The 55,614-nt window shown below is 59.6% G+C and carries 51 protein-coding genes, 2 tRNA genes and 3 pseudogenes (2 of these 56 running past the window's edge); 18 read left to right on the top strand and 38 right to left on the bottom strand.

Annotated elements, in window-relative coordinates:
* On the bottom strand, positions 1-720 hold the 5' portion of the coding sequence (locus tag DJ564_RS07110) for a LysR family transcriptional regulator (protein WP_109628250.1). 207 nt of this gene lie to the left of the window's left edge; only the first 720 of its 927 coding nucleotides appear in the window; it begins with the start codon at positions 718-720; the stop codon falls past the left edge of the window.
* A gap of 122 nt (positions 721-842) precedes the next feature.
* On the opposite strand from DJ564_RS07110, the gene fpr reads away from it, so the two are divergent.
* Complete coding sequence (gene fpr / locus DJ564_RS07115) at positions 843-1,622, top strand: ferredoxin-NADP reductase (RefSeq protein WP_003443014.1); 780 nt, start codon at positions 843-845, stop codon at positions 1,620-1,622.
* Between the two features lie 172 nt (positions 1,623-1,794).
* On the opposite strand, the gene tsaA is transcribed toward fpr, so the two are convergent.
* From tsaA to rimO, 6 genes are all read right to left on the bottom strand, one after another.
* A complete protein-coding gene (tsaA, locus tag DJ564_RS07120; RefSeq protein WP_109628251.1) occupies positions 1,795-2,493 on the bottom strand; it encodes a tRNA (N6-threonylcarbamoyladenosine(37)-N6)-methyltransferase TrmO in 699 nt (232 codons plus the stop codon).
* Positions 2,494-2,685: 192 nt separating this feature from the next.
* Positions 2,686-3,456, bottom strand: coding sequence for an SDR family oxidoreductase (locus DJ564_RS07125; protein WP_109628252.1), 771 nt, complete (start codon positions 3,454-3,456; stop codon positions 2,686-2,688).
* Between the two features lie 136 nt (positions 3,457-3,592).
* Positions 3,593-4,063 (bottom strand): DUF1456 family protein, encoded by a 471-nt coding sequence (locus DJ564_RS07130; RefSeq protein ID WP_083374900.1) that lies wholly within the window; start codon positions 4,061-4,063, stop codon positions 3,593-3,595.
* A 75-nt stretch (positions 4,064-4,138) separates the two neighbouring features.
* A complete protein-coding gene (locus tag DJ564_RS07135) occupies positions 4,139-4,849 on the bottom strand; it encodes an rRNA pseudouridine synthase (RefSeq protein ID WP_109628253.1) in 711 nt (236 codons plus the stop codon).
* A 188-nt stretch (positions 4,850-5,037) separates the two neighbouring features.
* Positions 5,038-5,511, bottom strand: a complete 474-nt coding sequence (locus DJ564_RS07140) for an acetyltransferase (protein ID WP_109628254.1) — start codon at positions 5,509-5,511, stop codon at positions 5,038-5,040.
* A 113-nt stretch (positions 5,512-5,624) separates the two neighbouring features.
* Positions 5,625-6,962: a 30S ribosomal protein S12 methylthiotransferase RimO gene (rimO, locus tag DJ564_RS07145; RefSeq protein WP_109628255.1), complete on the bottom strand. Its 1,338-nt coding sequence runs from the start codon at positions 6,960-6,962 to the stop codon at positions 5,625-5,627.
* 289 nt (positions 6,963-7,251) lie between these two features.
* Here rimO and DJ564_RS07150 point away from each other — a divergent pair, with 289 nt between their 5' ends.
* Entirely contained in the window at positions 7,252-9,153 is a 1,902-nt protein-coding gene (locus tag DJ564_RS07150; protein WP_109628256.1) for a potassium transporter Kup, read from the top strand.
* Positions 9,154-9,338: 185 nt separating this feature from the next.
* Here the strand turns inward: DJ564_RS07150 and DJ564_RS07155 are convergent, their stop codons facing one another.
* Entirely contained in the window at positions 9,339-9,662 is a 324-nt protein-coding gene (locus DJ564_RS07155) for a DUF3077 domain-containing protein (protein WP_109628257.1), read from the bottom strand.
* 402 nt (positions 9,663-10,064) lie between these two features.
* On the opposite strand from DJ564_RS07155, the gene DJ564_RS07160 reads away from it, so the two are divergent.
* Entirely contained in the window at positions 10,065-10,355 is a 291-nt protein-coding gene (locus tag DJ564_RS07160; RefSeq protein ID WP_109628258.1) for a type II toxin-antitoxin system Phd/YefM family antitoxin, read from the top strand.
* 230 nt (positions 10,356-10,585) lie between these two features.
* Here the strand turns inward: DJ564_RS07160 and DJ564_RS07165 are convergent, their stop codons facing one another.
* From DJ564_RS07165 to DJ564_RS07180, 4 genes are all read right to left on the bottom strand, one after another.
* Positions 10,586-11,881, bottom strand: coding sequence for a virulence factor family protein (locus tag DJ564_RS07165; protein WP_109628259.1), 1,296 nt, complete (start codon positions 11,879-11,881; stop codon positions 10,586-10,588).
* Complete coding sequence (mprF, locus tag DJ564_RS07170; RefSeq protein ID WP_109628260.1) at positions 11,881-14,523, bottom strand: bifunctional lysylphosphatidylglycerol flippase/synthetase MprF; 2,643 nt, start codon at positions 14,521-14,523, stop codon at positions 11,881-11,883. The genes DJ564_RS07165 and mprF overlap by 1 nt, the downstream gene beginning before the upstream one ends.
* Positions 14,524-14,801: 278 nt before the next feature.
* Positions 14,802-14,878: transfer RNA gene (locus tag DJ564_RS07175), tRNA-Met, on the bottom strand.
* 207 nt (positions 14,879-15,085) lie between these two features.
* A tRNA-Met gene (locus DJ564_RS07180) sits at positions 15,086-15,162 on the bottom strand.
* Positions 15,163-15,463: 301 nt separating this feature from the next.
* Between DJ564_RS07180 and dinB the strand changes: the two genes are divergently transcribed.
* Positions 15,464-16,525: a DNA polymerase IV gene (gene dinB / locus DJ564_RS07185; RefSeq protein WP_109628261.1), complete on the top strand. Its 1,062-nt coding sequence runs from the start codon at positions 15,464-15,466 to the stop codon at positions 16,523-16,525.
* Positions 16,526-16,660: 135 nt separating this feature from the next.
* On the opposite strand, the gene DJ564_RS07190 is transcribed toward dinB, so the two are convergent.
* From DJ564_RS07190 to DJ564_RS07205, 4 genes are all read right to left on the bottom strand, one after another.
* Positions 16,661-17,614: a hypothetical protein gene (locus tag DJ564_RS07190; RefSeq protein ID WP_109628262.1), complete on the bottom strand. Its 954-nt coding sequence runs from the start codon at positions 17,612-17,614 to the stop codon at positions 16,661-16,663.
* 17 nt (positions 17,615-17,631) lie between these two features.
* Positions 17,632-19,347 (bottom strand): proline--tRNA ligase, encoded by a 1,716-nt coding sequence (locus DJ564_RS07195; RefSeq protein WP_109628263.1) that lies wholly within the window; start codon positions 19,345-19,347, stop codon positions 17,632-17,634.
* 130 nt (positions 19,348-19,477) lie between these two features.
* Entirely contained in the window at positions 19,478-21,037 is a 1,560-nt protein-coding gene (locus DJ564_RS07200; RefSeq protein WP_109628264.1) for an AmpG family muropeptide MFS transporter, read from the bottom strand.
* A gap of 44 nt (positions 21,038-21,081) precedes the next feature.
* A complete protein-coding gene (locus tag DJ564_RS07205) occupies positions 21,082-21,435 on the bottom strand; it encodes an MGMT family protein (protein ID WP_109628265.1) in 354 nt (117 codons plus the stop codon).
* A 162-nt stretch (positions 21,436-21,597) separates the two neighbouring features.
* Between DJ564_RS07205 and DJ564_RS07210 the strand changes: the two genes are divergently transcribed.
* Complete coding sequence (locus DJ564_RS07210; RefSeq protein ID WP_109628266.1) at positions 21,598-22,605, top strand: DUF481 domain-containing protein; 1,008 nt, start codon at positions 21,598-21,600, stop codon at positions 22,603-22,605.
* Positions 22,606-22,834: 229 nt separating this feature from the next.
* Here DJ564_RS07210 and DJ564_RS07215 read toward each other — a convergent pair whose 3' ends face one another.
* Both DJ564_RS07215 and DJ564_RS07220 read right to left on the bottom strand, forming a co-directional pair.
* Positions 22,835-24,160, bottom strand: coding sequence for a toxin-antitoxin system YwqK family antitoxin (locus DJ564_RS07215; RefSeq protein WP_256597479.1), 1,326 nt, complete (start codon positions 24,158-24,160; stop codon positions 22,835-22,837).
* A 132-nt stretch (positions 24,161-24,292) separates the two neighbouring features.
* Entirely contained in the window at positions 24,293-24,502 is a 210-nt protein-coding gene (locus DJ564_RS07220; RefSeq protein ID WP_002554837.1) for a cold-shock protein, read from the bottom strand.
* A gap of 354 nt (positions 24,503-24,856) precedes the next feature.
* On the opposite strand from DJ564_RS07220, the gene dcd reads away from it, so the two are divergent.
* The gene (gene dcd / locus DJ564_RS07225; protein WP_010462661.1) at positions 24,857-25,423 is read left to right on the top strand and encodes a dCTP deaminase; all 567 of its coding nucleotides are present in this window, start codon (positions 24,857-24,859) and stop codon (positions 25,421-25,423) included.
* 106 nt (positions 25,424-25,529) lie between these two features.
* On the top strand, positions 25,530-25,739 hold the full coding sequence (locus DJ564_RS07230) for a hypothetical protein (protein WP_109628267.1): 210 nt from the start codon (positions 25,530-25,532) through the stop codon (positions 25,737-25,739).
* Between the two features lie 57 nt (positions 25,740-25,796).
* Here DJ564_RS07230 and pdeM read toward each other — a convergent pair whose 3' ends face one another.
* The 11 genes and pseudogenes from pdeM to DJ564_RS07285 form a co-directional block, all read right to left on the bottom strand.
* On the bottom strand, positions 25,797-26,453 hold the full coding sequence (gene pdeM, locus DJ564_RS07235) for a ligase-associated DNA damage response endonuclease PdeM (RefSeq protein ID WP_109628268.1): 657 nt from the start codon (positions 26,451-26,453) through the stop codon (positions 25,797-25,799).
* Positions 26,453-28,939, bottom strand: coding sequence for a ligase-associated DNA damage response DEXH box helicase (locus tag DJ564_RS07240; protein WP_109628269.1), 2,487 nt, complete (start codon positions 28,937-28,939; stop codon positions 26,453-26,455). Before DJ564_RS07240 ends, pdeM begins: the two co-directional genes overlap by 1 nt.
* Before the next feature lie 180 nt (positions 28,940-29,119).
* Positions 29,120-29,884 (bottom strand): ABC transporter ATP-binding protein, encoded by a 765-nt coding sequence (locus DJ564_RS07245; protein ID WP_109628270.1) that lies wholly within the window; start codon positions 29,882-29,884, stop codon positions 29,120-29,122.
* A 13-nt stretch (positions 29,885-29,897) separates the two neighbouring features.
* Positions 29,898-31,016 carry a succinylglutamate desuccinylase/aspartoacylase family protein gene (locus DJ564_RS07250; protein WP_109628271.1) on the bottom strand — a complete coding sequence of 373 codons (1,119 nt, stop codon included), beginning with the start codon at positions 31,014-31,016 and terminating at the stop codon, positions 29,898-29,900.
* Positions 31,017-31,038: 22 nt separating this feature from the next.
* Positions 31,039-31,749, bottom strand: a complete 711-nt coding sequence (locus DJ564_RS07255) for an ABC transporter permease (protein WP_109628272.1) — start codon at positions 31,747-31,749, stop codon at positions 31,039-31,041.
* The gene (locus DJ564_RS07260; protein WP_109628273.1) at positions 31,746-32,474 is read right to left on the bottom strand and encodes an ABC transporter permease; all 729 of its coding nucleotides are present in this window, start codon (positions 32,472-32,474) and stop codon (positions 31,746-31,748) included. The genes DJ564_RS07255 and DJ564_RS07260 overlap by 4 nt, the downstream gene beginning before the upstream one ends.
* Before the next feature lie 56 nt (positions 32,475-32,530).
* Complete coding sequence (locus DJ564_RS07265) at positions 32,531-33,313, bottom strand: transporter substrate-binding domain-containing protein (RefSeq protein WP_109628274.1); 783 nt, start codon at positions 33,311-33,313, stop codon at positions 32,531-32,533.
* A gap of 317 nt (positions 33,314-33,630) precedes the next feature.
* Complete coding sequence (locus DJ564_RS07270; RefSeq protein ID WP_109628275.1) at positions 33,631-35,319, bottom strand: ATP-dependent DNA ligase; 1,689 nt, start codon at positions 35,317-35,319, stop codon at positions 33,631-33,633.
* Complete coding sequence (locus DJ564_RS07275) at positions 35,316-36,350, bottom strand: ligase-associated DNA damage response exonuclease (RefSeq protein WP_109628276.1); 1,035 nt, start codon at positions 36,348-36,350, stop codon at positions 35,316-35,318. The genes DJ564_RS07270 and DJ564_RS07275 overlap by 4 nt, the downstream gene beginning before the upstream one ends.
* A gap of 264 nt (positions 36,351-36,614) precedes the next feature.
* Complete coding sequence (locus DJ564_RS07280) at positions 36,615-39,065, bottom strand: penicillin acylase family protein (RefSeq protein ID WP_109628277.1); 2,451 nt, start codon at positions 39,063-39,065, stop codon at positions 36,615-36,617.
* Between the two features lie 346 nt (positions 39,066-39,411).
* Positions 39,412-39,507 (bottom strand): annotated as a pseudogene (locus DJ564_RS07285) (thiol:disulfide oxidoreductase); the annotation flags it as partial.
* 145 nt (positions 39,508-39,652) lie between these two features.
* Here DJ564_RS07285 and DJ564_RS07290 point away from each other — a divergent pair.
* On the top strand, positions 39,653-40,204 hold the full coding sequence (locus DJ564_RS07290) for a cysteine hydrolase family protein (protein WP_109628278.1): 552 nt from the start codon (positions 39,653-39,655) through the stop codon (positions 40,202-40,204).
* Between the two features lie 147 nt (positions 40,205-40,351).
* On the opposite strand, the gene DJ564_RS07295 is transcribed toward DJ564_RS07290, so the two are convergent.
* From DJ564_RS07295 to DJ564_RS07310, 4 genes are all read right to left on the bottom strand, one after another.
* A complete protein-coding gene (locus tag DJ564_RS07295; protein WP_007906737.1) occupies positions 40,352-40,561 on the bottom strand; it encodes an SEC-C metal-binding domain-containing protein in 210 nt (69 codons plus the stop codon).
* Positions 40,558-41,052, bottom strand: a complete 495-nt coding sequence (locus DJ564_RS07300) for an LEA type 2 family protein (RefSeq protein ID WP_109628279.1) — start codon at positions 41,050-41,052, stop codon at positions 40,558-40,560. Before DJ564_RS07300 ends, DJ564_RS07295 begins: the two co-directional genes overlap by 4 nt.
* Positions 41,053-41,209: 157 nt before the next feature.
* Positions 41,210-41,686, bottom strand: coding sequence for a YchJ family protein (locus DJ564_RS07305; RefSeq protein ID WP_109628280.1), 477 nt, complete (start codon positions 41,684-41,686; stop codon positions 41,210-41,212).
* A 4-nt stretch (positions 41,687-41,690) separates the two neighbouring features.
* Positions 41,691-42,188 carry a DUF6231 family protein gene (locus tag DJ564_RS07310; RefSeq protein WP_109628281.1) on the bottom strand — a complete coding sequence of 166 codons (498 nt, stop codon included), beginning with the start codon at positions 42,186-42,188 and terminating at the stop codon, positions 41,691-41,693.
* Between the two features lie 189 nt (positions 42,189-42,377).
* Here DJ564_RS07310 and DJ564_RS07315 point away from each other — a divergent pair, with 189 nt between their 5' ends.
* The 4 genes from DJ564_RS07315 to DJ564_RS07330 all read left to right on the top strand — a co-directional run bounded on the left by DJ564_RS07315 (position 42,378) and on the right by DJ564_RS07330 (position 45,054).
* On the top strand, positions 42,378-43,073 hold the full coding sequence (locus DJ564_RS07315) for an OmpA family protein (RefSeq protein WP_109628282.1): 696 nt from the start codon (positions 42,378-42,380) through the stop codon (positions 43,071-43,073).
* 90 nt (positions 43,074-43,163) lie between these two features.
* Positions 43,164-43,877: an OmpA family protein gene (locus DJ564_RS07320; protein WP_109628283.1), complete on the top strand. Its 714-nt coding sequence runs from the start codon at positions 43,164-43,166 to the stop codon at positions 43,875-43,877.
* A 147-nt stretch (positions 43,878-44,024) separates the two neighbouring features.
* The gene (locus DJ564_RS07325; RefSeq protein ID WP_109628284.1) at positions 44,025-44,303 is read left to right on the top strand and encodes a DUF1145 domain-containing protein; all 279 of its coding nucleotides are present in this window, start codon (positions 44,025-44,027) and stop codon (positions 44,301-44,303) included.
* Positions 44,296-45,054, top strand: coding sequence for a collagen-like protein (locus DJ564_RS07330; protein WP_109628285.1), 759 nt, complete (start codon positions 44,296-44,298; stop codon positions 45,052-45,054). The genes DJ564_RS07325 and DJ564_RS07330 overlap by 8 nt, the downstream gene beginning before the upstream one ends.
* A gap of 166 nt (positions 45,055-45,220) precedes the next feature.
* Here DJ564_RS07330 and DJ564_RS07335 read toward each other — a convergent pair whose 3' ends face one another.
* Positions 45,221-45,685 (bottom strand): CopD family protein, encoded by a 465-nt coding sequence (locus DJ564_RS07335; RefSeq protein WP_109628286.1) that lies wholly within the window; start codon positions 45,683-45,685, stop codon positions 45,221-45,223.
* Between the two features lie 99 nt (positions 45,686-45,784).
* On the opposite strand from DJ564_RS07335, the gene dinG reads away from it, so the two are divergent.
* The 5 genes from dinG to pdxH all read left to right on the top strand — a co-directional run bounded on the left by dinG (position 45,785) and on the right by pdxH (position 53,756).
* Positions 45,785-47,929, top strand: coding sequence for an ATP-dependent DNA helicase DinG (gene dinG / locus DJ564_RS07340; protein ID WP_109628287.1), 2,145 nt, complete (start codon positions 45,785-45,787; stop codon positions 47,927-47,929).
* 94 nt (positions 47,930-48,023) lie between these two features.
* Positions 48,024-50,534 carry a beta-galactosidase gene (locus DJ564_RS07345; RefSeq protein ID WP_109628288.1) on the top strand — a complete coding sequence of 837 codons (2,511 nt, stop codon included), beginning with the start codon at positions 48,024-48,026 and terminating at the stop codon, positions 50,532-50,534.
* Positions 50,535-50,688: 154 nt separating this feature from the next.
* Complete coding sequence (locus tag DJ564_RS07350; RefSeq protein WP_109628289.1) at positions 50,689-51,834, top strand: serine hydrolase domain-containing protein; 1,146 nt, start codon at positions 50,689-50,691, stop codon at positions 51,832-51,834.
* 113 nt (positions 51,835-51,947) lie between these two features.
* A complete protein-coding gene (locus DJ564_RS07355; RefSeq protein WP_109628290.1) occupies positions 51,948-53,084 on the top strand; it encodes an OmpA family protein in 1,137 nt (378 codons plus the stop codon).
* 24 nt (positions 53,085-53,108) lie between these two features.
* Complete coding sequence (pdxH, locus tag DJ564_RS07360; protein WP_109628291.1) at positions 53,109-53,756, top strand: pyridoxamine 5'-phosphate oxidase; 648 nt, start codon at positions 53,109-53,111, stop codon at positions 53,754-53,756.
* Positions 53,757-53,761: 5 nt separating this feature from the next.
* Here the strand turns inward: pdxH and DJ564_RS07365 are convergent, their stop codons facing one another.
* Positions 53,762-53,998: a hypothetical protein gene (locus DJ564_RS07365; RefSeq protein WP_109628292.1), complete on the bottom strand. Its 237-nt coding sequence runs from the start codon at positions 53,996-53,998 to the stop codon at positions 53,762-53,764.
* Between the two features lie 165 nt (positions 53,999-54,163).
* On the opposite strand from DJ564_RS07365, the gene DJ564_RS07370 reads away from it, so the two are divergent.
* On the top strand, positions 54,164-54,628 hold the full coding sequence (locus tag DJ564_RS07370; RefSeq protein ID WP_008056824.1) for a glycine zipper 2TM domain-containing protein: 465 nt from the start codon (positions 54,164-54,166) through the stop codon (positions 54,626-54,628).
* Between the two features lie 69 nt (positions 54,629-54,697).
* Here the strand turns inward: DJ564_RS07370 and DJ564_RS07375 are convergent.
* The 3 genes and pseudogenes from DJ564_RS07375 to DJ564_RS07385 all read right to left on the bottom strand — a co-directional run.
* Positions 54,698-54,948 (bottom strand): annotated as a pseudogene (locus DJ564_RS07375) (pyocin S6 family toxin immunity protein).
* A 142-nt stretch (positions 54,949-55,090) separates the two neighbouring features.
* Positions 55,091-55,345 (bottom strand): colicin E3-like toxin immunity protein, encoded by a 255-nt coding sequence (locus DJ564_RS07380; protein ID WP_109628293.1) that lies wholly within the window; start codon positions 55,343-55,345, stop codon positions 55,091-55,093.
* A gap of 7 nt (positions 55,346-55,352) precedes the next feature.
* Positions 55,353-55,614: pseudogene (locus tag DJ564_RS07385) on the bottom strand (colicin E3/pyocin S6 family cytotoxin); it runs 962 nt beyond the window's last position.

The following is a 55,614-nucleotide window of genomic DNA, read 5'->3' on the forward strand; positions in this document are numbered from 1 at the left end:
AATACAGCCAATCCCCAAACCTGATTCCACCGCGCGCTTGATCGCTTCGGTGTGTTCCAGCTCCAGACGGATATTCAGCGCGCTGCGATGGTGACGCATGGCCTGGTCGAAGGTCAGCCGCGTGCCGGAGCCTTGTTCCCGCAGGATCCAGGCCTCGTGACTCAGCTCATCCATGGTCGCCGTGCCTCGCTTGGCCAGCGGATGCTGCGGCGCGCAGAACACCACCAGCTCATCCTCGACCCAACTCTGCACTTCGATGTCCGGATGGCTGCAATCGCCCTCGATTAGACCCAGATCAATTTCATAGTGCGCGACTTGCTGCACGATGTTGGCAGTGTTCTGCACGTGCAGCTTCACCTGGCTTTCCGGGTGGCGCTGCATGAAGCTGCCGATCAGCAAAGTGGCCAGGTAATTGCCGATGGTCAGGGTCGCGCCGACCGCCAGAGAGCCGAAACCGGACTTGCCGTTGAGCAGGTCTTCGATTTCCTTGGCTTGGTCGAGCAGGGCCACCGCTTGCGGCAACAGCTGTTTGCCAAGGGCGTTGAGGCTCAGCCGTTTGCCGGCGCGGTCGAACAGCTGGCAGCTGCACTGACGCTCTAGCTCGGTGATCGAGGTGCTCGCAGCCGATTGCGAAAGGTTGAGCGTCAAGGCAGCGCGGGATACGCTTTCCTGCTGGGCAACGGCGACGAATACTTGAAGTTGACGGAGAGTAAATCGCATATCTATATAACCGATAACCCTTATCTTAATAATCCATTTAACAGATATTGTCGCTGCCATTAGAATGCGATGCAATTGCGCACATCAGCGGCGCAGGCAAAATCTCCAGGAGTCCCACGTACATGAGCAACATGAACCACGAGCGTGTCCTCAGTGTTCATCACTGGAACGACACTCTGTTCAGCTTCAAGTGCACCCGCGATCCGGGCCTGCGCTTCGAGAACGGTCAGTTCGTGATGATCGGCCTGCAACAGCCCAACGGCCGGCCGCTCATGCGCGCGTACTCGATTGCCAGCCCGAACTGGGAAGAGCATCTCGAGTTCTTCAGCATCAAGGTGCCCGATGGCCCGTTGACTTCCCAGCTGCAGCACCTGAAGGAAGGCGACGAGATCATCATCAGCAAAAAGCCTACCGGCACGCTGGTGCTGGATGACTTGAAGCCTGGCAAACATTTGTACCTGCTCAGCACCGGTACCGGTCTGGCGCCGTTCATGAGCGTCATCCAGGATCCGGAAACCTACGAGCGTTTCGAAAAAGTGATCCTGTGCCACGGCGTACGTTACGTCAACGAAGTCGCTTACCGCGAATTCATCACCGAGCACCTGCCGCAGAACGAGTTCTTCGGCGAGGCGCTGCGTGACAAGTTGATCTACTACCCGACCGTGACCCGTGAGCCGTTCGAGAACGAAGGCCGCCTGACCGACCTGATGCGCAGCGGCAAGCTGTTCAGCGACATCGGCCTGCCACCGATCAACCCGCAGGACGACCGTGCCATGCTGTGCGGCAGCCCGAGCATGCTCGACGAAACCAGCGAAGTGTTGAACAGCTTCGGCCTGAAAGTTTCGCCGCGGATGCGCGAGCCGGGTGACTACCTGATCGAGCGAGCGTTCGTCGAGAAGTAAGCTGCACTACCTGTGGGAGCGAGCTTGCTCGCGAAAGCGGTTTAGCATTCAGCAATGAGGCTGACTGACAGTCCGCATTCGCGAGCAAGCCCGCTCCCACATTGGTTTTGTGTTGGCCACAAAAAGCCCGCGTTGCCTGAGAAGGTAGCGCGGGCTTTTTCGTTTTTGAGGTTCAGGCTTTTGCGGGAATGACTTCCAGGACTCGGATCACACCCGTCTCGGGGTAATGCCAGCGCACATCCAGATCCCAGAACTGCGCGCCATATTCCCGTTCAGGCGTGGGAATCTGGTACGCCGGGCGTGGGTCTTGTGCCAGGCATTGCTCGATCAATGCCACCAACGGCTCTTCAAGGCGCTGAGCATGGTCATGAGCCTGTTGCAGCGCCGCATCCGTCCAATGCACGGGAATCAACTGCGGCGCGGCATTGGCGATGCTGTTGGAGGCCGTGTCGATGATGTCCGCGTAAGGCACGTAGGGTTTGATATCGAGAATCGGCGTCCCGTCGAGCAGGTCGATCCCCGAGATCCACAGCCGATGGGCTTCAACCTTGTCTAGCTTCACCACAGATTGGCCGATGCCATTGGGTCGATGCGTGGCGCGGGTGGCGAATACGCCCATGGATTTGTTGCCGCCCAGGCGAGGAGGGCGGACCTTCAGGCGTGGCTTTTCTTCCAGGGCCTGATGAAACAGGAACAGCAGCCAGACATGGCTGACCTGCTCCAGACCTTGCACCGCATCGCCCTGATCGAACGGCGCCACCAGTTCCAGCACACCGCGAGCGGCCGGGGCCAGTTGCGGCTGGCGCGGGATGGCGAACTTCTCCTTGAAGCAGGAACGCACGAAGCCGATGGGGGAAACGCTGTAGGTCATGGTTTGGGGTCGAGGCGGCAATGAGGGCGAACATGATAGCCCATGCGCACTCTGTGGCGAGGGAGCTTGCTCCCGCTGGGGTGCGAAGCGCCCCCAAACACCTTCACCGAGTTTCTCCAGGGGAAACTCGGTGCTGTAGGCGGTTGCTTCGCAACCGAGCGGGAGCAAGCTCCCTCGCCACAAAAGCGGGTATCAGAGACTGAACCCGCCATCCAGCGGAATGATATTCCCGGTCATGTATGCCCCAGCCGTACTCGCCAGACTGATCGCCAACGCCGCCATCTCTTCCTCGCGGCCCCAGCGTTTCATCGGAATCAACGCCGTATCCTCCGCCAGCGCCTGCTCATCATTGCCAATATGCTGGGTCATCTTGCTCGGGAAACGCCCCGGTGCAATCACGTTGACGTTGATGTGCTGGCTCACCAGCTCCCGCGCCAGAATCCGCGACAGTTGATGCAGGGCTGCCTTGCTCGGGCCGTAGGCATAGGCCTGTTCGCCAAAGGAAGAAATCCCCGCCACCGAACCGATGTTGATGATCCGCGCCGGATTCGCTTCTGAACCGGCCTTGCGCAGCAAAGGCAAAAACTGCTGGATGCAGTTGAACACCGAGGTCACGTTGAGCTGCATGACCTTTTCCCAGCCCTTGACTGGGTAGCTTTCCAGCGGTGCGCCCCACGTGGTGCCGGCGTTGTTCACCAGAATGTCCAGATGAGGAATCTGTTCACCCAGCCGCGTGGCGAGTTGCAACACGCCTTCTTCATTGGCCAGGTTGGCCGCCACACCGTGGCAAGTCCCGAAGGCGCTCAATTCATCAGCCGTTTGCTGACAGGCCTCGGCATCCCGGGCGCAGACGTACACGGTGGCGCCGGCCTCGACATAGGCCTTGGCGATCATTTTGCCGATACCACGGGTGCCGCCGGTCACCAGAGCGGTGCGGCCTTGCAGGGAAAAGTACGGGTGCATGGCGAATCCTGAGAGCTTTGGGTCAATACACCCTAGTCGTCAGCCGCCGGAAGCGGAGCCACTATTTTTGCGAGGAATGAAGGTCTATACAGCCTGGCCTTGAGCCGCAGGCGTGCAGCTCAAGGACGGCGCGGGCTTACTGCGGACGAACGCGCAGGGTCAGGCCCTTGAGGAAGTTGCGCAGCAACTGGTCGCCGCACGGACGGTAGTTGGTGTGGCCAAACTTGCGGAACAGCGCACTCAGCTCAGGCTTGGACACCGGGAATTCGGACGCCTTGAGGATCGCGTGCATGTCGTCTTCTTTCAGTTCGAAGGCCACGCGCAGCTTCTTCAGGATGATGTTGTTGGTCACCGGCACCTCGATCGGCTGCGGCGGACGGCTTTCGTCCTTGCCGCGCTTGAAGATCACCAGGCCGTCGAGGAAGTGCGCCATGACTTCGTCCGGGCAGCGCACGAAGCCTTCCTCGTCTTCCTCTTTCTTGTCGAGGTAGGTCAGCAGGTCTTCCAGAGACACGTCCATGCCACCGATTTTGATGATCTCGATGACTTTCTTGTCACTGATGTCGAGCATGTAGCGCACGCTGCGCAGTACGTCGTTATGAATCATGGTGTGCAATCCTGATATTCAGCAGTGGGTGCCGCATAAACAGCGGCGCCAAAATGTATGGCGGCGTGAGAAGTCTTAGAACTTCTCTTTGCCGGACAGGTAACGCCATTGCCCCAACGGCACTTTGCCGATGGACACGCCGCCGATGCGGATGCGGCGGATGGCGACGACCTTCAGGCCAACGGCCTGGCAAAACAGGGCGATCACGCCCGGTTGCGGGTTCTTCATTGCAAAACGCAGGCGGTTTTCGTTCTGCCAGCTGGCCTTGACCGGCGGCAGTTCCTTTCCTTTGTAGGTGAGGCCGTGGTTCAGGCGGTTGAGGCCGTGAGCCACCATGTCGCCTTCTACCTCGACGACATATTCTTGTTCGATCTTGGCGGAATCGGCGGTGAGCTTGCGCAGGATCTTCCAATCCTGGGTGAACACCAGCAGACCACTGGCATTGGCCTGCAAGTCGGTGCTGGCGGTCAGGCGCAGGAAGTGGCCCTTGAGCGGACGTTTGCTGAAGCGGTGTTCTTCGCTCAGGGTCTCGGCGTTGAGGGTTGCCATTGCGGTGTCCGCGTCCATGCCCACGGGCACGTTCAGCAGGATGGTCACCGGCTCGGGCGCAGTGGCCTTGGCCTCTGGGTCGAGCTCGACTTTCTGGGTGCCGACCTTGAATTGCGGCTCGTCGATGACTTCGCCGTCCACGGTGACCCAGCCGCCCTCGATGAACAGCTCAGCCTCCCGACGGGAACAGCCGACGAGTTCGATGAGGCGTTTGGAGAGACGAATCGGGTCAGTCATGACAGGGCCGTAACAAAAAAGGGGTGGGCATTGTACCTGCGTGGCGCCGGTTAATCCCGGCTCCATTTCAATGCGGTTGCATTTCCTGTGGGAGCTGGCCTGCCAGCGATTGCATCACCTCGGTGTATCTGACGAACCGTAGCGTCTGCATCGCTGGCAGGCCAGCTCCCACAGAGTTCTATGTTGTGTCAGCCATTGCGTGTCTTTTGTTGCGCCTGGCGCAAACGCATGTGCAGCAATGGATACGGCTGCCCCATGCCATCGACCTCCGAACGGCCGATCACCTCGAACCCTTGCTTGAAGTAAAACCCCAAGGCCTGCGGATTCTGCTCGTTGACGTCCAGCTCGTTGGCGTTCATGTGTTCCATGGCGTAACGCAGCAACTGCTTGCCCAACCCCTGACCACGGTGGGCCGGGTCGATGAAGAGCATCTCGATCTTGCCCGCCGCCACCCCGGCAAATCCGGTGATGCGCTGGCGCGAGTCCTTGGTGCAGATCAGCATTACCGCGTCGAGGTAGCGGGTCAGCACCAGGTTCTTCAGCAATTCAATGTAGCTGTCCGGCAGAAAGTCGTGGGTGGCGCGCACCGAGGCTTCCCAGACTTGCGTGAGTTCCTGATAGTCGCTCTGTTTCGGCGTGTGGATGACCGAATGTTGGCGCATGGCCGAATGCCCCTTTTACCGTGGAATGTGCGAATCCTTTCTCCCACAAAACGATAGACCTAAAAAAGCCCCGCATCTCGTCAAGAGAGCAGGGCTTTTCGTATTTTTTGCGTTTAGATCTGTTCAGCCCACAGGTCGTATTCGTCGGCGTCGGTCACTTTGCACCAGACCTTGTCGCCCGGCTTCAAGTTGCTGCCGTTGTCGATGAACACGTTACCGTCGATTTCCGGGGCATCGAAGAAGCAGCGGCCAACGGCGCCTTGCTCGTCGACTTCATCGACCAGCACTTCGATTTCACGGCCGACGCGCATTTGCAGACGCGCCGAGCTGATGGCCTGCTGGTGCGCCATGAAGCGGTCCCAACGGTCTTGCTTGACGTCGTCCGGCACGATGGCCGCGTCCAGCAGGTTGGCCGGTGCGCCTTCGACCGGCGAGTACTGGAAGCAGCCGACGCGGTCGAGCTGCGCTTCGGTCAGCCAGTTCAGCAGGTACTGGAAGTCTTCTTCGGTTTCGCCGGGGAAGCCGACGATGAAGGTCGAACGGATGATCAGGTCCGGGCAGATCTCGCGCCAGTTCTTGATGCGCGCCAGGGTCTTGTCTTCGAAGGCCGGGCGTTTCATGGCTTTCAGGACTTTCGGGCTGGCGTGCTGGAACGGGATGTCCAGGTACGGCAGGATTTTCCCGGCGGCCATCAGTGGGATCAGCTCGTCGACGTGCGGGTACGGATAAACGTAGTGCAAGCGGACCCAGACACCGAGGGTGCTCAGGGCTTCGCAGAGTTCGGTCATGCGGGTTTTCACCGGCGCGCCGTTCCAGAAACCGGTGCGGTATTTCACGTCGACGCCGTAGGCGCTGGTGTCTTGCGAGATCACCAACAGCTCTTTGACGCCGGCCTTGACCAGGCGCTGGGCTTCGTCGAGCACGTCACCGACCGGGCGGCTGACCAGTTTGCCGCGCATCGACGGGATGATGCAGAAACTGCAGCTGTGGTTGCAGCCTTCGGAAATCTTCAGGTACGCGTAGTGGCGCGGGGTCAGCTTGATGCCTTGCGGCGGCACCAGGTCGATCAGCGGGTTGTGATCCTGACGCGGCGGCACGGCGTCGTGCACGGCGTTGACCACTTGCTCGTACTGCTGCGGCCCGGTCACGGCCAGCACGCTCGGGTGCACCTTGCGGATATTGCCTTCTTCGACGCCCATGCAGCCGGTCACGATGACCTTGCCGTTTTCCTTGATGGCTTCGCCGATCACTTCCAACGATTCAGCCTTGGCCGAGTCGATGAAACCGCAGGTGTTGACCACCACGACATCGGCGTCCTCGTAAGTGGACACAACGTCATAGCCTTCCATGCGCAGCTGGGTAAGGATGCGCTCGGAGTCGACCAGTGCTTTGGGGCAGCCCAGGGATACGAAGCCAACCTTTGGATTGGCCGGCACAGAAGTGGTGGACATGTCTAACCTCGGTATTTGAGACGCCTCCAGCCGAAGACGGCAAGGCGACTGACGGGCGCTATGTTGCGCCTCTGGTCAAAAAGTGCGCAATTCTAGCGATGGAAGACGCACTTGACCAGCTTTATGCAGGGAAATGCGACGAGTGCTGCGCTATGCTTCGCGCCGTTACGCTTTACCGATTTTTTACAGTCAACAAAACGTCTGTAACGTCATGTAAAACAGCGCATGCTGCGTGGCAAAGCATAGTGCTTCTTATAAGAAGTCCGGGTCTGAGTAGTAGGAGTGTTGGATGGGGCAGGCAAGTAGTCAGGCGGCGGGTGCCGGGCATTCGACGGCGAAGCCGATCAGCATGCTGGTGGCGGCAGCAGGGGTGGTTTACGGCGATATCGGCACCAGCCCGTTGTACACCATTAAAGAGGTGTTCTCTGGACAATACGGCGTGCAAGTCAATCATGACGGTGTCTTCGGTATTCTGGCGTTGATTTTCTGGTCGCTGATCTGGGTGGTCTCGATCAAGTACGTATTGTTCATCCTGCGTGCCGACAACCAAGGCGAAGGCGGCATCATGTCGCTGACCGCGCTGGCTCGTCGGGCTGCGGCGCCCTATCCAAAATTGCGCTCTGTATTGGTGATTCTCGGGCTGATCGGTGCCTCGCTGTTTTATGGCGATAGCATGATTACCCCGGCAATTTCGGTTCTATCGGCAGTGGAAGGGCTGGAAGTCGCCTTCGATGGCCTTGAGCGCTGGGTTGTGCCCATGGCACTGGTGATTTTGGTGGCCCTGTTCCTGATCCAGAAACATGGCACCGACCGGATCGGCAAACTGTTCGGGCCGGTGATGGTGCTGTGGTTCGTGGTCCTTGGGGGCTTGGGCATTCACGGCATTGCCCAGCACCCGGAAGTGCTCAATGCCCTGAACCCGGCTTGGGGTGTGCGCTTTTTCATCGTTCACCCCGGCATGGGCGTGGCGATTCTCGGCGCAGTGGTGTTGGCCTTGACTGGCGCCGAAGCGTTGTACGCCGATATGGGCCATTTCGGCCGCAAGCCGATTGCCCGTGCCTGGTTCGCCCTGGTGCTGCCCGGTCTGGTGCTCAATTACTTCGGTCAGGGGGCTTTGCTGCTGGAAAATCCAGAGGCGGCGCGCAACCCGTTTTACCTGCTGGCCCCGAGCTGGGCCCTGGTGCCACTGGTGGTGCTGTCGACCCTGGCCACGGTGATCGCTTCCCAAGCGGTCATCTCTGGAGCATTTTCGCTGACCCGCCAGGCCATTCAGCTGGGTTATATCCCGCGCATGCACATTCAACACACCTCCAGTGCCGAACAGGGGCAGATCTACATTGGTGCGGTGAACTGGGCGCTTATGGTCGGCGTGATTCTGCTGGTGCTGGGTTTTGAATCGTCGGGTGCCCTGGCGTCGGCTTATGGCGTAGCCGTGACCGGAACCATGTTGATCACCAGCATCCTGGTATCGGCAGTGGCGCTGCTGTTGTGGAAATGGCCGCCGCTATTGACCGTGCCGCTGCTGATCGGCTTCTTACTGGTGGACGCGTTGTTTTTCGCCGCCAACGTGCCGAAGATCATCCAGGGCGGTGCGTTTCCGGTGCTGGCGGGGATTGTGCTGTTTGTGCTGATGACCACCTGGAAGCGCGGCAAGCAACTGCTGGTGGAACGCATGGACGAAGGCGGGCTGCCGCTGCCGATTTTCATCAGCAGTATCGCCGTGCAGCCGCCGCATCGCGTCCAGGGCACCGCCGTGTTCCTCTCCGCGCGCCCGGACGCCGTGCCCCACGCGCTGTTGCACAACCTGCTGCATAACCAGGTGCTGCATGAGCAAGTAGTGCTGCTGACCGTGGTCTACGAAGACATCCCGCGAGTGCCGCCGACGCGGCGTTTCGAGGTTGAATCCTACGGCGAAGGGTTCTTCCGCGTGATCCTGCACTTCGGCTTCGTCGACGAACCGGACGTGCCGCAAGCGCTGAAACTGTGTCATCTCGATGATCTGGACTTCAGCCCGATGCGCACCACCTACTTCCTCAGCCGCGAGACGGTGATCGCCTCCAAACTCGAAGGAATGGCCCGTTGGCGTGAGGCGTTGTTTGCGTTCATGTTGAAGAATGCCAATGGCAATTTGCGGTTCTTTAATCTGCCGCTGAACCGGGTGATTGAGTTGGGTACACAGGTCGAGATGTAAGCCCCCATTGAAAAGCCCCCGTTGCCATGAAGGCAGCGGGGGCTTTTTTGTGCCCGTTGATCCGAGTTCACTGACAATCCCTGTGGGAGCGAGCCTGCTCGCGATAGCGGTCTGTCAGTCGACAACAATGGTGGATGTCAGTCCGCCATCGCGAGCAGGCTCGCTCCCACAGGGGATCTGCGGTGTTACTGGCTTTCGGGCAGGTCTTCTGATTCAGTCTTTGTCCGAGCGGGTCTTGGCGTCAGCACCTTCACCACATCATCAATCACGGCTTTACCCATCGCCGTCAGATAGTGCGCGGCCCAGGCATGGCGGTCGGTGTCTTTTGCGTAGGCGGCGTCTTCGCTGAATGATTTCGCGAGGAACAGCAGATCGGAGGCTTGTGACAATGCAGCAACGATAGGGACGCCGGCGCGGACGTTGAATAACGCCTCATCCTGGCAGTAGATGAGCGGGGTGAAGCCTATGGTTTTTAAATCTGAGATCGCGGTTGAATCAATTTTAGTCATGGTCATTCTCCAGCATTAGAGGAGTTGCCACGTTCGTTTCCAAGCGAATGGGTGGCGGCTGTACGCAGGTTGGAAACCGGGGACCATAGAACCGGCACGCCCGAAGGCGTCCCACGCACAGCCGCCATAACACCAGGTTCGCAGTCGTTAAAACGTCTGGAATCGATGTGGAGGTGCTGTTGCGCTGTGATCCGACGGGTTTCCAAGCCCGATCGCTGAATGGTCAGCGACGTCCGGAGAGTATCCCGTCGAAGAAAAACGCAACAAGGCGGCAAAGTGCCCAAACACGAGATTCGGAGTTTGCCTACAAGGTCTGCGGGCGTCATCTGATATTGCGACACGTTAAGTAAACGATACGTTGAGCTGCGTGTTCAGATTTGCACGATGTGAAGAGAGGTGAGTATGACGGCATCATCAGTGCGTGGTGTCCAAGCAGTATCGACGACTGCAATGGTCAGGGGCTTCAGTACGAGACTCAAGGGGATCTCTGGCCATGCCATTGAGTGCATGGTCATTGTCAAAAATAATCAGCCAGTAGCGGTCATTATCAATGTCGATGCCTATCAGGAAATGCTCGACGAGATTAAGGATCTTCGCGTTGAAGCAGCAGCTGCGGAGCGCTTGACCGGTTTTGATCAGGCCAATGCAATTTGTCACGACGATATGAGGACACGGTACGCCAGGAAAGACTAAGCACCAGTATCGAGGGCGGTAGACGCATCTGCTCAAGCGATACGCAGTTCCTGTGGGAGCGGGCTTGCCCGCGATGACGGCGGCAGGTCCAACATTGATGTGACAGACATACCGCTATCGCGGGCAAGCCCGCTCCCACAGGGATCTGTGGTGCTTGGTTGAGTCGGTAAATATGAAAAAGCCCCCGCAACCAAACGGCTACGGGGGCTTTTTCGTGGGCGGGCCTCAGATCACTCCTGAGCCGTCTCGCCCTTGGCCTGGCGCTTCTCGATGATGTCCACCAAGCGCTTGGCCAGCGCCGGGTAGTTTTCATCAAAGTGGTGGCCGCCAGGCAGTTTCATCGCCTCACCCACGGCGGTCTTGTCGGTGCAGCCGCTTTCGTCGACTTCTTCTTCACCGTAGATGCACACCACTTTCTCCGGTGGCAGCTTGGCCATTTCCGGGCCGGTGGCGGCTTCTTTGCCGGCGTTGCCGAGCCAGCCTTCGACTTCGATTTCGAAGCTGCCGGTGCGGGCGAAGGCGAGCAGGATGATGGCGTCGACGCGCTGTTGTTCTGCGGGTTCCAGGCGGTTGTAGATCGCCGGCAGGACGTCAGCGCCGAACGAGTAACCGGTCAGGATGAAGCGCTTGGTGCCCCATTTCTGCCGGTAGTGTTGCATCAATTCGGCGAGGTCCAGGGCGCTTTGCTCCGGGCTCTTGTGCTGCCAGTAGTAGCGCAGGGTGTCGATGCCGACCACCGGGTAGCCGATCTTGGCCATCTCGCCCGCGACGTCGCGGTCCAGGTCGCGCCAGCCGCCGTCACCGGACAGGAACAGGGTCACGGTGTCCTTGGCCTCGCCGGCCGGGACTTCCACCACCGGGATCTGTAGACCGCCAGCGGCCTTGTCGCCACCGACGAGGAGCTTGCGCAGTTCGTTGTTCAGCACTTGCGGCAGGTTGATGTCGTAGTCGCTGATGCTGGTTTCGGCGTTGGCTTGATCGCGCACGAAGCCGGCACTGGTGTCGTCCGGGTTGTCGTTCCAGGCCACCAGCCAGTGACCGTGAGCGGCGCTTTTTGGCAGCAGGTGGGTGCAACCGGGTTTTTCCAGGGCCAGGTCTACGGAGACGGCCTGGGCCTTGTCGTCCTTCTGCTCGGACAACCAGCGCCACGCCAGCACGGCGCCTGGGCCGATACCGCTGACCAGGGTTGCCGGGCCTTTGAGTTCGCGCAGGCCCGATTGCAGGGCGCGACTTTGCAGCAGGCAGTCTTTCGGCAGAATCACCTGAACAATCTGCGCCGAGCCGGTGCGGCTCAGGGTCATCAATTGTTTATCGCTGAGTTTCTGGTCTTCGTTGACCGCCACCAGCACCTGGGCGCGAGGTGTGTTGCCGGGGATGACGCGGGTCATCGCCGCGCCCTCGGCCGGGGTCAGCTGTTCCAGGGTCGGCTCGGGTGCCGGGCGTTTCAGGTACCAGTAACCGCCACCGAGAATCAGGGCCAGCACGACCATCGTGCCCAGTACGTACCGCAAGGAGCGTTGAATCATCAGCGTTTCACCAATCCAGTCAAGCCGCCCGCAATCAGGGCAGCAGTATCGGCCAGGGCAACCAGCGGATCGAGTCCGGCGGGCACGGCCATATAACGGGGTTCCCAGTCAGGCTGGAATTTGTCTTTGAAGCGGCGCAAACCTTGGAAGTTGTAAAGCTGCTCACCACGGCGGAAAACCATCGAGCCCAGACGCTGGGTCAGCGGTGCACCACGCCGGGGTTGCAACCCCGACAGCGGCACCATGCCCAGGCTGAAACGCGCGTATCCATGATTTTTATAATGTTGAATCAGGCCGACCATCATGAACTCCATGGTCAGCTTGGGGGCGTCCGGGTGCGCGCGCATCAGGTCGAGGCTGGCCAGGTCATGGCCGTAGGTCTCGAGCAGGTTGGCGAACGCCACCGGGCGCCCTTCGAAACGAATCACCGCCACGCGGAAATGCTTGAGGTAGTCGTCGCTGAAACGGCCGAGGGAGAAGCCTTTCTCGCGCACGTTCTTGCCCGTCAGCCAGGCATCGGAAATCACCTTGAGTTTATCCATCGGCGCATGGCCCGGCTCAAAGATCTCCAGCGACAGGCCATCGCGAGTGCCGCGGTTCCAGGTGTAGCGCAGGTCTTTCATCTCTTTGCCCTTGGCTTCGAGATCAAAGCGCACCAGATCAACCCGGGCTTCTTCGCCGAGCTTGATCGCGGTCAGGCCGATGTCCATGTAGTACGGCAAGTTCTCGGCGCGCACTTGATAGAACACCGGGCGGGCGTGGTGGATGTCGCAGAGGTCGCGGAACTGCCAGATCATTTCCGCCCGTTGCTGGGTCGGGCCGATCGGGTCGTACAAGGCCACCAGGCTGCGGCCACGGCGGGCGTACATCAGGAACGCCTCGTCGTTCGGGTGAAACAGCAGCGCCTTGTCACCGGTCAGCGCGAGGCCACCGTCCGGTTGCGCGGAGGCCATCAGGATCTTTACCGCACGGTCCAGCTCGTCAGGCGTCGGCAGATGAATTACCGGGCGCGCGGTGCGCAGCAGCCAGGTCAGGGATACCACCACGAGTAGCACGGCGGCGCCGAGCAGCGAGCGCAGGCCGCGCGGGGCATCGGCGTCGAGGGTGAACTGCCACCAGAGTTGATGGCTGTACGGAACGTCCTGATAGGCGAACAGCAGCAACCAGATCGACGCGCCGAGCACGCACAGACTCGACACCAGATACAGCGGCGAGAACGGCAATTCGGTAAGGCGGCTCGGGCGATAGAACGAACGCCGGAAAACCCCGAGCAGGCTCGCCGTCAGCGTCATGAGGCAGGCTTCTTCCCAGTCAAAGCCCTTGAGCAGAGAGAGCAGGGCGCCGACCAGCAATAGAATGGTGGTCAGCATCCACGCGGCGGACAACCGACGACGCAGACCTTGCGCCAGCAGCAGGCACAGCACGCCGACCAGGCTGGCACCGAAGTGCGACGCGTCGACGAGGCGATGGGGAATCAGAAAACCGATGTGTTCCAGGCGCGTGTCGATTTCCGGGGTCACGCCGGAGAACAGCAGCACTACGCCGGACAGGAACACCAGCACCGCCAGAATCGGCGCCGCCAGACCGGACGCGGCGCGCAGGGACTGGCGCGACTGAAACAGGCGCTGGCCTTCATTGATCAGCAGGAACACGCAGGCCACCAGCAGTGGCAGCACGACATAGATCAGGCGATAGAGCAGCAGCGCAGCGGCCAGTGGGGCGGCGCCGAGTGTATCGGCAAAGGCGGCCAACAGGATGGCTTCAAACACACCGACGCCGCCGGGCACATGGCTGAGCACGCCGGCGGCCAGGGCCAGCAGGTACACCAGCAGGAACGCACCGAAGGGTGGCGCTTCCGGCAGCAACAGATAGAGCACGGTCGCGGCAGCGGCCACGTCCAGGGCGGTGATGATCAGTTGCAGGAAGGTCAGACGCCGGCCGGGGAGGCGTAAGGTGCGGCGTCCGACCTTGACCAGCAGGTTGTCCGGGGAAGGTTGTTCCGGAAGGCGACGACGATAGATGCCGATGGCCAATACGCTGAAGAGCAGCAAAACAGCCGCGGCAACACCACCGAGCAAACCTTCGGACAATCCCAGGGCCGCCGAGGCGGCAGGCAGGTTGCTGAGGGTTGCGAGGGCGGCCAGCGGTGGCAGGGCGCAGCCGAGCGAGAGGCTGGCGAACAGCGTCATGTGAGCGACTTCTGAAGCGCCCAGGCCATGACGTGCATATAAACGGTAGCGAACCGATCCCCCCGAAAGCATCGAAAGACCGATGGCGTTGCCGATGGCAAATGCCGTGAACCCGCCCAGCGCCAGGATGCGCGGCGCCAGTGTCACGCCTGCGTAGCGGCTGGCGGACCATTCGTACCCCAGCAAAATGATGAAGCCGATCACGGTCGCAGCCAATGCGCCCAGCAAGGCCGGTTTTGGTACTTCCAGAATGGAGTCATGCAAAGCGTACAGATCGAGTTCGCTCAGCAGGTGACGGCAGGCAATCAGCGCGATAGCGAACAACAGCAACGTGACCGCCAGGCCGATGGGCTGACGGTACTTGCTGACCAGATCCAGCCAGCGCAGACGCTCGGCCTTGATCGGTTGGGTCGCTGTGACGGTGTCTTGTGGATCAGACGAGTTGGCGCGCATCAATCACCTCTTGGATTGTGCGCGACAGGATGGAGGTATCCAGCCAAGTTACCAATCCCTGTAGAAAAAAATAATCACAAATATTAACGCCTCTCACCGGTTGGCGGCGATGGCATGTCATTGGGCATAGAGGGTTCTGTCTGCGATTCAGCATAGTCTGAACTCACAGCCTGGGTGATCCCGAACGCTTCACTACACAGTGACAGGTCATTGTTGCGAAAGGACTTTTTCAACAGATACAAAAAAGGCCACTCTTTCGAGTAGCCTTTTTTGATGTTTGGTTGCGGGAGCCGGATTTGAACCGACGACCTTCGGGTTATGAGCCCGACGAGCTACCAGACTGCTCCATCCCGCGTCTGTGTGGCGGCATTCTATAGAGATACGCCGGTGTGTCAACCGTTAATCTGGAGCCGGGTCAAATAAGTGTGAATAAGCGGCGAACGGTCGCAGGGCAGACTTAAGTTTCGGAATCAGAACGATTTCTCACTTCTGGTAGAAAAGAGCGACACAAAACAGACGCGCACAAAAAAGGCCACTCTTTCGAGTAGCCTTTTTTGATGTTTGGTTGCGGGAGCCGGATTTGAACCGACGACCTTCGGGTTATGAGCCCGACGAGCTACCAGACTGCTCCATCCCGCGTCTGTGTGTCGGCATTCTACAGAGGATCGCCGGGCTGTCAACCTTCAATCCTGATAAAACCTCTTCTGGTTCAATCGCTTAGCTAGGATTTTTGGTAGGAAGAACGGCTGCGAGTCAGGTATGGCAAGGCTTGCAGCTCTATCGAGCGGACCTTTTCGATTGAGAAAATAAATTCATCGGTTACTTTTCCTACCAGTGGGGAAGAAGATTCAGACTACTGGTGCTATATACAGGTGTCAGTGAGATACTGCCGATCCGACACGCCAATACGCCATTTCTTCGCCATGAACACCGCTTTTATATGACCCAGCGAAAAATCATCCACGTCGATTGTGACTGCTTCTACGCTGCCATCGAGATGCGTGACGACCCGCGCCTGGCGGGTAAACCCTTGGCGGTGGGTGGCTCGGCGGATCGGCGCGGAGTGATTGCCACCTGTAACTATGAGGCGCGGGCCTATGGCGTGCGCTCGGCGATGTCTTCCGGGCATGCCTTGAAGCTGTGCCCGGACCTGACCATCGTCAAGCCGCGCATGGATGCTTATAGAGAAGCGTCGAAGGAAATTCACACGATCTTTAGCGATTACACCGACCTGATCGAGCCGCTTTCCCTCGACGAGGCTTACCTCGACGTGTCGGACTGTGCACATTTCGGTGGCAGCGCCACGCGCATCGCCCAGGACATTCGCCGCCGAGTCTCCAATCAATTGCACATCACGGTCTCGGCCGGCGTCGCGCCGAACAAGTTTCTGGCCAAGATCGCCAGTGACTGGAAGAAGCCTAACGGTTTGTTTGTGATCACGCCGGATCAGGTCGAAGACTTTGTCAGCGGTTTGCCCGTGAGCAAGCTGCACGGCGTGGGCAAAGTGACTGCAGACAAACTGGGCAAGCTCGGCATTGTCGATTGCTCGCATTTGCGCGAGTGGGACAAGTTGGCGTTGGTGCGCGAATTCGGCAGTTTTGGCGAGCGACTCTGGAGCCTGGCCCGTGGGATTGATGAGCGCTTGGTGCATAACGACAGCCGTCGGCAGTCGATCAGTGTCGAAAACACCTACGACGTGGACCTGCCGGATCTGGTGAGCTGCCTGGATAAATTACCCGAGCTGCTGGAAACCCTGGCCGGTCGCATGGCGCGGATCGACAGCAGCTACCGGCCGGGCAAGCCGTTCGTCAAAGTGAAATTCCATGACTTTACCCAGACGACGCTGGAACAGGCCGGGGCAGGGCGGGATTTGGGGAGTTATCAGTTGTTGCTGACTCAGGCGTTCAATCGAGGGGGGAAACCGGTGCGGTTGTTGGGGATTGGCGTGCGACTTGAGGATTTGCGGGGCGGGTTTGAGCAGATGGAGTTGTTTGAGCGGTAGTGGCAGGGTTTTGATGCGGCGGTGAATGTCAGGCCGTCATCGCGAGCAGGCTCGCTCCCACATTGGATCTGCTGTGGACACAGAATGTGTGACCGCCTCAAATCCCCTGTGGGAGCGAGCCTGCTCGCGATGCTTTTAATTCGGTCCCGGATCCGCCACCAGTCGCCCGGCATCCTTGGTCAGCGACTTGAGGAATTCGGTCTGCAACTCTGGATCGTTGCGGGTCAGTTCGATCAGGCTCTGTTCAAGTTCGCTGGCTTCTTCTTCCAGGCCCAATTCCGACAAACGCTTGACCCGGTGTACCCACTGGCTCACTTCGTCGTCTTCGAGGTCGTCATAAATCAAGCCGTGCGCTTCGAGCAGCTTGCCGCGCAAGCCACTGCTGACCGCCAGGGACGAGTCGGTGTGCACATCGTCCTGACCGTCTTCGACGCTGATCAACAGTCGGCTCAGATGATTGATGTCATGTTCGGCGAACGGGCTGTCCAGCAGGTTCAGGCGCAGAACACCGTTTTTGTCGGTGTTCAGATCAAACGTTTCTTTGCCCGCTTTCACCACCACCGGACGCTCGCTCCACGGCAGGCTCGAGTATTCGGTGCGCTTGTCGAGCTGGATTTCGTCGATCCCGGCCAGGTTCTGCTGCGCCCGACCGTTGGACTGCACGTTCATGAACGGGTTGAGCCCGGCAAAACCGTAGCTCAGCCAATCCTTGGTGACGCTGTCCGGCAGGTTGCCGAGGGTGAACACGTTGACCACGTTCGCACCGACACCGCCGACCACCGCCACCGCGCCCAGCGGGATCTCGTAGACCTCCCGCCAGGGTTGGTAAGGCGTGTAGCGATCGTAGTGACGCGTGACTTCGAATTCGGTGACTTCGAAGGTCTTCTGCTCGTGGATTTTCACCCGACGTTGCGGCAACTCAAGCACCTTGGGCTCGCCGACATCGATCTGCAGGCTGTGATCGAGCAATTTACGCTCGACACGCTCCTCGTGCTCACTGCGTTGGGACATGTGATTGGCACAGCCGCTGACCAGCAGGGCGCCGCACAGGGCTGCACCACCGAGGCCTAAGGTGTTTCGCTTGAACATGACTTCTCTATCTGGTGTCAGCGGCGGATACGGGCCTGGAGGAAAGACAGCACGTCGGCTACCGGCAGCGCTTGCGCTTCAGGTTCGGTACGGCTCTTGTATTCCAGATTGCCTTCGGCGAGGCCGCGGTCACTGACCACGATCCGGTGAGGAATGCCGATCAGCTCCATGTCCGCGAACTTGATGCCCGGGCTGGTTTTCTTGTCGCGATCGTCCAGCAGCACTTCGAAGCCGGCGGCAGTCAGTTCTGCGTACAGCTTGTCAGTAGCTTCACGAACCTGTTCGGTCTCGTAGCGCAATGGCACCAGGGCAACCTGGAATGGCGCCAGTGTGTCGCTCCAGATGATCCCGTTCGCGTCGTTGTTCTGCTCGATGGCCGCAGCTACCACGCGGGACACGCCGATGCCGTAGCAACCCATTTCCAGGGTCACTGGCTTGCCGTTCTCGCCCAGCACTTCGCACTTCATCGCCTTGCTGTACTTGTTGCCCAGCTGGAAGATGTGCCCGACTTCGATGCCGCGCTTGATTTCCAGGGTGCCCTTGCCATCCGGGCTTGGGTCACCAGCGACAACGTTACGCAGGTCGGCAACGGTCGGAACCGGCAGGTCACGCTCCCAGTTCACGCCGAAGTAGTGCTTGTCGTCGATGTTGGCACCGATGCCGAAGTCGCTCATCAGCTCGACGGAACGGTCGATGATGATTGGCAGCGGCAGGTTCAGCGGGCCGAGGGAACCGGCGCCGGCGCCAATGGCGTCGCGCAGTTCGCTTTCGGACGCCATGACCAGCGGGCTGGCAACGCCAGGCTGGTTGCCGGCCTTGATTTCGTTCAACTCGTGGTCGCCACGGATGATAAGGGCAATCAGCTTGCCTTGCTCTTCAGCGTGAACCACCAAGGTCTTGATGGTCTTTTCGATCGGCAGGTTGAAGCCTTCGACCAGTTGCGCAATGGTCTTGGCGTTCGGTGTGTCGACCAAGCGCAGCTCTTCAGTCGGCGCGGCGCGGGAGGTTTCGCGCGGCACGGCTTCGGCTTTCTCGATGTTCGCGGCGTAGTCGGAACCGTTGCTGAAGACGATATCGTCTTCGCCGGACTCGGCCAGTACGTGGAACTCGTGGGAACCGGCGCCGCCGATGGAGCCGTTGTCGGCTTCTACAGGACGGAACTTCAGGCCCAGACGGGTGAACACGTTGCAGTACGCCTGGTGCATGCGGTCGTAGGTGATCTGCAGCGAAGGCTGATCAGCATGGAACGAGTAGGCGTCCTTCATGATGAATTCGCGGCCGCGCATCAAACCGAAGCGTGGGCGGATTTCGTCACGGAATTTGGTCTGGATCTGGTACAGGTTGATCGGCAGCTGTTTGTAGCTGCTCAACTCGTTGCGCATCAGATCAGTGATGACTTCTTCGTGGGTCGGGCCGGCGCAGAAATCGCGACCGTGACGATCCTTGAAGCGCAGCAATTCAGGGCCGTATTCTTCCCAACGACCGGATTCCTGCCACAGCTCAGCCGGTTGAGTACTCGGCATCAACACTTCGAGAGAGCCCGCGGCGTTCATTTCTTCACGAACGACGGCTTCGACCTTGCGCATCACTCGCAAGCCCATCGGCAGCCAGGTGTACAGGCCCGAGGCGAGTTTGCGGATCATGCCGGCGCGCAGCATCAGCTGATGGCTGATGACGACCGCGTCGGAAGGCGTTTCTTTCTGTGTGGCGAGCAAAAATTGACTGGTGCGCATGGTTGGCCGTTGTCGGTTGCTGATGACGAGAAATGACGGAGCATTGTACGGGCGAGATCCGCTGGCGTACAGGCGTGCGGTCGGCGGTGTGGCACGAGGGCGGGAATCGTCGCGCCCTCTGCGAAATGTCCTACGATTCTTCTGCGACCTGGGTCGGCACCGGTTCGGGTGTCGGCGTCGGGCCCGCACGGCGGCTCTCCTGGAACCAGTGCAGGGCGATCAACAGCAGGGTCGGAACACCCAGCAGCGCCGTGATCAGGAAGAAGTTGTGGTAACCGAATTTCTCCACCATGACCCCTGAATAGCCGCCGATCAGGCGCGGCAGCAGGAGCATGATGGAGCTGAGCAGGGCGTATTGGGTGGCCGAGAATTTGAGGTTGGTCAGGCTCGACAGGTAGGCGACGAACGCCGATGTCGCCAGGCCCGAGCTGAAGTTGTCCAGGGAAATAGTCAGGATCAGCATGTTCAGGTTGGCGCCCATGTCGGCGAGCATCAGGAACAGCAGGTTGGTGCCAGCCGACGCGATGCCGCCGATCAGCAGGATCGGCAAGATACCGAAACGCACGATCAGCAAGCCGCCCATGCCGGCGCCGACCAGGGTCATGATCAGGCCGAAGATTTTGCTGACGCTGGCGATCTGATCCTTGGTGAAGCCCTGGTCGATGTAGAACACGTTGGCCATCACACCCATGACCGTGTCGGACATGCGGTAGGTGGCGATCAACCCGAGCAACAGGAACGCCTGCCAGCGGTACCGCAGAATGAAGTCGTTGATTGGCGTCAGCACCGGCGCCAAGCCACGGCGTCCCATGGCCGACAGGCACATAAACGTAAGCGTGGTGTAGAGGATGGCCCGCAGGAAGGCGCGGTCTTCGAGCAGCAGGTCGAGCGGGCTCACGCCTTCGAACAGCACGCTGGCGAAATCAGTGTTGTAGAGCTGGGTGAACATGGCGGGCACGGACACCAGCAGCACGATCAGCACGAATACCGACATCAGTTGATGCATGAAGCTGTAGCGACCGGCTTGAAGTTGGGTGCGCAGGGGCACGGGCGGTTCGCGCATGAACAGCGTGGTCAGCAGTGCCGGAACCATCAGGGCGCCAAACAATACGTAGGTGCCGGCCCAGGCCGAATGCTTGTAGTTGAAGCCGGTGGAGCCGAAGCCTTCGGCAAAGAACAGCGCGCCGGCCGTCGCCAGCAATGCGGCGATCCGATAGCCAGACATATAGCTGGCTGCGAGCGCGGCCTGACGAGTGTCGTCGGCGATTTCCAGGCGATAGGCGTCAACCGCGATGTCTTGCGTCGCCGAGGCGAAGGCAACGACCACGGCGATGGCGATCAGCCAGGACAAATGCTTTTGCGGGTCGCAGAAACCCATCCCGATCAGGCCGAGGATCACCAGAGCCTGGGACAGCACCAGCCAGGAGCGTCGTCGACCGAGCTTGCCGAGGAATGGCAGGCGCCATTGGTCGAGCAGCGGGGACCAGACCCATTTAAAGGCATAGGCCAAGCCGATCAGGCTTGCATAACCGATGGTTTCGCGGGCCACACCGGCCTCACGAAGCCAGACGGAAAGCGTCGAAAATACCAGCATGTAGGGCAAGCCGGCGGCGAAACCAAGCAACAACAACACAAGCGTCGAGGGGCTGGCATAGGCGGCGAGCGCGGCGCGCCAGGTTTTAGGGGGCATGGGCTGGAGTCTGCCTCAAGAATTACGGAAACAAAGCGCGCACTCTAACCGCTGTGCTCTACCGGGCGCCAGCCATGGCGCTGAATATCAACACGATTGTTCAGGATACTGACACCTTCGGAGCGCAATCGCGCGCGCTGTTCATCCCCCGAGGGACTGCCCACGGGCAGGCTGATCCGGCCACCGGCCCCCAGTACGCGATGCCACGGCAGTTTAGTGTCGCCGGGCAGTTGGCTTAATGTGCGTCCGACCCAGCGCGCGGCGCGGCCCAATCCGGCTAGCTCGGCCAGTTGACCATAGCTCACCACTTTGCCCTCGGGCACCTGCGCGAGTGTCAAGTAGAGCGCCGTGCGTCGAATTTGCGCCGCACTTTCGGTTTCAACGGTTGGGTCGGTCACGTCCGTGGTTCCTGAAAAGGTCGCCTTACCGTTTGTAGAGTAAGTCGTGGATTGGCAATTGAGAAATGAACTCAATAGAAATAGTCGGGTCAGTCCTTGCTAGGGTCTTATTCTCAGGGATAATGCCGACTTTTTTTCGCAAACTTGAGCCTGTATCTGCTTATGGTGTCCAGAACCCTGCTGTGCCTCGCTGTCCTCAGTGCCTCCACGCCGTTGCTCGCTGATACCGTCTGGTTGAAAAACGGTGACAAATTGAGCGGCAAGATCACGCTGTTCGATGGCGGTAAATTGCTGATCCAGACCGAGTATGCCGGTGCGGTCCCGATCGACTGGAAACAGGTCAAGACCCTGGAAAGCGATCAGGAATTGTTGGTCAAGCAGGATGCCTACACCGGCGAGAAAGCCAAGTCGCTGCATGCGGCAGACGATGGCAAGGTGACGCTGGAAAACGGCGAGGCACCCAAGACGGTCGAGTTGGCCAGTATCCAGCAGATCCTCAAGCCCAAGCCGGTGGTCGAAGACCTTGTGTGGAAGGGGAATATCGACGCGGCGCTGGATTACCAGCGGGCGGAAAAAGATACCGATGACTACGACATCGACTTCAAAACCACTGCGCGCCATGGCAAATGGCGTCATATCGCGGAAGGCGAGTACAACCGCGAATTCCAGGATGACGTGGTCACCACTGATAACTGGCGGGGCGAATACTCGCTCGATCGCTTCCTGACCGAGAAATGGTTCTGGCAAGGTCGCGCGGTCTATAAACGTGACAAGGTTGAAGACCTCTCCCGTCAGCGCACCGTGGGTACCGGTCCGGGTTACCAGTTCTGGGATAACGAGCTAGGCGCATTCTCCCTGGGCTCGCTGGTCAACCGTACGGACTATCAGTTCTCCGACGGCAGCAAGGAAAACTTCTATTCCCTGGCGATGAAGTGGGATTACAACCGTTACCTGATCGGCAAGAAGGTTGAGTTCTTCACCAATGGTGAAGTGGGCAAGCCGCTGTCGGGCGTGGCCGATTACGCGCTCGATGCCGAAATGGGCTTGCGCTACAAAGTCACCGAGTGGGCATCGCTTAACCTCAAGGCTGAGCGAGATATCATCAGCGGCACCGACGATGCCGATCTGGACAAGACCCGATACACCGCAGGGTTTGGCGTAGCCTGGTAAAGGCCGCTATCGCTTCCAAGCAAAGCCCCGCAATCAATCTGGTTGCGGGGCTTTTTTCGTTTGTCGGCAGTCAAGTCGTCTGCATTTTTTCAATGTTTAGAGTGAATGAATTATCAGCTTCTGTCCGGTCGGATGCATTCACCCTGGCGGACGCCGGCTTCGTACCGACATTCAAAGCTAAGGCTTCCGTCTCTTTTCCAATATTGACTTAGTCCATGAGGATTATCGTCTAACTGGGTGAGGAAGATGCTAGTTGGCCGTTTTCGTGCCAGGTCAAGGCGAGCCCTTGTAATTTGTCGTCCTTGTAAATCTTATGATTCTTTAGCTGGCCATCTGCATACCATTCCTTGAAGTCGCCCTGTTTTCTATTCTGTTCATCCCATTGCCATTGAAATGTTTGCACACCCTGCTCGTTCCATCTGGCATAGCTGCGCCTGGTTTCATTCTGATAAAACGCCTTTTCTTTCGTTTTTCCGCTAAGGAAGTAATCGACCAGCCAGCCGTCAGGGCTACCGTCCAGATAGTTTCTGGTGGTTTCGATGGCACCGTTTTCAAAGTATATGGGGCTCGGGCCTTGAGCTTTACCCGCGACGAACATAGTGCTGCTTTTGAGCTGTCCGTTTGGGTGGTAACTCAAAGCGGGACCATCCCAGGCATCATTTTTGTAATTGGTGCGGCCGATCAGTGCACCGTTTTCGTCGTATTCGAGGTATTCGCCATCCACCCGCTTGCCTTGGTGCCAGTTGTACGACTCTGCGATCTTGCCGTTGTCGTGATAAATGGTCTGCCAGCCTTCCAGCTTGTTGTTCAGATAGTTTTCACGCTTGATGACGATACCGGTTTCGGATTGTGTCAGGGCCTCGCCTTGGCGCAAACCATTTGCGTCGTTCTGCTGGATCCGGCGGAGTTTTCCGCTTGGGTAGTACGCTTTGGAGGTGAGGACAGGGCTGCCTGAAACAAAATCCTCTGCGTCGACAAAATAGTCGCGACGTAGGGTTTGGGTGTCGACGTAGAAGACTTCCGCTTTCCATGCCTTCTGGTCGGCGTCGTAGGGCATTGGCATCTTCAAATAGAAGGATGCTTGGTCCTTGCCGATAGGCGCAAAACGCTCGTCTAGGTAGAGCTTGCCATCAACCAAAGGGTTCATCAGATCGCCACATTCTTCCGATGTGCAAGGACGCACCTTTTCAAAGAAAGCACGTTTGCGTTCGCAAGTAGAAAGCGTAATTAATAGTGGGATCTTCTGGTCGATCAAATCCTGGATTTCACCGAGTGCGCGGCGAAACGACTCGCCAGGGATGCCGAGTGACTCCGGAGTAAGGTACACCTCATTACTCCCGCAAGCGTGAGGAGTGGAAAGTGTTAGGAGTGCGGCTGCTCTGAGCTGAATAGAGGAGTGACCATTTACTTCAGGACCCTTCGCCAAATAGGTTGCACGAGGGTTCATGCCGACGATCACTGTCGGGTGGTCGGTGGGGCTTTTTGCGTGGTTTGTGAGAGGTTGCGCGAGAATTAGGAGCGCGGCACTGAATAACTTCCAGGAGATGAATTGCATCCTGCTACTTCCATGTGATTTTCCAGGGCGCGAATCATATAGAGGTGAAGCTTAGATAGGGCGATGCAAAACATTCGGGCACAAAAAAGCCCCGCTTTTGAGGGCGGGGCCTTTTACTAAAGCAAGTACAAGTTAGATAACTTGAACTTCTTCAGCTTGCATGCCTTTCTGACCGCGGGTAGCGATGAAAGAAACCTGTTGGCCTTCTTTCAGGCTTTTGAAGCCGTCGGATTGGATAGCTTTGAAGTGAACGAACAGGTCGTCACCGGATTGTGGAGTGATGAAGCCGAAGCCTTTTTCATCGTTGAACCACTTAACGGTACCAGTTTGGCGATTAGACATGGTGTAACTCCTTGAACAAAGATAACTGCGACGCAGGAAGAACCCTGGCCGAGACTGAGTGCAAAGAGCAGGAAAAATTCTTGTAGATGGTTGGATCGAAATTCAACATATCGTGTAGAGATTCTCAGTGACACAAGCAGCACAGTGGCGCCACCTTAACCCTTTTTCCGGAACGTGCCAATGCTTCCTGCGAAGGTTTCTCTGTTTTCATGACTGACGGTGCATCGATTTGTGGTGAAGGCCCAGTTATCACGGGGGATCGGCGAGAATTGTGCCCCGGACTTTGAACCCGGAGCGCGCGCCCGGTAAGATGCCGGACAGAATTTTTCCACCTCGCTATTCAGGACACCCGCCATGAGCATCAAATCGGACAAGTGGATTCGCCGCATGGCGCAAGAGCACGGCATGATCGAGCCGTTCGTCGAGCGCCAGGTGCGCGGCAGCGACGATAACCGTGTGATCTCTTACGGCGTGTCGAGTTACGGCTACGACGTTCGTTGCACTAGTCATTTCAAGGTGTTCACCAATATAAATTCGGCCATTGTCGACCCGAAAAATTTCGACGCCGGCAGCTTCGTCGACATTCATAGCGACGTCTGCATCATCCCGCCGAACTCTTTCGCCCTGGCCAGTACCGTCGAATACTTCCGTATTCCGCGCAACGTATTGACCATCTGCCTGGGTAAAAGCACCTACGCCCGCTGCGGCATCATCGTCAACGTCACCCCGCTTGAGCCTGAGTGGGAGGGGCACGTGACCCTGGAGTTCTCGAACACCACTAACCTGCCGGCGAAAATCTATGCCAACGAAGGCGTGGCGCAGATGCTGTTCCTTGAATCCGACGAAGAGTGCGAAGTGTCCTATAAGGACCGTGGCGGCAAGTATCAGGGCCAACGTGGCGTGACTCTGCCACGCACCTGATCCATTCATCTGGCAGGTCGCGGGAATTCTTCAGCGGGTAGACACTCTATTGGGTGTACTGCCCGGTTCGCGTACAGCGGACGGGGCCATCGCTCAGGAGTGCTTTATGAAGATCGATCCGCAAATAAGTGCCGAACTGGCAAGGCTTGAGCCCAATCAGATTGGCGTGTTGGCCTGGTCCTTGTTGGCACATCCACCTATCAGCATGGCAGGGGGCATCCCCGGCCAGCCTGATCCCGATACGCCCAACGAGCAACCTACCGAGCCTGGTGAGCCCACCCTGCCGGATGAGCCGCCTCCCGCGCCCGTAGCGTGATCTGCCGTATCTGCCGTCGAAAATGAAATGGCCAGTCAGCTGTAGTCCCTGAAGACTTCAGCTGACTGGCCATATTTCGTTGTCGCCGATGACAAAAATCCTGCAGCTGTCGTTCCGATCGACCTGATACCCACCAGTGAACGCGCCAAAAGCCGGAAGCAGGCTGACCTGCTCCCCCAATCTGAAACACGCCAGGCGCAAACGCTGCCGACCTCTGCCGTTCAGCCGATAGACCGGATGCACATGCCCTGCGAGCACATGCCGCTGCGGATGTGGATCGGGCTCATGTTGCAAGGCAAACGGCCCAAGCAACAACGGCTCAGGCACCACGCGTATGTGCAACGAGGCTGGCGGGTCCCCGGCGCGTTTGTCGTGGTTGCCGCGGATCAGCGTCATCGGCAGGTCCGGGTGCCGCGCCCGCCAATCCGCCAGTGCGCTTAACGTGCCGGTGGCATGGGAGCCAGGTCCGTGCAGAAAGTCCCCCAGGAAAATCAGCTGACGGCAGGGCAGAGCGGCCAATAGCCCGTCCAGCACTGCGACATTGCTGGCAGTGGTGCCATGGGGCACTGGCTGACCCAGGCTTCGATACGCCGCCGCTTTACCAAAATGCACGTCGGCGATCAGCAGGGCTTGTTGCGCCGGCCAGTAGATGGCTTTTTCCGGCAGCAACCACAGTTCTTCACCGGCCAGTCGCACGGGATAGGGCGTACTCATCAGGGTTTCCCGGTTTCGGCGGTTTTCTCAAGGTCGGTGACCATGCGGCGGATACGGTCAGCGAGTTTTTCTGAGCTCATGCTTTCCCGCATGCGCTCAACCAACAGGGGAAACCCCAATGGTGTAGGACGTTTCAGGTGATGCAGGTCCAATTTCAGCTGATTGATGCGTGCCAACGTCTGTTCCAGGCGGTGAATATCCAGTTCTTCCCGTAGGACTTCTTCTCCGGCCTGAGCCAGTAACAGATTCCCCGCGTCGTACTGCTTGAACACCTCGAAGAACAGTCCGCTGGAGGCTTGAACCTGCCGCGTGCTTTTCGGTGTTCCGGGGTAGCCGGCAAACACCAACCCGGCAATTCGCGCGATTTCCCTAAAGCGACGAAGCGCGAGTTCGCCGGCATTCAAACTGGCGAGCACGTCTTCCAACAAATGCTCGGGACTCAACAGTCCGGGGTTCAAAACTTTCGACCAGTCCACAGCCGTGGCGCTGAGCAATTCCAGACCGTAATCGTTGACCGCGATGGAAAACGTTACCGCCTGCTGCTGGCTGACCCGCCACGCGAGCAAACTCGCCAGCCCCAGATGCACTTGGCGTCCGGCAAAGGGGTAAAGGAACAGGTGCCAGCCTTCGCGGGATTTCAGCGCTTCGGCCAGCAACGACTTCGAGGTCGGCAGCCCGGACCAGCGCTGTTGCACCTCCAGCAGTGGGCGCAACGCTCGCATTTCCGGGCCAATGAACTCGCCTTGCTCTGCCGCGCTGAAACGCGCGACCACCGCCTGCGCCAGTTCGTTGGAAAGGGGCATCCGCCCGCCATTCCAGCGCGGCACCGCGGCTTTTTTCGCGGTGCTGCGTTTGACGTAAGCGGTCATGTTTTCCACCCGCACCAACTCCAGCAAGCGCCCCGCGAACAGAAAACCGTCGCCCGGTTTGAGCCGCGCAATAAAGCCTTCTTCGACACTGCCCAACTGCTTGCCACCACCACCCTTGCTCCAGAATTTCAACTGGATGCTCGCATCGCTGACGATGGTGCCGATGCTCATGCGATGGCGGCGCGCCAGCCGCGCATCCGGTACGCGCCAGACGCCCTGCTCATCAGGCTCGACCCGGCGGTAATCCGGGTAGGCTGTCAGAGAAAGTCCGCCATGGCGTACGAACGCCAGCACCCAGGTCCAATCCTCCACGGAGAGGTCTCGATAGGCCCAGGCGCCACGGACTTCTTCATACAATTCATCGGGCACAAACCCACCACCCAACGCCATGCTGACCAGGTGCTGGACCAACACATCCAGCGGTTTGTGCGGCGACTGGCGAGGCTCGATACGGCGTTGCTCCACGGCGTCTTGAGCCGCCACTGCTTCGATCAGTTCCAGGCTGTGAGTCGGCACCAGCGTCACCCGTGACACACGCCCCGGTGCATGACCGGAACGCCCGGCACGCTGCATCAGGCGCGCCACGCCTTTGGCCGAGCCGATTTGCAGCACCCGTTCCACTGGCAGGAAATCCACCCCAAGGTCCAGGCTTGAGGTGCAAACTACCGCTTTAAGCTGACCGTCCTTCAGCGCCCGCTCGACCCAGTCGCGGGTGTCTCGCGACAGTGAGCTGTGATGCAAGGCGATCAACCCGGCCCAATCGGGGCGCGCCTCGAGCAAGGCCTGATACCAGATCTCGGATTGCGCGCGGGTGTTGGTGAACACCAGGCTGCTGGGGCTGGAGTCTATTTCGGCGACAACTTGCGGCAACATCTTCAAGCCAATGTGCCCGGCCCATGGAAATCGGTCGATGGCCGGCGGCAGCAAGGTGTCGACTCGCAGTTCCTTGGACGTCTGCCCCTGAACGCTGATGCCGCCACCCTGTGGGATCAATACCTGTTCGGCGTGGGCCTGATTACCCAGCGTCGCGGAAACGCCCCACACGATCAGCTCCGGATTCCACCGACGCAAACGGGCGAGAGCGAGTTGCAGTTGCACGCCGCGCTTGTTGCCGAGCAGTTCGTGCCATTCGTCGACCACCACCATGCGCAAGGTCGAAAGCGCGGTTTGCGCATCGGCACGGGCGAGCATCAGGGTCAGGCTTTCGGGTGTGGTGATCAGCGTGGTGGGCAGGCGCCGGCTCTGACGCGCACGTTCGCTGCTGCTGGTGTCGCCGGTGCGCAGGCCGACGCTCCACGGGATCTGCAGGTCTTGCAGCGGCGCTTCCAGGGCGCGAGCGGTGTCGGCGGCCAAGGCACGCATGGGCGTTATCCACAGCACCGTCAGCGGTTCGGACAGCGGTTTGCGTTTGCGAGGGGGGTCTACAGGAGCGATCGACTTGGCGAAGCGATTGAGCGCGGCAAACCAGACTGCATAGGTTTTACCGGCACCGGTGCTGGCGTGGAGCAACCCGGATTCACCGCGTTTAACGGCCGTCCACACTTGCTTCTGGAAGGCGAACGGCTTCCAGTCGCGGGCGCTGAACCAGTATTTTGCGTAGTCGGGGAGGGATCCCATGCCGGCGGTGTGCGCTCTGAAAGTGTTCTTTCAGTGACCGCGGCGGAATGTAACAAGTTTAATTGCTTTGTTTTTTGTGGGAGCGGGCTTGCTCGCGAAAGCGCTGTAACAGACACATCGATGTTGAATGTGCCATCGTCTTCGCGAGCAAGCCCGCTCCCACAGGGTCTTTGTGTTCTGTTATTTGAGATTGCCGCTGAGGAACTGCTTCAACCGCTCGCTCTTCGGATTGCCCAGCACGTCTTCCGGCGCGCCTTCTTCCTCGACCAGGCCCTGATGCAGAAACAACACCTGGCTCGACACCTTGCGGGCGAAGCTCATTTCGTGGGTGACCATGATCATGGTCCGGCCTTCTTCAGCCAGGCCCTGGATCACTCGAAGCACCTCACCCACCAACTCCGGGTCGAGTGCCGAGGTCGGTTCGTCGAACAGCATGACCTCCGGTTCCATGGCCAATGCGCGCGCAATCGCCACGCGTTGCTGCTGGCCACCGGAAAGAAACGCCGGGTATTGATCCGCTACCCGTGCCGCCAGGCCGACCTTGTCGAGATAACGTCGCGCGCGGTCTTCGGCTTCCTCTTTGCTGCAACCCAGCACCCGGCGCGGGGCCATGGTGATGTTTTCCAGCACGGTCATGTGGCTCCACAGGTTGAAGTGCTGGAACACCATGGCCAGGCGCGTGCGGATTTTTTGGAGTTCATCGGGATCGGCCACGTGCATGCCGTGACGATCCTTGATCATGCGGATGTTCTGGCCATCCAGTGTCATGGCGCCGTCGTTGGGTTGCTCGAGAAAGTTGATGCAGCGCAAAAAGGTACTTTTGCCCGAGCCGCTGGCGCCGATCAGGCTGATGACGTCGCCTGTATTGGCCTTGAGTGAAACGCCTTTGAGCACATGATGATCGCCATAGCTTTTATGCAGGCCTTCAATGGTCAGTTTGTACATGGGGCATGCATCCTCAAGGCGAAAGTAGGTAGCCGCTGCGATAGGCCTCGGTGCCCGCGACGTGCGCGATCACCATGCCGGCAGTGGCCATGCGCCGCAGCGAACGGGCGTACATCAGGCCGGCGGCGGTGCAATGAACGGGGGTGACGCGATCGTTGATCGGGTCGATGATTTCGGCGATCAGTTGCCCGGCCTCGAGGTATTCCCCCGGCAGCGCGGTGAACACCAGCAGGCCGCCCACCGGTGTCGACACCGGCTCGACGCCGGCCAACGGTGTGGCGGGGTAGGGCAGCTCGGGTAATGGCGCCGGTTCGCCGGCAATGGCGCCGAAGTGAATCAGGTAATCGATCAGCGCCTGGCAATCGAGGCTGGCCAGGGGGTGATTGACGTCGCCCTGGCCACGCAATTCGACGGTGACCGAAAAGCTGCCGAGCGGAATGTTGAATTGTTCGCCGAAACGCTCTTTCAACTGCCACCACAGCAGGGTGAAGCATTCATCGAACGACTGACCGCCGGAATCGGTGGCCAGCAGGCTCGCTTCCGCGCCGATGTAGCGCGCCAAAGGTTCGACCTGGGGCCAGGCTTCGGGGGTGGTGTAAAGGTGGGCAACCGCTTCGAAATCGCAATGCAGGTCCAGCACCACGTCCGCATCGCAGGCCAGTCGTTGCAGGGTCAGGCGCTGGGATTGCAGTTGCGTGCCGGCAGTCTGCGCCGCCAAGGCATTGCGCAGGCTGGTGCGGATGAGTTCGAGGTTGTGCTGCGGATCATCGCCAAGCTGGCCTTCGATCTCGTTGCCCACCGCTTCGCTCAAGTCGACGAACCAGCGATTGAAGTTCTGCCCGCTTTCCAGCTCGTAGCGGCCCAGCGGCACGTCCATCAGCACTTGTTCCAGGCCAACCGGATTGGCCACTGGCACCAGCACGATTTTACTGCGCAGGCGGCCGGAGGCTTCAAGTTCCGCCAGACGCTGCTTGAGGTGCCAGGCCACCAGCATGCCGGGCATTTCATCGGCGTGCAGGGACGACTGGATGTAGATCTTGCCTTTGGCCGACGTCGGGCCGAAGTGGAAGCTGTGAATCTGTCGAGCGGTCCCCGGCAGCGGGGCCAGCAAGTCATGTATCTGGTGGCGCATGTTCGTCTCTTTATTCCTGGTCCTAGTGGGTCGGCCCGAGGAACGCCAGCCATCGGCGTTCGGCGAGGCGGAACAGGCCGACCAGCGCAAAGGTAATTGTCAGGTAAATCAGCGCGGCGATGCCGAACGACTGGAAAGTCAGGAAGGTCGCCGAGTTGGCGTCCCGTGCGACTTTCAGGATATCGGGGATGGTCGCGGTGAACGCCACAGTGGTCGAGTGCAGCATCAGAATCACTTCGTTGCTGTAATAAGGCAACGAGCGACGCAGGGCTGATGGCATGATCACGTAGGCATACAGCTTCCAGCCTGTCAGACCGTAGGCCTTGGCCGCTTCGACTTCACCGTGGGCCATGCTGCGGATCGCCCCGGCGAAAATCTCCGTGGTGTAGGCGCAGGTGTTCAGGGCGAAGGCCAGGATCGTGCAGTTCATCGCATCGCGAAAGAACGCATCCAGTACCGGTTGTGCACGTACTGCGGCCAGGCTGTAGATACCGGTGTAGCAAATCAGCAGCTGGATATACAGCGGCGTGCCGCGAAACAGGTAGGTGTAGAACTGCACCGGCCAGCGAATGTAGAAATGCGGCGACACCCGGGCGATGGACAGCGGGATCGACACCAGGAAGCCGATGACGATCGAGGCGGTCAGCAGCCACATGGTCATGGCCAGGCCGGTGATGTTGTAGCCGTCGGTATAAAGGAAGGGTTTCCAGTATTCCTGCAAGAGTTCGATCATCGTACGGCCTCCCGGGAACCGGCGGCGTAGCGGCGTTCGAGCCAGCGCAGGACGAAGTTCGAGGCGCTGGTGATGGCCAGGTAAATCAGCGCGGCAAGCACCAGGAAGTAAAACAGTTGATAGGTGCTTTTACCGGCGTCCTGCGCAGCCTTGACCAAATCGGCGAGGCCGATGATCGATACCAGCGCGGTGGCCTTGAGCATCACCATCCAGTTGTTACCGATACCCGGCAGGGCGAAACGCATCATTTGCGGGAACACCACGATTCGAAAACGCTGGCCGCGTTTGAGGCCATAAGCGGTAGCGGCTTCGACCTGACCCCGAGGCACCGAGAGAATCGCCCCGCGGAAGGTTTCAGTGAAGTACGCGCCGTAAATGAAGCCCAGGGTGATGACCCCGGCGCTGAACGGGTTGATCTCGATGTATTCCCATTCCATGAAATCGGTAAACGACGTCAACCAGGTTTGCAGGCTGTAGAAAATCAGCAGCATCAGCACCAGGTCCGGCACGCCGCGAATCAGCGTGGTGTAGATCTGGGCCGGAACCCGCACCAGTTTGACTTTTGACAGTTTGGCGGTGGCGCCGAGCAGGCCGAGCAATACGGCCAGCAGCAGCGACAATGCCGATAATTTGATGGTCATCCAGGTGCCTTCCATCAGCAACGGACCGAAGCCCTTGAGGCTGAAGGCTGAGAGCCCCAGGTTTTGTAATAGGTTTTCGAACATAAATCAGCAACCTGATCGGGTGAAAAAAGCGCCCATCGCGAGATGGGCGCCGGGCATTATTTGCCGCTGTACAGATTCAGATCGCCAAAGTGTTTCTTCTGAATGGTGGCGTAGGTGCCATCGTCGTGTAACGCTTTGATACCTTTATTCAAAAGTTCTTTGAGGTCTTTGTTACCTTTAGAGATACCGATAGCTGTTTTGGACGGCAGCAATTCGCTGTCAACTGGCTTGCTGACTTCGTAGCCTTCACCCTTCGGCGACTTCAAAAAGCCCAGTTCGGCTTGCAGCATGTCCTGGATCGCTGCGTCGAGACGACCCGACATCAGGTCGGAATACACCTGATCCTGGTTCTGGTAGGCCTGGGTTTTCACACCGGCCTTGTCCAGCACGGCCTTGGCGTAGGCTTCCTGGATGGTGCCTTGCTCATAACCGACAGTCTTGCCCTTCAGCGAAGCCACGTCTTCGCTCAGGCCGGAACCCTTCTTGAACACGTAAGCGGTTGGACCGGAGAACAGCTCATCGGAGAAGTCGATGACTTTTTCGCGGGCCGGGGTGACGGTCATCGAAGAGATCACACCGTCGAATTTATTGGCCTTCAGACCCGGAATCATGCCGTCGAAATCGCTTTCGACCCATTTGCACTTGACCTTCAGCTCGGCGCAGATCGCGTTCCCCAGATCGATGTCGAAGCCCACCAGGCTGCCGTCGGCCGCTTTCGACTCAAACGGAGCATAGGAAGGGTCAACGCCAAAACGCAGTTCTTTGTATTCCTTTGCCATGGCGGAACCAGCAGCCATGCACAACGCCAGTGCAGAAAGGGTCAGCAATGCTTTTTTCATTATTCAATCCCTAAGAACCAATATGAGCGCTTGTGGCGCAGAATTATTGTTACTGGAAAGCGTAAGACCTAATGAAAGTAGCAATTTCCGAACCAGAGTCCCGAACAAGCGTTTAAAAGGTGATACAAGAAGTGGCAACAGGGGATTTGTGCACGAAATCGGGCGTCGAAAAATAGCTGCACCAAATCAGGTCATGGAGACGCAAATCCTGTGGCGAGGGAGCTTGCTCCCGCTGGAGCGCGAAGCGGTCCGCTGTAGAAAATTTGCGACTGCTTCGCAGCCGAACGGGAGCAAGCTCCCTCGCCACAAAGGTTCTTTCAGCCCAACAAATCCTGCAGCGTTGCGAGGTTGTCTGCTTCTTCCACCGACTTGTCCCGCCGCCACCTCAGCATCCGCGGAAACCGCACGGCAATCCCGCTCTTGTGGCGTTTCGACAGGGCAATGCCCTCAAATCCCAACTCAAACACCAGGCTCGGTTTCACACTGCTCACCGGCCCGAATTTCTCCACTGTGGTCTTGCGCACGATGCTGTCGACCTGACGCATTTCCTCATCGGTCAGCCCGGAATAGGCTTTGGCGAACGGCACCAGGGTTCGTTCGCTGGCGTCCGGCGGGCCGTCCCAGACCGCGAAGGTGTAATCGCTGTAGAGATTCGCCCGGCGACCATGGCCTCGCTGCGCATAAATCAGCACCGCGTCGACGCTGAAGGGGTCGACTTTCCATTTCCACCAGACGCCCATGTCCTTGGTCCGGCCGACGCCATACAGCGCATCCCGGGCCTTGAGCATCATGCCTTCGACGCCTAGGCTGCGGGAGGCTTCGCGTTGTTTGGCGAGGTCAAACCAGTCTTCGCCGGTCAGCACCGGTGAGGTGAGTAACACCGGGTTGTTGCAGGTGCCGACGAGTTGATCGAGTTGAGCGCGGCGTTTGGCCTGAGGCTGACTGCGCCAGTCCTCGCCTTGCCATTCCAGCAGGTCGTAGGCGAGGACCACTACGGGCACTTCTTCGAGAATTTTCTTGTCCAGGGTTTTGCGGCCGATCCGCTGCTGCAACAGGGCGAACGGCATGACCGCGGGAGCGGCCGGCGATTGCGGGTTGAAGACATCGTCAGTATTCGGTCGAGGAGTTTTCCAGGCGACGATTTCACCATCGATCACTGTCCCGTCCGGCAAACCGTGCAACAGGCTGTCGAGTTCGGGAAAGCGCTCGGTCACCAGTTCTTCGCCGCGTGACCAGATCCACAGGCGCCCCTCACGCTTGACCACTTGAGCGCGGATGCCATCCCACTTCCATTCCACTTGCCACTGGCTCGCCGGGCCGAGCACGGCTTCGAACTGCTCGACCGGTTGTGAGAGGGCGTGGGCCAAAAAAAACGGGTAGGGCTGGCCACCGCGTTGGGCATGTTCGTCGGACGATTCCGGTGCGATCAATTTCAGATAATTGGCCGCGCTCGGACGATTCGACAGGTCGGTGTAACCGACCAGCCGCTGGGCCACGCGTTTGCTGTCGAGCCCGGCCATGGAGGCCAGGGCACGGGTTACCAACAGCTTGGAAACCCCGACGCGGAAACTGCCGGTGATGAGTTTGATGCAGAGCATCAGGCTATGGCGATCCAGTTGCGCCCAGAGCGCGGGCAGTCGCTCGACGAGGACTTCCGGGGACTCACCGCGCAGTGGCAGCAGCTTGTCTTCGATCCATACCGCCAGCCCGTCGGTGGAGCTGTGCAGGGTTTCGGGCAGCACCAGCGAAATCGTTTCCGCCAGATCGCCGACCGCTTGATAACTCTCTTCGAACAGCCAAGGCTCAAGTCCGGAAAAATCGACCGCCAGCTCACGCAGCACGCGTACCGGCACCAGTTGCCGTGGGCGTCCACCGGACAAGAAGTACACCGCCCACGCGGCGTCTTCGGGGGCGGCCTGGGCGAAGTAGGATTGCATCGCAGCCAGTTTGGCATTGCTTGAAGTGGTAGCGTCGAGTTCGGCATACAGCTCGGCGAATGCCTTCATGACAGCACCTCGGCGGTCTCGGGTTCGACGGCGGCGTTGTCGTCCTCATCGTCGCCATACTCCGTGCTGAAACCCATGGCATCGAGGCCTTGTTCGCGCAGATGACGCACCAACACCCCGACCGAACCGTGGGTGACCATCACCCGTTCGGCGCCGGTCTGTTCGATGGCCCAGAGCAGGCCCGGCCAGTCGGCGTGGTCGGACAATACAAAACCGCGGTCGACACCGCGTCTGCGCCGCGTGCCGCGCAAGCGCATCCAGCCACTGGCGAAGCCATCACTGTAATCGCCAAACCGGCGCATCCAGGTGCTGGCGCCGGCCGATGGCGGGGCGATGACCAGCGCCTTGCGCATCATCGGGTCGCTTTTCAGAACATCGCCGGCATAGATCGTGGGCGGTATAAAAACGCCGCTGTCGCGATACACCCGATTCAGTGGTTCGACGGCGCCATGCACCAAGATGGGGCCGAGACTGGCGTCGATGCCGTGGAGAATCCGCTGGGCCTTGCCGAAGGAATAACAGAACAGGACGCTGGTTTTGTCGACGGAGGCATTGGCCTGCCACCACTGATTGACCTCGGCAAAGACCTGCGCCTGGGGTTGCCAGCGATAGATGGGCAGGCCAAAGGTCGACTCCGTGATGAAGGTATGGCACTTCACCGGTTCGAATGGCGTGCAGGTGCCGTCAGGCTCGATTTTGTAATCCCCGGAGGCCACCCAGACTTCGCCGCCGTATTCCAGGCGAACCTGGGCGGAGCCGAGGACGTGGCCGGCGGGGTGAAAACTCAGGGTGACACCGTGGTGCTGCAAGCGCTCGCCATAGGCCAGGGTTTGCAGGTTGATGTCCTGGCCCAATCGCGCACGCAAAATCCCTTCGCCGGGCGCGGCCGCCAGGTAATGCTGGTTGCCGGTACGGGCGTGGTCGCCGTGAGCATGAGTGATGACCGAACGCTCGACTGGCCGCCACGGGTCGATATAGAAATCGCCGGCGGGGCAGTACAAACCTTCAGGACGCGCGATAACAAGATCCATGTTGTTACCAAAATGGGGGGACTTGTTAGCTATGAGGTTTGCGCGAAGCCAGAAGTTCTATCGAGATTTCAAGGATGAGTAAGATCCCAGTGTGGGGCAACTGTGGCGAGGGGGCTTGCCGGAACGCCGCATCGCCCCGTTCGGCTGCGAAGCAGTCGTAAACCGTTGAGTGCGGTTTGACTTTGAAATGCCGGGGCCGCTTCGCGACCCAACGGGGCAAGCCCCCTCGCCACAGGTCGCTCCCACATTGGGTCGGTGGTGACGTTACTTGCCGGGTGTCAGGGTCAATCGAGTTTTGCCATAAACCTTGTCAAAGTTCTGCGGCTGCATCGGCAGGCTCATGTATTGCCCCTTCAGCCATGGATCAATGCTGTCGAGATAATTCGGGCTCGCCGGGTTGCTGGACTGACCGGTGCCGTTCTGCCCCATCAAAGGCTCCGCCTGGCCGAAATCAACGATAAAGCGCATGGCCGGCGCCAGCGTGGTGTTGAAGTCCTGACCCCAGGTGAACGCCGCCGTGTTCAGCGTCGTGTGATCGCCCCCCGCCGCCAATGGACCGCGAACTGTCTGGCCATTGGCATTCTTCCATTCATAGCGGTGCAATTTCCCCCACTGCCAGGCTTTGTGATCGCCGCCCAATTGGCTATCACCGGCGCTGATCGCCGCCGCCAGACTGCGGGCGAGGATCGCCGGCTTGTCTTCTTTCTGCGGCGTGCGCGCGTCATCCCAGAACGGACTGTCTTCACGGCCCAGCAGGTGATCGGCCTGCGCGGCGTAGGACAACTTGCCGTTGGCGATAAAGGCTTTCCACGCCGGGCTGCTTTCCGGGCCCAGTTCGTCGAGGAAAATCTGCTTGGTACTTTCCTGCAGGAACAGCTCGTAGATCGCCGCATCCGCGGAGGTCGGGCTGAGTTTGCCGTCGAAGGCCATCAAGCGGGTCAGCGCCTCGCGAGCCTTGCCGCGCTCGGCCACCGGCAGCGCTTCGATGGCCTGTTTGAGCGGTTGGGCCATGCCCGGGGCTTCAAACATTTTCTTCAGTTTGGCGGCGAACGTCGTGGTCTGGTCGTATTGCATCGCGATCACGCTGCGCGTGTCGTGTTTGCCCACACCCGCCAGTTCGGCCAGGCGTTCGCCACGCTCCGGCGCCGACCAGGAATTGGACAACTGCATGCCGTAGCCATGGGGAATGACCCGCTGGTTGGCGGTGCCGAGCCAGCCTTGGGCCGGGTCCTGGTCATACGGGTGGAGCATCGGGTCGGCGTAACCGTCCCAATCGTAGCGACCTTCCCAGCCCGGCGACGGCAGCAGGCCTTCACCTTCGCGACGGTTCGGGTAACGCCCGGTGACTTGCCAGCCGATGTTGCTGGCGTCGGCGAACACCAGGTTCAAGGCGATGGCGCGGATTTCGCGGCTGGCGTCCGAGGCTTTCTCGACGTTCTGCGCCCGGGACAGGTCGAAAAACGCGTCCAGGGTTTTGTCATCGGTGAAATTCGGCGTCTGCAAGGCCAGTCCGAAACCGTTGGCCAGTGTCGTGCCTTGAGCGCTGTTGAGCAGTGGACCGTGGCGGGTTTCGTAGACGACTTCGCGAATCGGCCGCTGGCCTTTGACGAAGTAGGTTTCGTTGCGCACGATCGCCGGCTGCCATTTGCCGCCGACCTCATACGTGAGGCCGTTGCCCTGGCGTTTGATTTTTTCCAGGAACAGGTCCTGGTTGTCGCCCATGACCGAGGTCATGCTCCACGCAACTTTGCCGTTGAAACCGCCGAGCACCATGGGCAAACCGGCAATGGTCACGCCGGAAGCCTGGTATTTCGGTGCGCGAATCTGCACGTAGCTGTACCACGAAGGCACGCCCAACGGGCCATGGCTGTCGCTGGCCAGCAGGCTTTTGCCACTGCGGCTGCGTTGCGGGCCGATGGCCCAGTTGTTCGACGAGGTAGCGCCCAGCAGGTTCAGGTCGGACAGTTGCGCGGTGGCTTTGCTGATGTCGGCCAGGCCCGGGATGGCGCCATTGAGCTTGATGCCCTGAAGTTTTTCGGCTTCGCCCTGCGGCAGTTTTTCGTCAGGCGCGGACGGCGTCAGCCAGCCGAGTTTGTCGGTGGTGACGGTTTGGGCCAGCATCAGCGCGGCAATTTCTTCCGGCAGGTTGGCGGACTGGCTGAAGTTCAGCAGGCAGAAAATAAGCGCCGAATCTTCCGGTTTCCAGTATTCGGGCTTGTAACCGGTGGCTGCGAGGTCGGCCGGCAGCTTGTCGCGGAAACGGAACAGGTAGGCATTAACGCCGCGCGCATAGACTTCGAAGAAGCGTTTGAGACGCGGCGAAGAGGCCTTATATAGCTCGCCGGCGCTTTTCTTCAGATTGACGGCGCGCATGTAGCGGTCGGCGTCCAGCGAATCCGAACCGGACATCTCCGACAAACGGCCCTGGGCCAACAGGCGCAAGGTCACCATTTGCGTGATGCGGTCGCTGGCGTGGACGTAGCCGAGGGCGAACAGGGCGTCGTGGAAGCTGTTGCTTTCGATCAGCGGCATGCCCATGGCATTGCGGCGCACCGAAACGTTCTGCGCCAGGCCCTTGAGCGGCTGCACGCCGGTGGTTGGCGGGAGGGTGTCCTGGGTGTTCCAGGTCTGACAACCGGTCAGGCTCAAAACACCGGCCACTGCTGCGGCAACGCCGAACCGGGGAAGAAAATGTGTAAGGGCTGGCGAGGCCATGGCAAAGCTCCTGCGGGGGTAGAGGCGCAATAAAGGCGCTACGTTAGAGAGCAGGAGGAGGGCGCGCAAGCGGGGTATCAGGTTATTTCGGGATTTGTCCGATAAACCAAAGGCCGAGATGGCTCTTGTGGCGAGGGAGCTTGCTCCCGCTGGTCTGCGAAGCAGACCCAAAACCCTTCACCGCGTTTTAACAATAAGATTGCGGTTGCAGGATTGGCGACTGCTGCGCAGCCGAGCGGGAACAAGCTTCCTCGCCACAGAGTTAGCGTCGGGGTCAGGGTTTGGGTGGGTTGATCTTGGCCGCCAGGGCATACGCCTTCACCGTCGCCGGACGGGTCTAGATGTGGTTGAACCAGCGCAGCATGTACGGCAGGCCGGCTTCTTCCAGGAAAATCGAGATTTTGTGGCCGTTGGGGGTGGTCCAGTAATACAGGTCGATCATGCAGTACTCCACATCAAGAGACGTCGTAGGGTCGGACAGCGACCGCGGGCATCAAGTCGTCCTGTTTGCATTCGATGGCTTGCCTGTAAGAGGAGGTGATGCTGAAGTGCGTGAAATTCAATGACCTCGTGTGAGAAAAGTCGACATGGAGCTCAAGACCAACGCAGCACTGATCATCATCGACCAGCAAAAAGGCATTCTGCAGCCCGGACTCGGTCGGCGAAATAATCCTGACGCCGAGGCGCGGATGCTCGATTTGCTGAGTCATTGGCGGCGAACCGGGCGGCCAGTGATTCATGTGCAGCACTTGTCTCGCTCACCGGATTCAGTGTTCTGGCCGCAGCAATCGGGTGTAGAGATTCAGGAACGTTTCCAGCCGTTGGCCGGCGAGCAGTTGATTCAGAAGCAGGTGCCGGATGCGTTTTGTGCGACCGGGCTGGAAGCGCGTTTGCGCGAGGCGGGGATCGAGCAGTTGATCATCGTGGGCGTTGCCACCCACAACTCGGTGGAGTCCACAGCGCGAACGGCCGGGAATCTGGGGTTTGAGGCGTGGGTAGCGGAGGATGCGTGCTTTACGTTCGACAAGGCCGATTATTTTGGCCATGCGCATTCAGCCGAGGAAGTGCATGCGATGTCGCTGGGGAATTTGCACGGGGAATATGCGACGGTCGTCAGCAGCACACAGATTCTGGATTGATGGCGGGTTTGAGGGCCTCTTCGCGAGCAAGCCCGCTCCCACATTAAATCTGCGGCGGATACAAATATGTGTCGGGCGCAGATTTAATGGGAGCGGGCTTGCTCGCGAAGGCGATTCAACTGGCGAAAAAATTATCCGCCCGAAGCATCAAGCGCCGTGGCACTTCTTGAATTTCTTGCCGTTGCCGCACGGGCAAGGGTCGTTGCGGCCAACGTCTTTCAGGGCGTTGCGCACCGGTTCCTGGTGAGCGTGGCCGCAATTCGGGCCGTGGACATGGCCATGGTCGTGATCATGGTGGTCGTGATGGTCATGATCGTGGTTGCAGTCAGGGCCATGGACATGGGGTTGCTGGGTCATCGGTTTTGCTCCGGAATTAAATCGGCGGGGATTATCACGCCATTGCGCGCCAGGTGCACGTAGTGCGCGATGAATAAACCGGTTTCCATTTCACCTTCCAGCCGATAGGGGATGGGCTGATCGGGTTTTTTCAGCATTTTCACCACGTCCCGCACCTTGGGCCACAGATTGGTGCGGATCGGCACCTTGAAATAGGCACTGCGTTTGGGGCCGACGGTGAACCAGTGTTCATGCTCGCCTTCGGTCAGCAGCATGTCGCCCAGGTGAATGCGGTATTCGAGGCCGCGCACCGTGAGGTCGCTGTCGTTGGGGTTGTCGACGCGAAAGTGCAGGATGAATTTCTGCTCCATCAACTTGGCCCGGACCACTTCGACCTTGACCAGATGCACTTGCGGATCCGGCAGATCGTCACCGAACCAGGACGCGCAGCCGCCGAGCCCCAGAAAGAGGAGCAGAGTGAACAGATAGAGTGCGAGTCGCCGGGTGATCATGGTGACGTCTCTCCCTTGTAGCCGCTGGCGAAGCATGCGTTCGGCTGCGCAGCAGTCGTAAATCCTGCTGGCTTGGTCTGCCTGAAACACCGCGTTTACCTGATTCACGACTGCTACGCAGCCGAACGCAGGCTTCGCCAGCTGCTACAGGGTTCGCTCAACTGCCGAAATACCCCGCACAACACTTCTTGAATTTCTGCCCGCTGGCACATGGGCAGGCATCGTTGCGTCCGGCCTTGAGTTGCACGGTGGGGTCGATGAAGTACCAGTGCCCGGCGTTCTGCACGAACGAGGAGCGCTCGCGGTGGCTGTGTTCGCCGCCCCCGTCATGCCAGCGCGCGGTGAAGGTGACGAACGCGTGTTCCGGTTGGCCGCCCAATACCTCGGAGCTTTCCACTTCGAGCCCCAGCCAGGTGCTTTGCGCGCTCCAGTCGCTGATTGACTGACGATCCAGGCCGGCCTGTTGCGCGGGCAGGGTGGTCGCCACCAGATAGTCGATCAGCCCCAGCACATACGCGCTGTAGCGCGAGCGCATCAAGGCTTCGGCGCACGGCGCCGGATGCCCGGCATGGTAATGGCCGCAGCAGGCATCGAGCAGGGTGCCGCTGCCGCAAGGGCAAATGGATGTACTCATTGCGTTACCACCAATATTTCCCGAAGTTTTCCGGATTGGCCCAGAACCGCGAGTTGAGCCAGTCGGGCACCTGTTTATAGTCAAGCAGATCGTAGGTGAACAGCGTCAGCACTTGATCGTCGCGCTGGAAGCGTTCGCTGGCCTGCAAGGCCAGGGAAAAGAAATCCGTCTCCAGCCAGCCGCTGGCGGGCAAATCCGCCAGCACCGCAATGCGACTGGCGTTCAGGTTACGGATCCCGCCTAACAGATTCAGACCGTCACGCTTAGGCAGGTGTTCAAGGCAATCGACCACCAGCGCCAGGTCAAATCGACGCGCCGCCAGTTCGGCCGGCAGTGGGCCGGGAGCAGCGAACGCCACGCAGCAATCCGGGTGCGCGAGCTTGAACGCCTCAAGCGCGGGAAACTCGCTGGCGCCGATCAACAACAGGCGTGCGGGGGCGTATCGATCCAGCAAAGCGGCCAACGCCTGCTGGGGCGTGCGCGAAGAAATACCTGCAATCATCAGAAATCCTCAATCAGAGCACCAAGACTAGCCTGCCCGAAGGTCCGGGCCTAGAGCGGGTTTGCACCAAAATCGGCGAACTGCCGTGAATGCGGGGGGAAACAGCGGTGGCCTATTGCTGGCGGAGATTAAAACTCGGGTCTTTACTCCCTGAATCGGTTCTAAGCCGATCCCTCAGGAGAAAACTAGATGAGCATAGTTCGGACAGCATTACCCTTGGTTCTGCTAACCAGTGTGTTGACTGGTTGCGCAGGTTTGCAGAAAACCGACTGGCCGACCTGTGCGGCGGTCGGCGGTGTCATTGGTGCCGGTCTCGGTGCGACCGAGAGTTCGGCATGGGCGGGGTATGGCGCGCTGGCCGTCGGCGGTATGGCGGCGGCGTATTGCTGGGTTCACGGTGATGGAGACGAAGACGGCGATGGTGTGCCGGACAGTCGCGACAAGTGCCCGGGTACGCCTCCAGGCGTGAAGGTCGATGCCGACGGCTGCCCACCACCGGTGCCTGCGCCAGTGGTCGAAGAGGCCGTGGTGGTCAAGGAAGAAGTCATTGTCATCCGCGATGTTCACTTCCAGTTCGACAAAGCCACACTCACGCCTTCCGACAAAGAGGTACTCAACACCATCGCCACTCGCCTGAAACAGGAAGCCTCCACCGCACAATTGACCGTGACCGGTCACACCGACAGCGTGGGCAGCGATGCCTACAACCAGAAACTGTCGGATCGTCGTGCACACTCGGTGGTGGAATACCTGATTTCCCAAGGCGTACCACGCAGCAGCTTCGTGTCTGTTGCCGGTGCCGGTGAAAGCCAGCCGGTTGCCGATAACAAAACTGCAGACGGCCGTGCACTGAACCGCCGCACGGAAATCAAAATCAACCGCTAAGCCCCATCCGCTCCGCGGCTTGTGCAGTCGCGGATGCGGGTCTTTACTCCTGTGTAACCGGTATGGGCCGGTAACACAGGAGCTTTCCATATGAGCGTTCTCACACGGACCGTCTTGCCGGTTCTGCTAATAGGCAGCCTGTTGACCGGTTGCGCAACTCACAGCGATGGCACCGCCCCACTCAATCAACGCACCTGGCCGATCTGCAGCGTCATCGGCGGACTGGTCGGCGGAGGCTTGGGCGCGATTGAAAGTGCCGGTTGGGCAGGCGGTGGAGCAGCGCTCGGTATCTTGACCGGTGGCTTGATCTGTTACGCCCAGGACGGCGATGAGGACGACGACGGCGTTTTCGATCGACGTGATCGTTGCCCAGATACGCCCGCCAATACGCCTGTCGAGCATCATGGTTGCCCACTGCCGCAGTATCCGGTCAGCGTGAAACCGGTCGAACCCGTGCAACCCGAAGTCATCATCCTGCCCGGTGACGTGCTGTTTGCCTTCAACAAGTCTGACCTGAGTCCCTCCGCGCAGAGTCAGCTGGATGCACTGATGAGCAAATTGCAAAACGCCGATGTCGTGAGCATCAAGGTGATCGGCCATACCGACAGTGTGGGTTCGGATGCTTATAACCAGGCGCTCTCGGAGCGTCGTGCCAGCAGCGTGGCGGCCTATCTGTTGAGCCAGGGCCTGGCGCCGGACAAACTCACCAGTGAAGGCAAAGGCGAAAGCCAGCCGGTGGCCGATAACGAAACGGATGAAGGACGCGCGAAAAACCGTCGGGTGGAGTTGCACATTAATCGCTAAGCCCCGAACTAGAGCCGTCGGACAACATTTTCGGTTGATCCGACGGCCATTCGGCAGCCTTCATGAAGAATTTTCTGTTGCCCTCTGGCTTATCCCTCGCGGAAGCCGTTACTGTGCGCGCAAAGAATAATTCTCAATGGGGGGCGTATGAAGGTGATTTGGGGGCTGGGGAAGTTGTTGACCCTGCTGTTCTGGCTGGTGGTGCTGGTCAATTTGCTGATGCCGTTTGTCAATCCGCTGCACCAGTTGGTCGATCTGGCTGGCGGCGTGTTGGCGTCCCTTCATCTGCTTGAGGCGGTGCTCTGTTTCCGCAGCCTCAGGGGGCGCGCCCACCCTTGGCGTGATCGCTTGAAGATCCTGTTTTTCGGCGTATTCCACCTGCAAACCCTCCCGGCTCCGACCGCATCGAAGGCTTCCCATGCGTAAACTCTGTCTGCTCGCCACACTCATCAGCCCATTGGCCTGCGCTCAGGTGGTCAGTGTCGAAACCAATTCGTTGATGCGCCTGCCCAACACTGCCAGCACCTTGCAGCTTGAACGCCTGGAAGTCGCCGATTACGGGACCTTGTTGATTCCTTCGAACGTGACTGAAGTCACCGTCGGCGAATTGCATCTGGGTCGTGAGGCGCGAATCGCCATCGTGCCAAGTGAGCAGGCGCTGGAATTGAAAGTCAGCCGTGCCGAGTTGTCCGAAGGCAGCCAGATCACCGCTCGCGGGGCACCGGGGACTTACCTCAAGGCTGCCCGCTCGGGACGCAACCTGAATGTGCAGATCAAGGCGCTGAATGCACCGCAGTTGTTGGTGGACGCTCGCGGTGGCGCGGGCGCGCCAGGTTTTGTGGGCCTCGACGGGGCCAACGGTCAGGCACCGGGTTGCACCTGGGGCCAGGCCGGTCGCGGTGCCGATGGCAGCAATGGCAGTGATGGTCAGCCGGGGGCGCCGGGAGCGCTGGTCAGGCTGGAGGTGCCACGTGATTATCCGGTTGAGCAGATCAAGGTTCACGTGGAAGGTGGTGCCGGCGGCGTTGCGGGGCCTGGTGGTAAACCGGGTGCGGGCGGCAAGGCCAAGGGTTGCTTCGTTTACGAGGCCGATGGCGGCAAAAGCGGCCGACCTGGGGTTGATGGCCAGCCGGGGCCTGCGGGTGCGGCGGGTTCGGTAACCGTACAGCGGTTGTAAGAACGACCGATGTCCTGTGGCGAGGGGACTTGTCCCCGTTCGGCTGCGAAGCAGTCGTAAAACCTGTGAGTGCGATGTATCTGTAGGAATGCAGGGGACCGCTGCGCGCTCCAACGGGGACAAGTCCCCTCGCCACAGAGCCCCTCGCCACAAAGGCTGCGGGGCTTTAGAACATCGGCCGTGCCGCAGCAATCGCCACCAACACCAACCCGACAATCAAATTGATCCCCACCAACTTGCGAATCTTCCCAAGCGTCGCAGCCCCGGTCGGCCAATCCTGCGCGGCCACCGCCGTGCGCAACTCCGGCAACAGCAACGCCTGAATCCGGATAAACAGCGCGGTCATCACCACGTAAAGCCCCATCATCACCTGCACATACCGCGGCGCAGCCTCAAACCCGGCGTATTGCAGATGAATCATCCCCACGCCGCTGATCGGCAACAGCACCACCGCGACCCAGACCCAGCGGAAAAAACCTTGAAACACTTCCACCCACAGCGTTAACCGCGCGGGACCTTCCAGGGCCTTCATCGCCGCAGGTCGCAAGACCATCCAGGCGAAAAACATGCCGCCCACCCACACCAGGGCGGACAGGACATGCAGGGTGTAAACGATGCCAAAAGGTGTCATTGGGGTACTCCGTTCTGCGCGGGATTAATTAGCGCGGTATGATAGCCCCCGATCCGAACCACTGAAAATTTATCCAGCGTTTTTTGCGCCCGACAATCCATGATCAGCACCGAACTCAAAACCACGATCCAGGGCGCCTACTCGCGTTTTCTAGAGGCCAAGAGCCTCAAGCCGCGCTACGGCCAACGCCTGATGATCGCCGAAATTGCCAAAGTCCTCGGTGACATCGACACCGACGACGAAGGCCGGCGCAGTGGCGACCCCGCGATTGTCGCGGTGGAAGCCGGCACCGGTACCGGTAAAACCGTGGCCTACAGCCTGGCGGCGATCCCCACCGCGAAGGCCGCCGGCAAACGCCTGGTGATCGCCACCGCCACCGTGGCCCTGCAAGAGCAGATCGTCTACAAGGATTTGCCCGACCTGATGCGCAACAGCGGGCTGAATTTCAGCTTCGCCCTGGCCAAGGGCCGCGGGCGCTACATGTGCCTGTCCAAGCTCGACATGTTGCTCCAGGAAGGTCACGCACAAACCGCAACCGCGCAGCTGTTCGAAGAAGAAGGCTTCAAGATCGAAGTCGACGAGGCCAGTCAGAAGCTGTTCACCAGCATGATCGAGAAGCTCGCCGGCAATAAGTGGGATGGCGACCGCGACAGTTGGTCCACCGCCCTCGAAGACGCCGACTGGGCGCGCCTGACCACCGATCACAGCCAGTGCACCAACCGTCATTGCCCGAACTTCGGCCAGTGCGCCTTCTACAAGGCCCGCGAAGGCATGGGCAAGGTTGACGTGATCGTCACCAACCACGACATGGTCCTCGCGGATCTGGCGTTGGGCGGCGGCGCCGTGCTGCCGGACCCGCGCGACACCATCTATGTGTTTGACGAAGGTCACCACCTGCCGGACAAGGCCATCGGCCACTTTGCCCATTACACGCGCCTGCGTTCCACTGCCGACTGGCTGGAAACCACCGCCAAAAACCTCACCAAACTGCTGGCCCAACATCCATTGCCGGGCGATCTGGGCAAGCTGATCGAGCAGGTGCCGGAACTGGCGCGGGAGATCAAGACCCAGCAACAGTTCATGTTCTCTGCCTGCGAACAGGTTGCCGACTTCAAACCCGGCGAAGACGTCGAGGGCCGTGAACGGCCGCGTCATCGCTTCGTCGGCGGGGTGATTCCCGAGCACATGCGCGAAATGGGCATCGAGTTGAAGAAGGGCTTTGCCCGTCTCACTGACCTGTTCACTCGCCTCACCGAACTGCTCAAGGAAGGCATGGACGGCGAGGTCAATATCGGCATCGCCAGCAACCAGGCCGAAGAGTGGTATCCGCTGTTCGGCAGCCTATTGTCCCGTTCTTCGGGCAATTGGGAGTTGTGGGTCGCGTTTACCGCCGAAGACCCGGAAGACAACCCGCCCATGGCCCGTTGGCTAACCCTGGCGGAAAGTGGCTCGCTGTTCGACATCGAGGTCAACGCCAGCCCGATCCTCGCGGCGGAAATGCTCCGGCGTAACCTGTGGAACGTGGCCTATGGCGCGCTGGTGACTTCGGCGACCCTGACCGCGCTCGGCACGTTCGACCGTTTCCGCATGCGTGCCGGCCTGCCGAAAAAAGCCGTGACCGCCGTGGTCCCGAGCCCGTTCCATCACGCTGATGCCGGTGTGCTGCGGGTGCCGGACCTGAAAGCCGACCCGCGTGATGCACCGGCCCACACTGCGGCGATCATCCGTGATCTGCCGCAACTGGTCGAAGGTTCGCGTGGCACCCTGGTGCTGTTCTCCTCGCGCAAACAGATGCAGGACGTGTTCGACGGCCTGGACCGCGACTGGCGCAAGCAAGTGTTCATTCAAGGCAACCTGTCGAAACAGGAAACCCTGAACAAGCACAAGGCCCGCGTCGATGGCGGAGACTCCAGCGTGCTGTTCGGCCTGGCGAGTTTTGCCGAAGGGGTCGACTTGCCCGGTGCGTACTGCGAACACGTAGTGATCGCGAAGATTCCATTCTCGGTGCCGGATGATCCGGTCGAGGCGGCGCTGGCCGAATGGATTGAAGCCCGTGGCGGCAATCCGTTCATGGAAATCTCCGTGCCGGACGCCTCGCTGAAACTGGTCCAGGCCTGCGGTCGCTTGCTGCGTACTGAAGAAGACCGCGGCACCATCACCTTGCTGGATCGGCGCCTGGTCACCCAGCGTTATGGCAAAGCGATCCTCAACGCACTCCCGCCATTCCGTCGGGAAATTTCCTGAAACACCGGTGGGCTTTTTAGCCCGCCGCGTTGTCTATCGTTCAGTCATCACTTTTCCATTGGCCCACTTGGTCGTTAGGGAGAACCACGTTCCTATGATTCGCCGTTCGTTGCCTGCTGTATTCGCCTTGATCTTCGCAGCCCCGTTGCTGGCAGCCCCTGCCGGCCAACAGACGCTGTTCAACTTTGTGCGCCCCGCTGACGTGGTTCAGGTGGCGACTCAGGATGCCAGCCTGCCGCAATCCAACGCGGAGCAAACGGCCGAAGGCGAAGTGTTGCGGCGGGTGACGTTCAACCCGGTAGCGCAACCGACCTTGCGTCTGACCCCGCAAACCGGGGCGTGGGATTGGTCGCAGTCAGGCGTGATGAGCTTGCGCATCCAGAGCGCGATGGACTGGGCCGTGACCCTGTACGTGAAAATCCAGAGCAACGATGGCAAGACCCTGATCAGTCGGGTCGATTTGCCCGCAGGGCCGGCGCAGACCCTGCTGGTGCCGCTGCAAGCGACTTCGCCGCTCAGCCAGGGCATGAAAGCCGGGCCGCCGATGCCGATGACGTTTGACGGCCAACGCGTGTTGCTGGCCAGCAGCGCCGGTGAACTGGATCGCAGCCAGGTGGTGTCGGTGACATTGTCGATGGACCAGCCGAAAGTGGCCCAAAGCATCTTGCTTGAGCGCTTCGGCGTGCAGGACGGTGAAGCGGTGACCAAGGCGGCTTATGGCGGTCTGGTGGACGCCTACGGTCAATCGACCCGGGCCAAATGGCCGGAGAAGGTCAGTAGCGATGAGCAACTGAAAAGCGGCGCCGCCAAGGAGCTGCAACAGACGAATACCTGGCTCGCCGAGCGCCAGAAGTTGTCCCTGGACAAGTTCGGCGGCTGGAGCAAAGGCCCGGCGTTCAAGGCCAGCGGCTTTTTTCGCACTGAAAAGCGTGACGGTCGCTGGTACCTGGTGACCCCGGAAGGACATCCGTTCTATTCGCTCGGGGTCAACACCGTTACCCCGGACGTCAACCAGACCTACATCGCCGGCCGTGAGTGGATGTTCGAATCCCTGCCAAAACCAGACGAGCCGTTGGCCAGTCATTTTGGCGAAGGCGACAACCGTGGCGGCAACGGCGCCGACCAGGGCCGTGGCTACAACGCCGGGCGCTGGTACGATTTCTATGGCGCTAACTTGCAGCGCCTGTATGGCGCGCCATGCGTGCTGGGCAGCGACACCAAGGCGGGCGTTGCCGAAGCGGCCAAGGCTGACGCGGTCGAGGCCACGACCGATAAGGCCGCCGAGCAACCTGTCGTGCCTACGACTGCCGAATCCGGCGTCGCCGAAGCCGCCAAGACCGGTGCCGAGGAAGCGACCGTCGCCAAAGCCGTTGAGCAAAAACCTGCTGAGCCCTGCAAAGCAGTGGTAGATGAAAAACGCTGGACCAACCACACCCTGGATCGCTTGCAAGCCTGGGGGTTCAACACCATCGGCAACTGGAGCGCCCCGGCGTTGGCCAATGCTGATCGCGTGCCGTACACATTGCCGCTGTCGATCGTCGGCGATTACGCCAGCATCAGCACCGGCACCGATTGGTGGGGCGGCATGCCCGACCCGTTCGACCCGCGTTTCGCCATGGCCACAGAGCGCGCCGTGGCTATCGCTGCCCGCGACCATCGCGACGATCCCTGGCTGATCGGTTACTTCGCCGACAACGAACTGGCCTGGGCCGGTCCCGGCGACGATCCGAAAGCCCGTTACGCATTGGCCTACGGCACGTTAAAAATGACCACCGACGTGCCGGCCAAGCGTGCGTTCCTCAAGCAATTGCGCGACAAGTACCGCAATCAGGCCGGCCTTTCCAAGGCGTGGGGCATCGACTTGCCCGCCTGGGAATTGATGGAAGACCCGGGCTTCGTGCCGCCGCTGCCGAGCGCCGAACATCCGGAAATCGAGGCTGACTTCAAATACTTCCAGAAGGTCTTTGCCGATACCTACTTCAAGACCCTATCCGATTCGCTCAAGTGGCACGCGCCGAACCAGCTGTTGCTGGGTGGTCGCTTCGCCCTCAGTACCCCGGAAGCCGTTGAGTCCTGCGCGCAGTATTGCGACGTGGTGAGTTTCAACATGTACACCCTGAAACCGCAGGACGGCTATGACTTCGCCAAATTGCGCAGCCTGGACAAACCGGTGCTGATCACCGAGTTCAATGTCGGCTCGGCGGATCGCGGCCCGTTCTGGGGTGGCGTGACGCAATTGGCCAAGGAAGAAGACCGTGGCCCGGCGTATGCCAACTTCCTCAAGCAGGCATTGAGTGAACCGTCGATCGTGGGTGTGCACTGGTTCCAGTACCTCGATCAACCGGTGACAGGCCGCCTGCTGGATGGCGAGAACGGTCACTTTGGCTTGGTGGGCATTACCGATCTGCCGTTCCAGGGCTTCATCGACAGCGTGCGCAAGAGCAACCTGGCGACCGTCGATCAGTTGGGTAAAGAGGCCGTGAAGGCCAAGGCTGAAGCGGATAAAGCCGGCCATGAGGGCGAGGGCGGCAGACAGGCTGACGGCGGCAAAGGTGCAGGGAAAGGTGCGGACCATGCGGGCGGGCATTCCGCCAACGGCCACTGATCGCCGATATTCCTGTGGCGAGGGAGCTTGCTCCCTCGCCACAAAGGTTCTGATTAATTCTATGGGCGGGTACACCGCCCAGCCCACACCTGTTCCCAAATCCCCCAAGGGCTGGAACAATGCGGACCACTTTGTAGAATTCGGGGAGTTGCGGGTGCAGATTCAGGGTCATTACGAGCTTAAGTTCGAAGCCGTACGCGAAGCGTTCGCGGCGTTGTTCGACGATCCTCAGGAACGTGGCGCGGCGTTGTGCATCCGGGTCGGTGGCGAAACCGTACTCGACCTCTGGGCCGGTACTTCCGACAAGGATGGCCTTGAAGCCTGGCACAGCGACACCATCGCCAACCTGTTCTCCTGCACCAAGACCTTCACCGCCGTCACTGCCCTGCAACTGGTGGCCGAAGGCAAGCTGCAACTGGACGCCCCGGTGGGCCGCTACTGGCCCGAATTCGCCGCCGCCGGCAAAGAATCCGTCACCTTGCGTCAATTGCTCTGCCATCAGGCCGGCCTGCCGGCGCTGCGCGAGTTGCTGGCGCCAGAAGCGCTTTACGACTGGCACACCATGGTCGATGCCCTGGCGGCCGAAACGCCGTGGTGGACACCGGGTCAAGGCCACGGTTACGCCGCGATCACCTATGGCTGGCTGGTGGGCGAATTGCTGCGCCGTGCCGACGGTCGTGGGCCAGGCGCATCGATCGTGGCGCGGGTCGCGAAGCCTTTGGGGCTGGATTTCCATGTCGGCTTGGCCGACGAAGAGTTCCACCGCGTGGCGCACATTGCCCGCGGCAAGGGCAACGTTGGCGATGCCGCGGCCCAGCGCTTGCTGCAAGTGACCATGCGCGAGCCGACCGCCATGACCACCCGGGCGTTCACCAACCCGCCGTCGATCATGACCAGCACCAACAAGCCCGAATGGCGCCGGATGCAACAACCGGCTGCCAATGGCCACGGCAACGCCCGTAGCCTCGCGGGTTTCTACGCAGGCCTGCTCGACGGCAGCCTGCTGGAAAGCGAGATGCTCGAGGAGCTGACCCGCGAACACAGCCTTGGCGACGACAAGACTTTATTGACCCGGACCCGTTTTGGCCTGGGTTGCATGCTCGATCAACCGGATGTTCCGAATGCGACCTATGGCCTCGGCCCACGGGCATTCGGCCATCCGGGCGCTGGCGGCTCCATCGGTTTTGCTGACCCGGAACACGATGTGGCCTTCGGATTTGTGACAAACACCCTGGGGCCGTACGTCTTGATGGATCCGCGCGCGCAAAAGCTTGCACGGGTACTGGCCACTTGTCTGTAAAACGCACTCTCGGGCTCCAGGGCCGGAACCCGAAGGCTTTTATGTTTTCCAAGCGTCTGTTTATCCGGGTCACGCCGGCCTGATTTTTTATGACTTCATTTTGTGGATATCCAATGTCATTCAATAAAACCACCCTTGCCTTGGCCCTGTGTGTTGCTATCACAGGTTGTGCACAGACCCCACAAAGTGATTCGGATGGCAGCAGCTGGTGGCCGTTTGGCTCCTCCGACAAAGTCGCGGCGAAAGAGCCAGCCCCAACTTCTGCTCCAGCCCCAGCTCCTACCTCTTTGAAACCTGCCGTCGCCGCTCCAGTGGCCAAGGCTGAAAGCTCCAGCCCTTGGTACTGGCCGTTCGGCTCCGATGAAGTGCTCGACAAGAAACCGGAAGTAAAATCCGCAGCCAAGCCAGTCGAAGCTGCCAAACCGGTTGAAGTGGCCAAGGCTGAAGCCGCTGCCGGTGGCAAATGGTGGTGGCCGTTCGGTGGTAAAGATCAACCGACCGCTAAAGCCGTGCCGATGCCGGATCCTAAAGTCACTCAAGCCTGGCTCGACGATTACGAACCACGCCTGCGTGAAGCGATCAAGGACAGCAACCTGCAACTCGAGCGCCGTGAAAACGTATTGGTCGTGACCGCGCCGGTAGAGGGCTCGTTCAACCCGGACCGTCCAGCGATGCTGCTGCCGGTGACCCTCGGCCCGTTCACTCGCGTCGCGAAAATCCTGGAAGTCGATCCAAAGACCGCCGTATTGGTACTGGGTCACAGCGACACCTCGGGCGCCGCACCGGCCAACGTCAAACTGAGCCAGGAGCGTGCACAATCCGTCGCCGCGATCTTCCGCCTCAGCGGTTTGCAACGTGATCGTCTGATGCTGCGCGGCATGGGCGGTGAAGCCCCTCGTGCAGCCAACGACAGCAATGAAGGTCGAGCCTTGAACCGTCGTGTGGAGTTGCTGGTGACCCCGCAAAACACCATGGTTGCGCTGCTGAGCAAGTACAACATGCCGGCGCCGGCGCCTGTTCGTCTGGTCGCTGCCCAGGACGTCAAACCAGTGGTCAAGCCTGTCACTCCAGCACCTGCGGCGAAAAAAGCGGCTGTACCTGCTGCGAAAAAAGCCCCGGCCAAGAAAGCCGCCAAGGCTCCAGCGAAGAAAACACCGGCTAAAACCGCAACCCCGGCGAAAAAGACTGCCCCAGCAAAAGCCGCCGCCGCTGACAAGAAAGTCGTTGCTGCCGATGCTGTGAAAAAGTAATTCGTTAACCAAAAGGAATGCGCCATGACCCAGGGCCTGGCTGATATGCGTCGCGACTACACCCGTGATGGCCTGACCGAGGCGCAAGCCCCGGCCGAGCCGTTCGGGCTGTTCCATCAATGGTTCGCCGACGCGGTGAAAACCGAGCAACCGCCGGTGGAGGCCAATGCCATGACCCTGGCCACGGTCGATCAGGACGGTCGACCGCATTGCCGCATTCTGCTGCTCAAGGGCCTGGACGAGGAGGGCTTCACCTTCTTCACCAACTACGACAGCGCCAAAGGCCAGCATCTGGCGGCGAACCCGTTCGCCGCCATGACGTTTTTCTGGCCGACCCTGGAGCGTCAGGTGCGCATTGAAGGGCGGGTGGTGAAGGTCACGGCTGAAGAGTCAGACGCCTATTTCCAGGTCCGCCCGCTGGGCAGTCGTCTCGGTGCCTGGGCTTCGCCCCAGAGCCGCGTGATCGCCGATCGTGCTGAACTGGAAGCGCTGCTCAAGAACACCGAGCAACGTTTCAGCGACACTCAACCGCACTGCCCGGAACATTGGGGCGGTTACCGCTTGCTACCCGAGCGCATCGAGTTCTGGCAAGGCCGTCCGAGCCGCCTGCACGATCGCCTCAACTACCGTTTGCAAGGCGCCAACTGGATTCTTGAACGTCTGGCACCTTAAGCAGTCTACCGATGGGGATAGCCTGCCGCAGCGGCTTCAAGCCACTGGGGCAGGTCCCGGCGCTTGATCTTCTGCGCCTGGGCGCGGGCCAGTTGCTCGAGCATGAACGCTTTTTTCTGCTCGTCTTTACCCGCCAGTGCCAACGCCAGATCGCGGTCCATCCAGCGTTTGATCCGCACGTACAGCCACCAGTGGAAGTACAAACCGGCGACAGTGGTGACGACAATGATGAAGTAATCCATGAAAATCCTTGGGTCAGTGGCGCAGATTTTTCAGTTTGCCGCTACTGTGTGGTGAGTCCGAGGCGCCTGTACCGGGCCTGAATGAAACCATTTTTATCCCGGCGATGCCGTGACAGGCGTCAAGCTGCGGAGTTTAATGAATACCTGTCCTTTGGAGTTGATGCTATGCGTAAGTCTGTTCTGCTGGTTGCTTCCTTTTCCACGATGGCGATGTTGCTCACCGGCTGCCAATCCAGCCTGACCGGTGACTCCTACTCCCGTGACGAAGCGCGTCGTGTGCAGACGATTCGCATGGGCACCATCGAAGCGTTGCGCCCGGTGAAAATCGAAGGCACCAAGACCCCTATCGGCGGCGCAGCGGGCGCAGTGGTCGGCGGCGTCGGCGGTAGCGCTATCGGTGGTGGTAAAGGCAGCATCGTCGCTGCTGTCATCGGCGCCGTCGCTGGCGGCCTGCTCGGTTCGGCCACCGAAGAAGGCCTGACCCGCACCCAAGGCGTTGAAATCACCGTCCGCGAAGACGACGGCAGCATGCGCGCCTATGTTCAGCAGGTTCAGGAGAATGAAGTGTTCCGTGTGGGCGAGCGGGTGCGGATTGCTACTGTTGATGGGACTAGCCGCGTTTCGCACTAAGCGGGAACGAGCGGTAAAAGAAAACCCCGATCAGGTGACTGGTTGGGGTTTTTGTTTGTTTGAGGATTATCACGGCGCGGCGCGGGCGCCTATGAAATATTCCAGCCCTTCTGGGAAGTCGACTTTTAGCAATTTTGCAACCTGTAGGAGTTGAGCACCTGTCAGCTCCAATTCTCCAGGCTCTATGTCTTCCAGTTTTTTGGCTCGGTCAATTGAGCCAATGCCTGGTTCATCTCATAGTCTTTGATGGTCAGTTGGAACTGTAATGAATCATCTTGTTTTTCATCAGGGTAAAAACTGGTAATGGATAGATAGCGCATAATTTTTCTCTTCAGTTTTTTGAGGTTCTTCTCCCAGGCTTTGCCTTTTTAGTTCGTTCGCCGGTTAACTCCCATAATTGGATGTTTCATGGCTTTTTTTTGATGACTAGTTGTTTTTTGGTAAAAAAACGACTGGCTTCTCTCACCATTCTTTCCGATATCGAAACGCAATCTGGTAGTCGAAAACGGAAATATCAATTTGATGGTTGAATAGAGGTTGAATCTCAGGAATCCAAGCCACCAAGACATCGAATCCTCCGTCGTATATCTCGCTTTCTGCCATCAAACCCAACGCTGCGATTATTGAGCCGTCATCGCCAAGGTCCGCGGAGTATTCCTTTCCGTCCGCTATTTCCGTTTCCTTGTCATACCAGTCCAATCTGACTTTCAGTCCCATGTAGTCCTCACAAGTACTTTTTAATGCTTCGGTTTTTCTTAGGTGGATCTATTTGCTCACCCGTTTTGTGATCGAATGAGCCAAGATGACTTCCATCGCTTGCACGATAGGCTTCTAGCTCTCCATGCAAAGAGTCCCATTCATAGATGGTTCGGCCTTTGGCATCAATCCAACGTTCTCGAAGGCCTCCGCCTCCTTGTCATGGCGTCTTCTTCTTCGCATCGCGCAAGCCTGAAAATCCGGTGATTTCTTCTGTTTCGGGTGCGGAG

This window comes from Pseudomonas sp. 31-12 (genome assembly GCF_003151075.1).
Lineage (GTDB): Bacteria > Pseudomonadota > Gammaproteobacteria > Pseudomonadales > Pseudomonadaceae > Aquipseudomonas.

What these genes read in the sequence shown, in the direction of transcription:
- DJ564_RS07250 (WP_109628271.1), bottom strand. Translation starts at nt 31,016, where the DNA reads ATGCGCCACCAGATACATGACTTGCTGGCCCCGCTGCCGGGGACCGCT.
- DJ564_RS07240 (WP_109628269.1), bottom strand. Translation starts at nt 28,939, where the DNA reads ATGGGATCCCTCCCCGACTACGCAAAATACTGGTTCAGCGCCCGCGAC.
- DJ564_RS07230 (WP_109628267.1), top strand. Translation starts at nt 25,530, where the DNA reads ATGAAGATCGATCCGCAAATAAGTGCCGAACTGGCAAGGCTTGAGCCC.
- DJ564_RS07220 (WP_002554837.1), bottom strand. Translation starts at nt 24,502, where the DNA reads ATGTCTAATCGCCAAACTGGTACCGTTAAGTGGTTCAACGATGAAAAA.
- DJ564_RS07140 (WP_109628254.1), bottom strand. Translation starts at nt 5,511, where the DNA reads ATGCGCCAACATTCGGTCATCCACACGCCGAAACAGAGCGACTATCAG.
- DJ564_RS07300 (WP_109628279.1), bottom strand. Translation starts at nt 41,052, where the DNA reads ATGATCACCCGGCGACTCGCACTCTATCTGTTCACTCTGCTCCTCTTT.
- DJ564_RS07380 (WP_109628293.1), bottom strand. Translation starts at nt 55,345, where the DNA reads ATGGGACTGAAAGTCAGATTGGACTGGTATGACAAGGAAACGGAAATA.
- rimO (WP_109628255.1), bottom strand. Translation starts at nt 6,962, where the DNA reads ATGTCCACCACTTCTGTGCCGGCCAATCCAAAGGTTGGCTTCGTATCC.
- DJ564_RS07260 (WP_109628273.1), bottom strand. Translation starts at nt 32,474, where the DNA reads ATGTTCGAAAACCTATTACAAAACCTGGGGCTCTCAGCCTTCAGCCTC.
- DJ564_RS07335 (WP_109628286.1), bottom strand. Translation starts at nt 45,685, where the DNA reads ATGACACCTTTTGGCATCGTTTACACCCTGCATGTCCTGTCCGCCCTG.
- dinG (WP_109628287.1), top strand. Translation starts at nt 45,785, where the DNA reads ATGATCAGCACCGAACTCAAAACCACGATCCAGGGCGCCTACTCGCGT.
- DJ564_RS07310 (WP_109628281.1), bottom strand. Translation starts at nt 42,188, where the DNA reads ATGATTGCAGGTATTTCTTCGCGCACGCCCCAGCAGGCGTTGGCCGCT.
- DJ564_RS07325 (WP_109628284.1), top strand. Translation starts at nt 44,025, where the DNA reads ATGAAGGTGATTTGGGGGCTGGGGAAGTTGTTGACCCTGCTGTTCTGG.
- DJ564_RS07245 (WP_109628270.1), bottom strand. Translation starts at nt 29,884, where the DNA reads ATGTACAAACTGACCATTGAAGGCCTGCATAAAAGCTATGGCGATCAT.
- DJ564_RS07290 (WP_109628278.1), top strand. Translation starts at nt 39,653, where the DNA reads ATGGAGCTCAAGACCAACGCAGCACTGATCATCATCGACCAGCAAAAA.
- DJ564_RS07155 (WP_109628257.1), bottom strand. Translation starts at nt 9,662, where the DNA reads ATGACTAAAATTGATTCAACCGCGATCTCAGATTTAAAAACCATAGGC.
- DJ564_RS07280 (WP_109628277.1), bottom strand. Translation starts at nt 39,065, where the DNA reads ATGGCCTCGCCAGCCCTTACACATTTTCTTCCCCGGTTCGGCGTTGCC.
- fpr (WP_003443014.1), top strand. Translation starts at nt 843, where the DNA reads ATGAGCAACATGAACCACGAGCGTGTCCTCAGTGTTCATCACTGGAAC.
- DJ564_RS07255 (WP_109628272.1), bottom strand. Translation starts at nt 31,749, where the DNA reads ATGATCGAACTCTTGCAGGAATACTGGAAACCCTTCCTTTATACCGAC.
- DJ564_RS07195 (WP_109628263.1), bottom strand. Translation starts at nt 19,347, where the DNA reads ATGCGCACCAGTCAATTTTTGCTCGCCACACAGAAAGAAACGCCTTCC.
- DJ564_RS07265 (WP_109628274.1), bottom strand. Translation starts at nt 33,313, where the DNA reads ATGAAAAAAGCATTGCTGACCCTTTCTGCACTGGCGTTGTGCATGGCT.
- DJ564_RS07190 (WP_109628262.1), bottom strand. Translation starts at nt 17,614, where the DNA reads ATGTTCAAGCGAAACACCTTAGGCCTCGGTGGTGCAGCCCTGTGCGGC.
- DJ564_RS07135 (WP_109628253.1), bottom strand. Translation starts at nt 4,849, where the DNA reads ATGACTGACCCGATTCGTCTCTCCAAACGCCTCATCGAACTCGTCGGC.
- DJ564_RS07150 (WP_109628256.1), top strand. Translation starts at nt 7,252, where the DNA reads ATGGGGCAGGCAAGTAGTCAGGCGGCGGGTGCCGGGCATTCGACGGCG.
- DJ564_RS07270 (WP_109628275.1), bottom strand. Translation starts at nt 35,319, where the DNA reads ATGAAGGCATTCGCCGAGCTGTATGCCGAACTCGACGCTACCACTTCA.
- DJ564_RS07165 (WP_109628259.1), bottom strand. Translation starts at nt 11,881, where the DNA reads ATGATTCAACGCTCCTTGCGGTACGTACTGGGCACGATGGTCGTGCTG.
- DJ564_RS07215 (WP_256597479.1), bottom strand. Translation starts at nt 24,160, where the DNA reads ATGCAATTCATCTCCTGGAAGTTATTCAGTGCCGCGCTCCTAATTCTC.
- DJ564_RS07295 (WP_007906737.1), bottom strand. Translation starts at nt 40,561, where the DNA reads ATGACCCAGCAACCCCATGTCCATGGCCCTGACTGCAACCACGATCAT.
- DJ564_RS07365 (WP_109628292.1), bottom strand. Translation starts at nt 53,998, where the DNA reads ATGGATTACTTCATCATTGTCGTCACCACTGTCGCCGGTTTGTACTTC.
- DJ564_RS07305 (WP_109628280.1), bottom strand. Translation starts at nt 41,686, where the DNA reads ATGAGTACATCCATTTGCCCTTGCGGCAGCGGCACCCTGCTCGATGCC.
- DJ564_RS07330 (WP_109628285.1), top strand. Translation starts at nt 44,296, where the DNA reads ATGCGTAAACTCTGTCTGCTCGCCACACTCATCAGCCCATTGGCCTGC.
- mprF (WP_109628260.1), bottom strand. Translation starts at nt 14,523, where the DNA reads ATGCGCGCCAACTCGTCTGATCCACAAGACACCGTCACAGCGACCCAA.
- DJ564_RS07200 (WP_109628264.1), bottom strand. Translation starts at nt 21,037, where the DNA reads ATGCCCCCTAAAACCTGGCGCGCCGCGCTCGCCGCCTATGCCAGCCCC.
- DJ564_RS07370 (WP_008056824.1), top strand. Translation starts at nt 54,164, where the DNA reads ATGCGTAAGTCTGTTCTGCTGGTTGCTTCCTTTTCCACGATGGCGATG.
- DJ564_RS07355 (WP_109628290.1), top strand. Translation starts at nt 51,948, where the DNA reads ATGTCATTCAATAAAACCACCCTTGCCTTGGCCCTGTGTGTTGCTATC.
- dinB (WP_109628261.1), top strand. Translation starts at nt 15,464, where the DNA reads ATGACCCAGCGAAAAATCATCCACGTCGATTGTGACTGCTTCTACGCT.
- DJ564_RS07345 (WP_109628288.1), top strand. Translation starts at nt 48,024, where the DNA reads ATGATTCGCCGTTCGTTGCCTGCTGTATTCGCCTTGATCTTCGCAGCC.
- DJ564_RS07160 (WP_109628258.1), top strand. Translation starts at nt 10,065, where the DNA reads ATGACGGCATCATCAGTGCGTGGTGTCCAAGCAGTATCGACGACTGCA.
- DJ564_RS07315 (WP_109628282.1), top strand. Translation starts at nt 42,378, where the DNA reads ATGAGCATAGTTCGGACAGCATTACCCTTGGTTCTGCTAACCAGTGTG.
- DJ564_RS07320 (WP_109628283.1), top strand. Translation starts at nt 43,164, where the DNA reads ATGAGCGTTCTCACACGGACCGTCTTGCCGGTTCTGCTAATAGGCAGC.
- pdxH (WP_109628291.1), top strand. Translation starts at nt 53,109, where the DNA reads ATGACCCAGGGCCTGGCTGATATGCGTCGCGACTACACCCGTGATGGC.
- dcd (WP_010462661.1), top strand. Translation starts at nt 24,857, where the DNA reads ATGAGCATCAAATCGGACAAGTGGATTCGCCGCATGGCGCAAGAGCAC.
- DJ564_RS07210 (WP_109628266.1), top strand. Translation starts at nt 21,598, where the DNA reads ATGGTGTCCAGAACCCTGCTGTGCCTCGCTGTCCTCAGTGCCTCCACG.
- pdeM (WP_109628268.1), bottom strand. Translation starts at nt 26,453, where the DNA reads ATGAGTACGCCCTATCCCGTGCGACTGGCCGGTGAAGAACTGTGGTTG.
- DJ564_RS07130 (WP_083374900.1), bottom strand. Translation starts at nt 4,063, where the DNA reads ATGATTCATAACGACGTACTGCGCAGCGTGCGCTACATGCTCGACATC.
- DJ564_RS07275 (WP_109628276.1), bottom strand. Translation starts at nt 36,350, where the DNA reads ATGGATCTTGTTATCGCGCGTCCTGAAGGTTTGTACTGCCCCGCCGGC.
- DJ564_RS07125 (WP_109628252.1), bottom strand. Translation starts at nt 3,456, where the DNA reads ATGCACCCGTACTTTTCCCTGCAAGGCCGCACCGCTCTGGTGACCGGC.
- tsaA (WP_109628251.1), bottom strand. Translation starts at nt 2,493, where the DNA reads ATGACCTACAGCGTTTCCCCCATCGGCTTCGTGCGTTCCTGCTTCAAG.